This window comes from Acinetobacter proteolyticus, from assembly GCF_000367945.1.
Lineage (GTDB): Bacteria > Pseudomonadota > Gammaproteobacteria > Pseudomonadales > Moraxellaceae > Acinetobacter > Acinetobacter proteolyticus.
In genome coordinates this window covers 837,460-895,130 of sequence record NZ_KB849179.1, presented here as the reverse complement: position 1 = coordinate 895,130, position 57,671 = coordinate 837,460, and the positions used below count along the sequence as shown (strand labels likewise).

Here is a 57,671-nt window from a genome sequence, read left to right as displayed (position 1 = left end):
TGAAGCACCTGCAATGCAAGGTCAGTCACGTGATGGCCGTACCTTGGCACGTGAAGCTTATTTTCTGGAATTTGCTCAAGAGATCCGCAAAGTAGCCAAGATGGCTGTAATGGTGACAGGTGGAATTCGACGTAAACAAGTCGCTGAACAGGTGATTGATAGTGGTGTCGATATGGTGGGGATTGCCACAGCTTTGGCTATTGATCCAAATCTCCCAAATGAGTGGAAACAAGGACAAAATACGGCACCAGAGTTGAAAGCAATTACTTGGGAAAATAAAACCTTAGCTTCATTGGCCAATATGGCGACCGTGAAATTCCAGTTGCGTAAACTCAGTCTTGGTAAATCGACTAATCCAAAAGTCTCTCCGCTTTGGGCGTTGATTTTGCAACAATCAGCAATGACATGTCGTACGCGTCAATATAAAAATAGGATGCGCAGCTATTCATTTGCATCTTAAATGGACCAAGAAGTCGCCAATACTCAGGCAATAGATTGAACAACAGCCAATTGCAGAACAATCTGTAATTGGTTTTTTTATTGGTAGGCGCTTAAAAATATTTGAAAGGAAAAAGTGATTTCTGTCTATAAAAAAATCCGCTTTACTCAGAAAGCGGATTTTTTATGTTCTGATATTTATTTTTTATTGTCTTTAGCTTGATCTAACGCAGGAAAAGGAACGGGCATATTCAGAGCCAATTGAGCATCTTTTACTACATCTAAGCGTAAGATTTTGTTTGCACCTAAGTCATCAAGCAATTTGCTCAACGGACCACCACTGCGGACAAGTTGTACATTTTTAGGAAATAGCTTCTGTCCAAATGCAAGCGTATTCGATTCCACAGAAGTACTGTGCCATTTGCCATCAACTAACTGATACATGGTCTTGGTTTCAATCCGAGATTGTGGTTTGACCGTTTTAATTTTAGGTAAAGGCGCAGTTAGAGTTAAATCAGGCTTGCCATCGGTATTAAAAATATGAGCCTGTAGGTTTTGAGTATCAATTTTCATATCAATTGGGGTTAACCACTTAGGTAGTTGATAACCATAAACGCCACGAACACGGGCAATTTCCGTATCAACAGGCAAGGCCAGTACATGTCCATAATAGGTATGATTTCGCATAGAGCTGAGCAATTCAGTGCTATTAAAGTGATGTGCACCAGGCTGACGAACCACAATGGCAACAGAAACCTCATCGTAGGGATCGACATCACCCACGGCATAAGAGAAGAAAGTCAATGAAACCAAGCCATACCCTGGGAGTGGCTGTAAAGGTTCAAGTGGAGCGGGGAGTTTAGCTTTTAATTTTGCAATAGGCGCTAACATCAATACTTGAACATTACTGGTTCGATAATAGAAATTCGGTGACCAGACTTGACCGACTCGTGTATCAACCAGCTTTTTAGGAATACTACGAAAGTAGTCAATATTTCCTGCCGCAGGGTCTTTGGCCACTTCATCTAAGTTTGGATTCATACGGAAACGATCATAATAGCCGCCTTTCGGCACATTGACTTTATAGGGACCAAACTCAACGACAGTCGTTTGCTTGGTATTTGGAGCAGTAAGATCGCTTGTGGTGGTATTGATTGGGGCTTCAGCTGCATAGCTTGCTGTGCTGAGTAATAAGCCGATGGATATCGTAACGATGTTACGAGTTAAAGCAAAATTGTTGAACATGTTGATGTTCCTCCTATTAACCTAAATGAAATGCTAAGATTAAAGCTCACTTTAAGGTCAAGCGTTTTCAGAGGAAGCTGAATGGATCAGATATTCAATTGAGGGCAAAAGAGGGTTTTGGGTCAATTTAATTTGATAAAAAGGCCAGCTCTTTTAAACTGGCTTTTTATTAACGATTTTAATTCAAAGTTTTTAACCGTTTGACAACGGCTTCAGCAATTTCTTTACTGGATTGCGGATTCTGCCCAGTGATTATTCGATCGTCAGTAATCACATAAGATGTAAAGGGTAAAAAGCCACGCTTATACTTTGCGCCGCGTGTGACCAATCCATCTTGTAAGGAGAAAGGAACTTGAGATTTTATCCCAGACAAGCTTTCTTCAATATTGGCAAAACCAGTAACAGTTCGACCTGCAATGAGCGCTTTACCAGTCGTATCTTGTAGTGGCAATAATCCTCCAACACCATGACAAACTGCAGATACGATGCCACCTTGTTGGTAAATTTTTTCACTAATATTCTTTAGCGCTTGGTTGTTGGGAAAATCCCACATGGTGCCATGACCACCTGTGTAATAAACTGCTTTGTAATGAGAAGGATCAATAGCGTTAGGCGTAAGGGTATTATTTAAGCGCTGCATAAATTGAGAATCAGCCAGATGTTTTTTAGCTGATTGATCCACATAAATTGGCTTTAGGCTACGCTCATCTAGAGGTACAGCACCACCTTGTGGACTGACAAAATCCATGTCATAGCCAGCCGCAAGCGCAACATCATAAAAATGCGTGAGTTCAGTCAGCCATAATCCTGTCGTATCTGAGCGAGTTGGATAAGCTGAGTGGTTGGTCATCACCACCAAAATTTTGCCTTTTGGCGTAGCTTGTATATGCTGTTGAGTAGTTTCGGTTGCATAAGCCATATTACTGATGAATATAAGCATAAAAAAGCCAATCAACCATTTTGGGAATTTCCAAACTTTAAACATGACAGGTTCCTCATTCATTACCTGAGATTGATGCTATGTTTAAAGTTAGGTTTAAGGTCAAGTGCTTTTGTGCATTTGTTTATGAATAGGAGCCGTGGTTGCAGCCTAAAAACTTATAAACAAAGTATTAGGCTTTGTCGTTGGTATAGTAAAGATTAAGCAAACGTTGCGCATTTTCTTCACAGGTAATTTCATCTGGTTTGCTATTGATCGCTATAATCATCATTTGCAGGTTTTGTTTACTGATTGCAAGTTTTTGTTCAAGCTCTTCAATATCCTTGATTTTGCTCTCAAGTAAGCCGATCAGGATATCATGATCCCATGAAGAGACGTTTGAAGGTAAGAACGCTTTAATTTCTGTCAGAGAAAAGCCAACTTGCTGAGCCTGTTGAATCAGGAATAATTGCTTGAGATCATTCTCACTATAATGTCGGTAACCATTGGATTTACGTTTTGCCTTGGGCAGCAGTTTGATTTGTTCATAATAGCGAATCGTTGGAGTGCTTAGACCACTTTGTTTTGATAATTCACTAATATTCATCTTACTGATCTCCTCTTGACATTCAAGCAAACTTTAAGCTTATAGTTAGACAAAAGCAAGACTAAAATAAATTTATAAAGCCGAGGTAAAAGATGTCGAAACGTATCCTGCATGTTGTAACCAATATCTCGAAATATGAAGGGATCGACCGGCCAACAGGGCTATGGTTAGGCGAGTTAACGCATGCCTATGATGAGTTTGATAAGCAAAATTATCTTCAAGATATTGTGAGCCCTAATGGTGGTTTATCTCCGATAGAACCTAAGTCATTAGAGAGTTTTGTTGCCGATGCTTCTGTGCTTAAGCGTAAAAATGATCCTACATTTATGCAATTACTTGAAACAACAAAAAAACCTTCTGAGATTAACTGGCAAGATTATGATGCCATCTATTACACCGGTGGGCATGGGGTGATGTGGGACTTTCTAGACAATGCTGAATTGCAGGACATCACTAAAAATATCTATGAACAAGGCGGCGTTGTTGCCAGTGTCTGTCATGGCTATTGTGGGTTGCTTAATGTTCGACTTTCTACAGGAGAATATTTAATTGCCGGAAAGAAACTTACAGGATTTGCATGGTGCGAAGAAGTATTGGCAGGAGTCGCTAAGAAAGTTCCTTATAACGCCGAAGAGCTAGCCAAAGAACGTGGAGCACATTATCAAAGGAAGTTTATTCCTTTTTTTCCGAATGTCGTACGAGATGCGAATTTAATTACAGGTCAGAACCCATTTTCTGCACGAGTGACTGCATTTGCAATGATTGATGCTTTAGAAGCAAAGTAATTTTTTCTGAATAATGGCCAAATAGAGCGGAATAAAGTGATCAGATCATCACTTTATTCACGCGCTTTCAATCTTGATCAGACTTTATGTCTAGAGCTTGATCTTATTTATATTCGAGCTGTGTTACAGGACTTTTTTGATCCACAAATATTAACTTTTCAGCAAGGGATTCCGCTTGATGTAATGCATGTGCTAGTGAGTTCTGATGGCGAATATCTGCAAATTCTTGATATTCAGATGCAATTTCATAAATCTGCTCAACCCCTAAATATTTACTTAAGGTTCGCAGATGCGGGACGAGATGACCTTGATTCGCGCGAATCCCATCGGTGTCAAAACCAAATTCACCACTTGAGCTAATGATGACCAGACGTTTACCTGATAGTAAGGGTTGGAGTGGAAAGTCACCACGCGCAAGGTCAAAGTCAAACGTTTTATTGATCCGGATGATTTGATCAAACCATGCTTTTAACTGCGCAGGCATACCATAGTTATACATTGGTGAGGAAATCACGATCAGATGAGCTGCTGAGACTTCGGCAATCAATTGGTCTGATAGAGCCAAAAGATCTTTTTGGCTCCGTGTTCTTTTTTCTTCAGGAGTAAACACAGCACCGATCCAATCTTGATTAATAAAAGCTGGTGGATTCACACCAACATCACGATAAATATATTCATCTATCGCGTGTTGCTTTTGTAATGCACTGATAAAGCGCTTCGCAATATTCTTTGAAATGGAGTTATGATTTGGATTCGGATTGAAAGCTGCTCGAACACTGGCATCAATATGTAATAAGGTCGTCATGATCGGTCACTTGAGGAATTAAACGATAAACTCATCTTAAGTGCTCATTACAGACTGGACAAACGAGTAAATCACAGCTATGAATGAGTTAAATTCATCTATAAAACTTGTTTATGGAGTGTTGAAAATGCAGGTTTCATTACAAGCACTAAAGGCATTTGAATCTGCTGCTCGATTAGGCAGTTTTAAATTGGCCGCTGAAGAGCTATCGCTAACCCCTACGGCGATTTCACATCACGTTGGTAATCTGGAAAACCGTTTAAATGTGGATTTGTTTTATCGACAGGTTCGAAAAATCAGCTTAACCGAGACCGGCGAGAGATTAGCGAGTGCAATATCAAATGGATTCCGCACCATTGAAGATGCTTTGGAAGAGGTGAGTGCTGCCAGTCGTGTGATTAAGATCACCACCACTTCCTCACTTGCTGCAATGGTTTTGATTCCATCTATGCAGGCATTTGCTGAAAAGCATCCAGAGATCTCTATTGAAATCTCTACTGGAGAAAGTCTGGAAAATCATCTATATGCGTTACCAATTCGCTATGGTACTGTTTCATCCGTTGTTGCATCAGATATTATTAGATATGAGTCTTTTAATGTGTATGCGGCAGCCCGACTAGATATGAGCGCGTGGACCGAACAAGCAATTACACTATTAAGTACAGAATGGAAAAATAAGAATTTACCGAAACCGCCATTACAAACATGGCTTGAAGAGAATGGTTTAGCGCGTTTAAACATTCAGCTCAGAAACTTTGATCAAGAAATTTTTGGTATTCAAGAAGCACTTGCCAGTGATGGATTGGTATTTTGTTCCAGCACCTTAGTTCGACGTTTAATCGATGCGAAATTACTGCAAACATTGCCAACACAGTCTGTGCAATCTGACTTGTGTTATTACATTCCAAATAAAGAGCAATTAAAATGCCGAAATAGACACATGAGTGAGTTAATTAATTGGGTTGAAGGTCAATTAAATCAATAAGCTATAATTTATAGTTGTGTTGCTCACTCATTCGATTTGAACTGGATGTCTATAAAAATAACAGTCAATACAAGTTTGTCAGATTCTTGCTTGATTTTTTAAATGATAATTATTATCATTTAAGTATACTTTGTTTTGAGTCAGATGATCGTGAACAAAACCCCTATGCTTGTAGATGAGTTATACAGAAACCATAGAGGCTGGCTTCATCAATGGTTGAGACAAAAAATAGGCAATACTGATCAAGCTGCTGACTTAGTACAAGATACCTTTATTAAATTACTGCAAACGCGTGACGAACTTTTCGGGATTAAAGAACCACGCGCCTATCTCACCTCAATTGCGAAAAATTTACTTATTGATCAAGTGCGCCGTAAACGCATTGAGCAAGCCTATTTAGATGGCTTGAGCCAAATGGAATATATGCTGGATGGTGTAACTTCACCTGAAGAGCAAATGCAGATTGTTCAAGCACTCGATCAAATGTGTAAAGCCTTGGAAGATGTCTCTGCCAAAGCACAGCAAGCATTTATTCTGCATTATTTGGAAGGCTATACGCATAAAGAGGTTGCCGAACAGTTGGGTGTTTCAACCAAAATGATCCAAAAATATTTAGCAAATTGTTTGATTCGTTGCTATCAGGCTCGTTTAGAAATGGATTTCAGCACTTAAATGGCAATCGATAAGCAAGATCATCATCGACTGGTTGAGGAAGCTGCATTATGGATTGTGCAATTAAGCTCAGACGATGAACCAACCCGAAAAAATGCGCAATTAAAGTTTAATCAATGGAAACAGAACAGCCAACAACATCATAAAATTGCAGCTGATATTGAGCAGTGTCTTTGTTCGATTCAAAACGTATCTCAAAGTACGCAGCATAAAAAAGTAGTCAAGTCCGCGCTCAAAGCAGGTTTAGGTTCAGCGAAAGTTTATAAAAAACTGAGAGTAGGCAGTGCTTTTGCGATTGCTTTGATTGCAGTCAGTGGCAGCATTTTTTATGTATCAGATTACTCTATTGCTTATGTAACAGCGGACATTCAGGGCGATTCAGCACAATGGACCACCCAAACCTTGCAAGATGGTTCGCGTTTAATTCTAAGAGGCAAGAGTGCAGTCAATATCGATTTTCAAGCCAATCAACGTATTGTTGAATTGGTACAGGGGCAAATTTATGTGGATGTTGCTAAAGATCCACAGCGTCCATTTTTAGTCAAAACCAAGCATGGTCAGATTCAAGCATTAGGGACAGTGTTTAGTGTGAATTATGCGCCTACTGTAACCGAGTTAAAAATGTTGCATTCTCGGGTACGGTTGCAAGCAGCAAATGTGTATTCCAAACAACAAGTGATTGTGAGTGCAGGACAGGCTGTGAGTATGAATCAGGATGGAGTGCAGCCTATTTCAGCACTCAATATTTATAATGAACAACAAAAGTGGAATAAACACCAATTGATGGTAGAGGATTTACCACTGGATCAAGTACTCAAAGAATTAGATCAAAACTACAACGGTAAAATTCTTTTTAATGCGGAGGCATTAAGCAAGATTCAAGTGAATGCCGTGTTGCCATTAGACCAAACTCAAGATGCACTTAAATTATTATCAACAGTATTTCCCAACTTAACAGTTTATCAAATAACACCTTATCTCATTGTTATTTCATCAAAAAAATAATCAATAAATAATAGGTGTGGGTGTCTTGAATATCTACATTCAAAAAAATTAAATTTTTTTTAGCATTTAGGTTCCACTTTTTTTAAAGCTGTTCGTCATAGTAAGTAGAAGCAATAAATTTGGGATCATTTTATTTCAATAGGTTTAATGATTCTTATTTACATTTACTGGGGCGGGAAAAATGAAGAAAGTCGGAGAGGGTCAAATGCGAAGTCGGAACTTATTTCGGTTCTCAACACTCACATTTGCTGTACATACAGCCTGTATTGCAAGCTTAGCTTTACCTATGCAACATGCTTATGCAGAAACCGTTGCGGCAAAATCTTATAATATTCCCGCAGGAACTTTGGCCAATGTATTGAATCAGTTTGCTGAACAATCGGGGACATCAATTGCCATTGATGCGCAGCAATTAAAAGGGCAATACAGTTCAGGATTAAAAGGCAACTATGCATTAGAGCAAGGTTTTCAGCATATTTTAGCATCTTCGGCATTCTATGCAGTCAAAGTCGGGCAGGGTTATACACTGGCAAAAAAGACAGCTAAAAATAGTAATACACCTTCAAGTGCACCAGTAACTGCGATGAAACATACATCTTCGACACTAGCTCAAGATGACGAAATCTCTGTTCGTTTGACGCCAATGGTGGTCTATGGTCAAGAAGATCGTGATACTCAGGGTAGCAATCGAGTTTATGATGCCAATCGATCTTCTGTTTATGCAGGCAAAGACTATATTGAGCGTTTTAAAGGCACCAATCCAGCCGATGTTTTACAAGGCATGGTTGGGGTTTATAGTGGTGATGCCCGTAATAGTGGTGCTTTAGATCCGAGTGTACGTGGTGTGCAAGGGGTAGGTCGAGTGCCATTAACTATTGACGGTACTGAGCAGTCGATTGCGGTGTGGCGTGGCTACAATGGGGTGAATAATCGAAATTATATCGACCCTAATCTGATTGCGGGTATTGAAGTGATTAAAGGTCCATCACTTGAACGGAATACCACAACTTCAGTCGGTGGTGGTGTTGTGGTCAAGACCTTAGAAGCGGATGATATTGTTCGTCTGGGTAAAACCTTTGGCGCAGAACTAAAAGTAGAAGGTTCTACCAACGCCATTGATCCTTCATTGCCAGACATGAGTAAAATCGGCAAAAACTATAATGATACGACGCCGTGGGAGGATATTAATGGTCAAAAATACGATCCAGATATTTATAAAAAGAACCGAACCCGCAATGATAATTCTAACTTCTCGGGAGATGATTTAGCGGGCCGACTTGCATTGGCAATGAAACAGGACAAATTTGATTTATTGGCGGTTTATGCTGTTCGTGAACGTGGTAACTATTTTTCAGGTACCCACGGTGCTGGGTATTACAAGCGGGCCGAGCCAAGTAATAGTCTTGATTTTATTCCTTATTTTGCGCATTCCTATAAGCCTGGTAATGAAGTTCCGAATACATCTAGCCAGATGGAGTCTTGGTTATTCAAGGCAGGTTATCGACCAACTGATGATCAAGCACTGAAATTCACTTATCGAGATACCAAAAATAGATTTGGTGAGATCATGCCTTCACGAATTGAATGGGGGTTAACCCCTGAAATCGGTGTACCGCAATGGCCACTCAGTCATATTCGTTCTAAGGCCTATAGCTTAGAATACAAATATAAACCTGAGAATAATCAGTGGATTGATTTTTATACCAATATTTGGCAAACCGACACTGAAAGCGAAACTTACACACGAGGCGGATGGCCAACGATTATTGATTTTAGAGATAATCGTCTGATCAATACGGCAATCAGTCATTCAGACAATAGACGCCAAGGCATTAGTATCAGTAATAAAGCACAATTATCTGATCAGCTTGATTTAACTTTGGGGGGAAGCTTCTTAAAAGAAAAGCTTACTTCTGACGATGTTTATGGTGAATATGGTCCAAGTTATTCCTTATATCAAGCTTTACCTCGTGCCGGACGTCGTGAAGAAAAGACCTTTGATTTTAATTTTAACTATCGTCCAACCTCTTGGTTAAGTTTCGATGCTGGCATGCGTTATCGCTCTTATTGGGCTTTTGATGACTTCTTAAATAAATCGATCAGAGATGGTATTGATCCCTCTTTAAATCCGTTATTTACCAAGAAAAGTAAAGTCAAAGAATACAACTTTGAATATCGAACCATGCCTGAGAGTTATGATGCTCAGCAACAACGTATGCTAAACCTTTTAACGCAACGTTATGCAGCCAACAATCCTGATTGGGATGGCCGCTTAGAAACGGTGCCTGCATCAGAAACGACGTTGTATAGCCGAATTTGGTCACAGAAAAATACTCTCACTTGGAAAGCTGATGACAATGGTCATTTGGCCTTAGCCGATAATATATTAAACCAACTGAATGCCTCAGGGCAGAAGTATGTGGTTATCGGGAATGGTTTTCAGCCTGTTGTGATTGAGCAGGTCCCGATTGAATCAGCCCAGAAAGTAAAAGACAGTGGCTGGGCACCTCAACTTGGTGCATCTATTCATTTGACTGAAAATAATCGGCTTTATGTACGTTATGCAGAGGAATATCGCTTACCGAGCTTATTTGAGAGTACCGTTGGTTTCTCAGCAATGATGCCATATCAGGCGATTAAGCCCGAACATGCGTTTAATTATGAAGTGGGTTATGTCTATGACATGCGTAACTGGTTAAGCTCAGCACGTAATGCCGATATTAAGCTGGCCTATTACTACAACAAAACCAAAAATGTGATTGAGCGTAATCAAAATCTGATTTTTACCAATATGGATGAGCAAAAGCTTTCTGGCCTTGAGTTGCAAAGCCGTTTTGATAATGGTGCTTTCTTTACTGATTTAAGTATGGCTTATAACCTTAAAAATGAGGTTTGTGACAGCAATAGCGCCATTAATAAAATGATCAACAGCGGTATCGTACAAACAGATCAAGGCGTTCAATTCCGCGATGCTTATCAACGTTGCGTCGATGATGGTTTTCCGAACGGCTATCTGGTAACGATGTCAACACCCGAACTCAGCGCACATGCTTTATTCGGCGCGCGTTTTCTAGATGAAAGGCTTGAGCTTGGTGCGCGAGCAACTTTCTACAAAGGCTATGAAAGCCCATTACGTAAAAATAACGATGCAGGTATCAATAAAGGCTATTACCTCAATGTACCTCTCGCTTGGGACGATACATGGATTTTTGATGCCTATGCACGCTATCAAGTTGATACCTATAACACAGTTGAATTTGTAGGTAATAACCTTTCAAACCAATTTTATATCGATCCACTCACTCGCAGTGCAATGGCTGCACCAGGTCGTACTTTGAAAGTCAGCTGGACCACCAAGTTTTAACACAAAATTTAATTCCAACCTTAACATCAGTCGGAATTAGATAAACGTAAATAATAATATTGAATGATTATTATTTGCAAAACCGAGGGGCAGTTATAGATCTTACTGTTCCTATAACTAAATAGATAACGATAGCGTTATCTTTATTGAAACAATAACTTAGCTTTAGAAAAATGGAGTAACAATAAATGAAAATCTCTCAACTGTTTATCGGTCTTGTTGCATGTTCTGCTGTGTTTGCACATGCAGGTATTGATGGTGCTTCAAGTAATGAAAACAATATCATTATTGGCGCTGCTGCAAATGCTAGCCACCCAGGTGGTGCAGCAGCCGTTTCTGTACAAGCGGCTGGTGCACCCTACAATGCATTTACAGGTTTTAGCTCGTTAAAAGGTTTGGCACAAGCGTTCACTGCACGTGGTGCAAGCAATACTGATGTTACTGTCGGTAGCAAAACTTTTAATATCTCCCATATTCCTGTTTCGGCAATGCCACCTTCACATAGTGCCTTAGGTAATTTCAATTTTGGTCAGGTGGGCACACAGGAAGTCTATTTTGGTGAATGGTGGAAAGCGGGCGATACAGCAGCAAGTGCAAGTCATACTGTTTATTACGCAGGTGACAATACCAATACCACAGTACCGACTGCTGGTACGGCTACCTATACCGTTGCAGGGATTAATGGTTCAGCAACCAATCTGTTAAGTGGTAATTTAACTGCTAACTTTGGTGCAGGCACTTTAGAAGGGTCATTAACTGGAACAGGGACTGCTGTTTCAAGCTTAAGCTTGAACGGTGTGACATTTAATCCAGGTACTGCGGCATTCAGTGGCGGTGCAAGTGCAAATGGTACGGCTGGGCTAAATAATTCAGGTATTGTTCAAGGACATTTCTTTGGTGCAAATGCTGCAGCTTTAGCGGGTATTGCCGAGTTTAATAATGCTGCTTATAACACTGCCTTTGGTGGTGCGAAAAACTAATCACGGTGAAAGGAATCTACAGCAGTAGATTCCTTTTTCTTGTTTATGGCTTGATGACTTTTATTTGTGTTTTACGGTTTTTATGAAAAGAACATTGCTGTGCTGTTTGATTTTATTGGCGAGTTCATCACTTTATGCAGATGATGAGACACAACTTCGCCTGAATCAAAACTTGGATCAGAATTTATTACAACAACAGCATCAATTACAACAACAAGGGGCAATTCGGAGCACAGACGAATTACCCAATATTGTAATTAATGGGCAAGTATTTGAAGTTGAAAAGAACCAAGATGATCTGGCAAAAGCTTTATATTTGGCAGTCATGCAAAAGCAATGGGGCAATGCGGCAGTCTATCTAAAGCATTATCAACAATATGATGGCTATGACAAAGCTTTAACAGACTTTGCCGAGGGTGCATTGGCTCGTGCTCAAGGCCAGCTCAAGATAGCAGAGCATAAATTCCAAAGTAGTTTAAATAAACAACCCAATAATCTGATTTGTGAACTCGAGTTAGCGCGCGTGCTGTTTGAACAGCAGAAGAACAAACAAGCAGCACGCCTTTTTACATCCATTCAGAGCAAATTGGGGCAAAGTGATCGTGGGGTAATTCCGCCTGAGGTCGAACAAACGGTTAAGCTGTTCGTTAAGGCACTGGAGCAGCGGGATTCATGGCAAGGCAGTGTTGCGATTGGACCAACCTATGCCACGAATCTAAATAGTTCTTCTGAACAAAGTAAAACTTGGATGTTGTATGGCCTTGACCAAAAAGGCAATGTGATCCCCATTCAGGAGATTACCCGTGGAAGTCCTAAAGCTGAGTCGGCAACGGGTATGGACTATGAAGCCAGTTTAATGAAACGCTTTTCGCTCTATGGCAATCATGGGGTTTCCTTACGTGGTTTAGCGTATGGACAATCTTATGATGATCATGCTGACTTTAATGAATCCACACTGAATATCAATGCAGGTTATAGTTTTTTTGATTTAAAAAATCAAATCACAATTGCACCGCTATTTGAGCATAAACGTTATGCCAATGATGGTTTGTACAATGCCTGGGGGGCACGTGCGGAATGGATGCGATTTATCTCCGCCGATAAAGCACTCAAGCTTGAAGCTGAAATCAAAGATTTAAATTATCAAACATATAAAACTTTAGATGGCAAAGAAAGTTCAGCCATGCTGACCTTTTGGAAAATCTTACCTGAACAATGGACCTTGTTTGGTGGTGCGGATGTCTTAGATCATGATACCCAAGAAAAATACATGGCAGCCTATCAGCAGCAAGGTGTTCGTTTGGGTCTGAGTAAACCGTGGAGTGCTGGCTTTAATACCACTTTATTCAGTTTGTATCGCTGGCGCCAGTTTGATCGTTACGTGGCGGCATTTCAAACACGTCGTCAAGATTTTGAGCAAAACTACACCTTTGTGTTGCAAATGCCTCGTTTCAAATTCTATGGAATGACGCCGAATTTGACCTATCGCTATAACCGTAATAATAGCAATGTGGATTGGTTATATTCCTATGACAAACACAATGTCAGCCTAAAACTTGAGCACCGTTTTTAGGGGGAATGGCGATGAAATCAAAATTCCTATATCCGCGCTATGACTTTAGTGCAAAAGGATCACCTATTCGGATTTGGGCACTTTCGCAGCGTAAGTTAATCATTGTGACAGTGGTCATTGTTTTACATTTACTTGGAATGTGGTCATTGAGCCATTTTATTGAGCCTTATACTTTGGCTACTTCACCCAAAGTAGATGCGTTGAAAGTTCATTTCGTGTCTTTATCAGCTTCAGAACATGCATCTCCTCAAGCAACTGCAAAAGTTGAAGTTGCCCAAACATCAACAATACCCGTATTAGAAAAACAAACAAGCACTCGCGCTGCTCCGACCAATACTGAAAACACAGAACAAAAAGTGATAAGCAGTCAGAGTGCTGTGCATGAAGTGGCTAAGCAACAAAGTAGCCACAAAGTTGCGAGTTTAGCTGCGACATCCACAGCAGCAATAGCGGCTCAAGTTTCTGAAACTAAAGTGAAGCAAGATACCCAAGCGGATCAATCTCCGCAGATGTTGACAGAAAATCCGCTCAGTTCGAAACAACAAATAGGGCAGGCTCAATCCCAGTCGGGTGGTGTAAATACAGCAGCAACACAACAGGAATTGGCTCGTGCGCCGGAAAGCCAAGTTGATCGTGATGAACCTGTTCAAGTCAGCAGTGTTGATGTATTGAGCTTTGGCAAACTTGCTTACGATGATCGGGAACTTAAACAACAAAACCGTGTGGTCGAATTACGGCTACGTATCAATGAAAACGGTCAGCCTATCGAGATTCAATTAAAACAAAGTTCAGGAATTGGCAGTTTAGATCAGCGTGTTTTACAGGCTGCTCGTCAGTCCAAATTCAAACCTTACAAAGTTAATGGTCGAGCAGTGACCGTTATTGTTGATTTTCCCGTGCAACTCAAACTCAGTCGGAGTCGTTAACCGATGAGTCCTATCCTTTCCTAGGAGAATAATGATGAACGCAGCAACAGAGCAAATGATTGCCAATCGCCTTTCTCAGCGTCTAAAGCAAGAAACAGCGGCAGAGCATGAACGTATGCATAACTTAATGGCGCAAGCAAACGTCTTTTCGAGCAAGGAGAAATACGCCCAGTTTACCTTGTCGCAATATTATTTCCAGCAGGAAATTGAGCATCTTTTTGAACAAGAAGGAGTGGCTGGACTGATTCCAGATTTGGGCATCCGTGGCCGTTCTCAACAAGCCTTTGATGACTTGCAGGATTTGGGTATTCAGCCCGCAGGTCAGACATTACAAAGTGCTGAAGTCAAATTGCCTGAAGCACTGGGTTGGATCTATGTGTCAGAAGGCTCAACTTTAGGTGCCGCATTTCTATTTAAACAAGCGCAGAAGCAGTTAGGTTTCTCCGAAACATTTGCAGCGCGGAATCTGGCGGCTTATCCAGAAGGTCGAGCAAAGGTGTGGAAACGTTTTGTTGAGGCACTTGATGAGGCTGATTTTGACCAAGTGTTACAAGATCGTGTGGTACAAGGCGCTTTAGATGCATTTGGCTATTTCGGAAAGGCATTAATCCAGCTCGATGAGTTGAAATAAGTGATCAGGTAGTAACAGCTTATTTGGTATGGGGAACATTAATCGCATGGATAATCAAATGAAAACAGAGACCTTATCGCCAACACCACAGCCAGCAAGCAAGTTAGCGCGTTCAGTGTGGTGGCGATTATTGTTTATCTGTCTGGCTTGGCTATGCATCGGTTTAGGGATTCTTGGCATTTTTATTCCAGGGCTACCAACGGTTGACTTTATTTTATTGGCTGTTTTCTTTGCGGCAAGAGGATCAGAGAAGCTGCATCAATGGTTTCTGAATCATCGTTTTATTGGCCCAATTATCAAAGAATGGCAAGAAAATAGACGTATTCCCAAAAAAGCAAAATACATGTCGACGCTCAGTATGAGTGTCGCTGCGGGGATTATGATCTGGACCATTCCACATCCTTGGGTCGTTTATCCTCTTGTGGCGTGTATGGCAGCCGTATTGATCTGGATGTGGATGAGAGATAAAGACTGAAAATGATTTAACACCAAGATATCGATTATTGAGCAGGTCGCAACGGCTTGCTCTTTTATCTATCGGTATAATAAAATTATTTCACTATTTGTTTCGGTTGTAAGATTGCTCAGATGTATAAGGCTATATTCTTTGATATTGACGATACTTTGCTTGATTTCAGCGTAGCCAATCGCTCTGCATTTGTTAAATCGTTTGGGCAGTTTAACTTACAGCATGATGATTTGACTTATTCTACCTATAAAAATATTAATCATCAGCTATGGGAAAAACAGAAGTTAGGTCAAATTACAGTACAGAATGTGATTGATTATCGATTTAAAGAATTATTTTTGGCTTTGAATATCGAATTAGATCATGATCATTTTCGAGATACCTTCCAAGGCAATTTAGCCAAAGAGCATACCCTTGAAGATGGGGCAACTGAAGCAATTCAATACCTGAGCCAAAAATATAAGCTGTTTGCAGCATCCAATAGTTTTCTGAATCAACAAAAATCACGTTTGGACTTGGCTGGTTTGTTATCACATTTTTCTGATTTATATATTTCAGATGACATCGGCTATGAGAAGCCTGATCAACGTTTTTTCGAAACCTGTCTGCGTAGAAGTAACATTGCGAAAGAAGAAGTCTTATTCATTGGCGATAGCTTAGAGGCTGATATGAAAGGAGCTGCTTCTTGTGAAATTTCGACCTGTTGGTACAACCCTAAAAATTTACCCAATCAATTGCAATTAAATATCACACATACCATTCAGCATTTATCTGATTTAGTAAAGATTTTATAAATCGATGCTATCTGGCTGATGGGATTTTAGATGAATCAAAATCAGCCAGTAACATACCGCAGGGATGAGAGCAATAAACAAGGAAAAAATATCCGCATAAACCAGCCACCATTGCTTTGGGAGTTGGCCTGTATGAGCCCAAGCTAAAAGAGTAAAAAAAGGTGCCGCAACGACGAATGAGCTTAAGCAGATTGTCAGAAAATTCAGATACTGATAGCGGTTTAAGACAAGCGAGAACATGAATGAAAATGGAACAGTTAAAAGGCAATAAGCCAAATAAACCAGAAGATACCCGACAATAACTGCAAATATTGAACCGAGTTTAAACTCATTGTTCATGACAATAAACAGTACAGCCATAAAACAGAGTAAGGGAATTGGAGCCAATAGCAGCGATTTTAAAATGATCTTTTTCTGATATTTCAAATCAAATCCCTCAAACTACGAAATTATGAATTGCATAATTTCAATACATATTGCGTAACTATATTCGCTCTGCTAGTCTTTTTAACGACTTTAATGGATATTTAAATCTATATTTAGAATTTTAGATCGATAAACTGGAAGAATCAAAAAAGGGAAGATAACAATGTTAAAAGAGACCAATATAGAGGCAGGCACTTCAAAACAAGCAATCGTGATTACACTCATCCTATGTTTCATTTTTGCCATTATTGAAGGATTTGATCTGCAATCTATGGGTGTTGCTGCACCACGGATGAAAGCAGAAATGCTGTTAAACAGTACCGAGATGGGTTGGGTGTTCAGTGCTGCGGTTCTAGGCACATTGCCGGGTGCGTTGATCGCTGGACGAATTGCTGATTCGATTGGTCGCAAAAAAGTATTTATCACTTCGATTGCAATTTTTGGGCTGATGTCCTTACTGACGCCATTTACCAAAGATCTGAACTCCTTACTTTTAGTTCGCTTTCTGACTGGACTCGGCATGGGTGGAGCTTTACCCATCGTGATTACCATGGTTTCTGAAGCGGTACCTGAAAAGTATAAAGCGACGGCTGTCAGTGCGATGTATTGCGGTATGCCGATAGGCGGTGTTTTGACTTCCTTGGTTGCCTTGTCTTTAACAGCAGATCATGAATGGCGACATATCTTTTATATAGGCGGAATTGCGCCTTTAATTTTAGTTCCTATTCTTATTTTATTTTTACCTGAATCAAAAGCTTATTTAAATAAAATTCCTCAGGCCACTACACAAAAACCAAGTGTGTTAAACGTCCTTTTTGCCAAACCACGTGTCGTGGTGACATCTAGTCTATGGCTCAGCTTTTTTGGTACCTTACTGGTTTTAGCATTGTTTCAGAACTGGTTACCGACTTTAATTTCGGGACTAGGGTTAAATAAGCAACAAGCCAGCTATATTCAGATCGGTTTTAATTTAGGTGGTTCGATTGGGGTATTGATCTTAGGTTTGATGTTGGATCGACTGAATAAATTCTTTATTGTTGCCAGTGTTTATGCCGGTATTCTCATTTCATTGATTGGTTTGGCCTATTCCAATAGCGCGTCGAGTTTTATTTTGTTTGCTACAAGCTGCGGAATGTTTGTGATCGGCTGTCAATCAATTTTATACACCTTGGCAGCAAAATATTATCCCACTGAAATGCGCGGAACCGGTGTAGGAGCTGCTGTTGCTGTAGGGCGCTTAGGTGCTTTTGCAGGACCTTTAGTTGCAGGCTATCTACTCGGAACAGGTCAAAGTGAAATTGTGGTGATTGCATCAAGCATTCCAATGATTTTATTGGCTGCAATCTCTGCATTAATTTTGCTGCGTAAGCCAGATCATTCAATCACTCGGAAAGAACCGCTAGGCACAGTAACATCTCCACTTTAAACATAGTGTCAACCTTGACGGAATGAAGTAAACCGTCAAGGAGAAAGTGCTTGAACAGTATTAAAATTTCAGTTTTTTAAGACCACGAGTGATCCCATTTTGTAGCGCTGCTTTAATAATTGGGCCAATCAAAGGAACACGTCCTTTAAAGGTAATGGTGTAATCCAATCGAGTACGGTCACCACCTAAATCACTAAACTTCATGATGCCACGATGTGCTTTAATTGGACTAATACCACTGGTAATCGCATATTCAATCAATTCATTTTCTTGGTAAACCAAGTTGGTTTCAACAAATGAAGGGGCTAAAGGAATCGAAAGTTTACGTGCAGAACCCACGCCATTTCGAGCATCTTTGCCATTATTAATACGAGTAATTTTTGCGGGTGCAAAAATCTTGTTGAGGTTTTCATGTTCACTGAGAACGGCAAAGACCTTGTCTATTGGCGCATTGAATTCTTGTATTATCTTGACCTGTTGTGTTTTTAGCATATTGGAACCCTTCCAAATAATTTGACATAGTGTATTGTCAGTATTTAGATGTTAGCATGCTTTATGTGCATTCTGAATTTTCCTTTGTCGGAAATTCGCATGCCTTTCTATACGGTTCAGTCATATCTATTTTGCAAATTGAGAATCTAAAAGATAGTTTAGATGCTTAAAAATAAATATTTTTTATTGTTGTTATTCATGATAAAAAGACTATACCGAGGTATAGTCTTTTTAATTGAAAGAAAAAGTTCAGCTTAATAAGCGAGTTTTAACAATACTCTAAAGAACATGGCAATCACCAACAACCCTAAAAATCCAGCGAGCCAAAGTACAATAAACCATTGTGTTTTAGATAGTTTCATTACATTGCTTCCTAGTGATAACCTGTATCTCCGACCCGTACTTTATCTCTGAATACCCAATACGACAGAATGGTATAGGCAATAATGATCGGGATCAGAATTACAGCGCCAACCAATGCAAATTTCTGACTAGAATGCGGTGCTGCTGCTTCCCAAATCGTGACGGATGGCGGAATGATATTCGGCCAGAGACTAATCACAAAGCCAGTGAAGGCCAAGAACACGAGCGCCAAGGTATAGATAAAAGGTTTAAAGTCCTGACGTTGTTTACATGCCTTTAAAATCAGGAATGTAAAGAGTAAGACCAAGATCGGTACTGGGCTAAAGTACAGTAGATTCGGTAAGGCAAACCAGCGTGCTGCAATTTCAGGATGGGTCAGTGGGGTATAGAGGCTGACTCCTGCAAAGACCACAAACAAAACCATGATCAATTTAGGCATCAGCCCATACATTTGATCTCGAAGTTCATGGTCGGTTTTCATAATCAGCCAGCCACAACCTAATGCCGCATACATGGCAACCACACCCAATCCTGTAAATAAGGCAAAAGGAGTGAACCAATCCAAACCTGAACCTGAGAAAATCCCATTGGTGGTTTGGATGCCTTGAATATAAGCCCCTAAAATCACGCCTTGCATGAAGCTAGACAGAATTGAACCCCAGATAAAAGCTTGATCCCATAAATATTTGGTACGATTGGCTTTAAAGCGGAATTCAAAAGCAACCCCACGGAAGATCAGGGCAATTACCATCAGGGTAATCGGCATATACAAAGCAGACAGCACAGTTGAATAGACCAATGGAAAGGCTGCGAATAAGCCTGCACCACCGAGCACCATCCACGTTTCATTACCATCCCAGACAGGCGCGACGGTATTCATCATCACATCACGTTCTTCACGGCTTTTGATGAACGGAAATAAGATTCCGATTCCCAGATCAAAACCATCCAAAATGACATAGATCAAGACACCAAGCCCGATAATCCCAACCCAAATCAGAGATAAATCAATCATGGTGTTTCTCCTTGTTTGGGTCTTGTGCATCGATGTTTTCATCAACTGCACTTAAAGGACGCATTGGCGTTTTGAAATGCCCATGACCTGCAGGCTCAAGATCAACAGCTTCTACGAATTGAGGACCTTTATGCATCAGTTTCAGCATGTAATAGATCCCGATACCAAACACAACACAGTACACCACCACAAAGATAATCAAGGTCAGACCAACTTGTTCGGCTGAAACAGGAGAAAGCGCGTCTTTAGTGCGCATCACGCCATAAACCACCCAAGGCTGACGACCAACTTCGGTAGTAAACCAACCTGCCAGTACTGCAATAAATCCTGATGGACCCATCACTAATGCAAAGCGATGAAACCATTTACTTTCAAACAGCTTTCCAGTTTTTCTGAGCCAGACACCAGTGAAGGCGAGCAGAAGCATGAGCATCCCTAAGCCCACCATGACACGGAAACTCCAGAATACAATGGTTGAGTTTGGTCGATCTTCTGGGGAGAAGTCTTTTAAGCCTTTGACCGTGCCATCCATAGAGTGGGTTAAGATCAGGCTGCCTAGATTTGGAATGGCAATTGCGTATTTGGTGCGTTCTTCTTGCATATCTGGTACACCAAATAGATATAGTGGCATCCCTTCATCATAATTAGTTTCCCAATGGCCCTCCATCGCTGCAAGTTTGGCAGGTTGATGTTCTAAAGTATTCAAGCCATGCGCATCACCAACAAATACCTGTAAAGGTGCTAAGACCAGAATGAGCCACATTGCCATCGAAAACGAGGTTTTGACCAAGGCATCACGACGACCTTTGAGTAAATGCCAAGCTGCTGTTGCAGCAACGAGTAGCGCTGCAACCATAAAGGCTGCAATTGCCATATGCACAAGTCGGTAAGGGAAGGATGGATTAAATACGATTGCCCACCAATCGGTTGGCACAATAATGCCATTCTCGATCGTAAAACCTTGAGGCGTTTGCATCCAACTGTTGGATGACAAAATCCAGAACATGGAGATACAGGTACCAATGGCGACCATTAAGGTGGCAAAAAAATGGGCTTTGGGGCTAACTCGTCCCCAACCGAACAGCATGATGCCGAGGAAGCCTGCCTCTAAGAAAAAAGCGCTGAGCACTTCATACGTTAATAAGGGACCAGTCACACTTCCTGCAATACGGGAAAACTCACTCCAGTTGGTTCCAAACTGGTAGCTCATGACGACACCCGAAACAACGCCCATACCAAAGGCAACCGCAAAAATTTTGACCCAATATTTGAAGAGATCTTTATAAATCGGATCTTTGGTTCGTAGCCAGCGCCATTCTAAAACCGCTAAGAAGCTGGCCAATCCGATGGAGATGGCAGGAAAAATAATATGGAAAGAAACAGTAAAGGCAAATTGTATTCTTGCCAATTCGAGTGCGGTAAAACCTAAAGTCATGGCAGCACCTCATCTTGCAATTGATGAGCTAAACTTACAGCTGCAAATATTCCTACCAATTTACAGGTATGATTAAAAAAACAGAACATTACTCTAATCTCTTGAAAATATAAGTTTTTCAAAACCGAAAGGTTTTGAGCTTCAAGTCAGAATGAGAGTAAGAGAGGAGGTGCTCGACCTTGAGGAGTGAGAAAGAGTTGCTGAAGCTGAAAGAAAACATGGAAATAGTTTTCAATAAAGGCAAGAAACCGTACCTGAATCCTGATAAGGATGTGTTTCAGATCAATATCAGGTAACGGTAGTACATGGCTATATACCACACAATATTGGCATTGATGGTTAGCATCATGGTGATGATGGTGACTAGACGGTGTTTTAGCTTCAGCTGAAAAAGTGTGATGTTCATGTCCGATGTGATGCTGAGCCGAAACATGATGATCTTGTGAAGCGGAATGATGGTCTAACAACAAAATTTGGGTAATAGTCTCACATACTGGAGAAACTTGATATTTCTCTGGCAGCAATGGCTGTAAGAATACAGCGATTTGTAAAAAGATCGCATAGAACCCAAGCAATCTTCCAAGCATCAACACCCGATTGATCTCTTTCTGGAAATCATTGGTAAAATACTATAACAAAGAAATCTTTTTTTTAAAGGGTATACTTAATTATTTTTAATGAATAATGATAAGTTTTCTTCTGTAATAATTATTATATTTCATTACTGTATGCCACTTTTTGTTCAAACTATCGTTAAATTTGACTTAATAATTGTGAATATATTCTTACTTTCGGCCTAAAGTGTTTGGCTGCAGCCTGTTATTTATTCATAAATTAAAAATAGCTAACATGTTAGAAATTTAAAAATATAGATGATGAGAATGAAAAAAGGGTTAAAGCTAGATCATGATGCACTTTTTATGCGGTTATTTTTCAAGTCTTCGCCTGAAGTTACGGATGAAGAAGTGCAGTATTATCGTGAATATCCAGACCAGATCGATGAAATAACTGCCCCAATCAATATCCATAAATTTTTTCTCTGGGCAGGGGCATGTTTAGGTGTGGTTATCGTCGCACTTGCAAAATTCCTTAAATATTCAGGCACACTAAGCTTTTTATCAGAAGGTATCTTTGAATTTATAATTGATATCATCTATGAAAGTGGGATTGCACTCATTGGTGCTGCGGTCACTGCTTATATGCTTGGTGTCGTACTGAATAAACAACAGGATAATGCGGCGAAATGGCGGGAAGAAATCCGTCGCAGAATAAAAGAAAGTGCAGAATAAAAATTACAGTGTAATAGCTGGATGACTAAGTAGAGTTATAGTAAATAGAAATCAATTTTTGCTTAACCTGTTTCCAGCTTTCTAGGCTTTGGTTAAATAATTATAGATCGACTGAATAATGGCATTTCTCACTGTCTGTGGCGCGATATTGACGGGGGGGTCAAGCACAGCAGCATGAATTAATGATTCTAATAATTGAAGAATCATCCAGACCATGAGTGCTGTATTTTTTTCTACGATCTCATTTTGATGTAATTCAACCAAGCGATAAATTTCCTGTCGAATCCCTGTTTCATCTTCAACACGATTGATATCAAAAAATGGGAGCTTTTTTTCAAGCAGTTGATGTAATTCTGGCTCAAATGAATGCGCGGCGATGACAGCATCAACGAGAGATTCGATTCTTTGTTTTAAGGTTTGTGCATTTTGACTATCAATTACAGTTCGAATTAAATTATGAATGTGTTGGGTATGTTTTTTATGTAGTGCGACAATTAATGCATCTTTATTGGGAAAGTATTGATAGAGAGAACCAATACTAATGCCTGCGCGTTCTGCGACTAAATTGGTATTAAATTTTGCATAATCCATTTCTTTCAGAATTTCAGCTGCACTTTGTAATATCGCATCCACAGTCACTTTTGAACGACCTTGGCGGGGCATTTTTCTTGGTTTAAAGGCTGTTTGCATTTGAATAAATCAGACAGAACAAATGTGAGCATTAACTCACTTTTCGTAAATACTTGCAATCCTATCGGTCTGAAAAAATACGAGTAATGACTGAGTTATTCTCAAAAAAACAAGAGGATTCATTCATAACCTATTCATTTAAATAAATTAAAATACAGTACTGCGAATGCGAGTATCTAATATGAGCTTTTGCTCATATTATGGATCTATCGTATCACTTCTTCAAATTATTGAGGAAACTAAAGCAATGAAGATCAAACTCTCCCTCGCATTTTCACTCATGATATTGAGTAGCTTTCATGTCTATGCAAATAGCAATGTTGCAGAAAGTAGTATTCAGTATCAACTGACTGCAGCGCCTATTGTTCAGGTCGAAAAGAAGCAAATTATTGCACCTGGCGTCTGGTTGATTCCTGATCCATATATTAACTATGTACCTAATATTGGAATCATTGAAGGCAAAGATGCAATCTTAGTGATTGATACGGGTATGGGCATGCAAAATGGCCAACATGTTTATCAAGCCGCAAAAGATATTGCTAAAAATAGAAAAATTTATCTCACAACCACACATTTTCATCCAGAACATCAATTTGGTGCTGCTGAATTTAAAGATACGACCTATATCATCAATCAAAAACAAGAGTATGAGCTAAAAGATAAAGGCGCAAATTATCTTCAGATGTTTCGAGCATTTGGTCAGATTGAAAAAAAAGCACTTGAAAAGGTGGTGATTCGTAATGCAGATAAAACCTATAGCAAGCGAACAATACTTGATTTAGGTGGTCGATTGGTCACTTTGCAGGAAATGCCGGCACATACACGAGGAGATCAAATTATTTATGATCAAACTTCAGGTACGGTTTTTATGGGTGATTTGTATGAAAAAAACTTTTATCCGATTATGCCTGATGCTGATGCGAAAGGGAGTGAATGGATCAAGGTGATCCAACAGATAATTGAAATGAAACCGAAAATTGTAGTACCTGGACATGGCAAGCTTTCTAAAATTCAAGATCTACAAGCATTTAAGCAGCATATGCTTCGCGTGAAATTTTTAGTCAAACAGCACATTGCATTAGGACTTAATCAGGATCAAATTATTCAGACCATATCGCCTACGATCTATCGTGAATATCCAGATTGGAATAACCGAGTTTTTCTACCCTTCCAAATTGCAAATTTTTATGCGGAATTAACGCAGCAAGCAATTGTACTGCCAAGCTTAGTCAAAGAATTACAGTCTGGTCCAACTCAATAATTTTCTTTAGGAGCATGACATGGAATTAAATTTAGAAAATTTTCCTACGGTGGAAATAACACATCAGCATCAGGGAAGTTTGATTGACTTTATTGAGCAGTTAGATCAGCTATTACAAAAGCAGAAAGCTTTTGTGTTAGTTCGACATTTACAATCCAAATTTAACGAACCATCGCCAGCACAAGAGCAATGGAAGCAGGCGATTCAGTGGATTAAGGCTCATACGCAAGCATTATCGATTGTAAAAGGATGGATTGAAATTACAGAAATGGAGATTGAAGAAAGCGATCTGCTCCGTGATCAGAAAGTTTGGAAAATTCCTTTTTATAAAACAGACAGCTTCGATGAAGCCTTACATATGAGTAAAAGCTTATTGTCGGTCAGTGTTGGTTGCAGGGCAACTATCTAATAAAAATAATCCAATGCCATGTTGCATTGGATTTATTGGGATGCATTTTAATATTATGTATCTGTAGTTTCTAGAGAGTCAGCGAATTAAACCAACATATCTAAATCATCAAAGCTCTCTAGAGTTTTTCCTGCATCTAAATGTTTTTGATAATACTCAAGACGGACTTGATCTAAAATCGTACTCGAAAGTCCTAGATTCCAGTAGCCAGTGACCATTACATCCTTTTTATCCATTAATTTTTCATCTAAAAAGAATTTACGAATTGCCCGAGCCTCATTACGTTCACACGCTGCCCAAACTGTAATGTGATCTGTATGGTGAAATTGATAAGCAGCTTTAAGTAAAAGTCCCATTTTTCCAGCCTGGTTTTGATGAGCTCTTTGCAGTAAATGTATTTGGACATTTTCTTGATTTGGAAGGTATTCGCAAATATTGGTGTCATGACTTTCAACAAAAATATCTGCAGCTATATTGTTTTGCCAATGTTGCAAGATTGAATAAAGGGCAGGAAGGGCGGTTTCATCGGCAAACATGAGCACATGTTTTTTCTCCTCAAAATCTGGGACAAAATGAGGTCTTGGACCAATAATTTGAATGGTCGAACCAATTTCAGCTGAATGTACCCATTTCATAGCAGGGCTTTCATCCTCATGTTCAATCAGATCAATTTCAACTTCATGTGTATCACAGTTAAAAGAACGGATCGTATAGACCCGGGAGATGCGGGCAGAATGTGTTGCATGAGAGAGTTCAAGACGAACTGCGAGATTGGGTTTTTCCCATAAATCAGGCTGATTCGTATTAATTTTTCCGCGTACACGCAAAATGCTTGGAAAAGGTCTTGAAATTGAGTGAATGGTCAATTCAAGATTTTCCAAATTTCTCATGTGATCATTTTGCTGAAGGATATTACTATTTTTTGAGATCTGTTCTTGCTTTTTCATGATCATTTACGCAGCATTATTAAGTGAAATTTCACCAATTATGCATGATAATGATAATTATTTGCAACAAAGTTTAAGTAAGCCATAATAGAACAAAAATTATTTTTGTTCTATTACTCTAATTTTAAGCTATGGACTTATTAGAATTTCTCTCTGATCCAGCCATACGCAGCAGCGAAGGGCAAGGCCGTTCTAGCCAAGTAAGGAACATGCCATAAACCACCATGGTTGGCATTTTCCATAATCAGTTCCAAAGGATGCGCTAATGGCTTCTCTGGGTTGGTAGCGCTGTCAGGATTATTTAAATCATGTACCCAAAGTGCCGCCATAATTGCATTGGTTGTTTCAGGGCTAAAAGTTTCGACCTTGAACAAGTCAGCACCTGCAAAGGCTGCTTTCAGGATTGGATTTTTAACTACTGAGTGTGTGGTGGTAGAAGGAGCAATATTGATTACCGTCTTTTGCCCACGTGCACGAGTGTGAATTGCAAACCATTGCTGGAGACGTTTGGCCAGTGCATAGTTAGGACCTTGTTCAATCACCATACAATCGGAGATGCCATATTGTTGACCGTTATCTGATTCAATTAATTGTTCAGCATTGGGTTTAAAGAAGTTGCTCAACGAAATATTGTGAATGGATTTTGTCAGTAGTTTTTCTAGAGCTGGACGTTGCTGAATCTTGTTTTGGATCGAATGAACGACGGATTTTGGAATTGCATAAATGTCAGTTGGAGTCAGCATAAACATAATGCTGCTATCGGGTTTCAGTTGGCTCACTTGTTCCATAATGCTAATCATGGCAATGGAAACACGCACATGTTTCTCACCATCTAAATAAGCAATACCCGCTAGGTCTAAAGGCTCTTTAAAGGTATTGAGCCAATTCGCAATTTCTGGTGTTTGAGTTAATAGATTCGCACCAAGCTGTTTCTCTTGATTAGATAAGGTTAATTCTGGAGCGATTAAGGTGGCATTGCCTTGCTGAACGGTTTGGGTGATCTTTTCCCAGATTTTAGGATTTGGTAAATCAATAGCGACAATATTGGCACGCCATTTTGCCAGCCAACTTAAAGGACCTGCCTCTGATGCAGCGCCAAACAGCACCATCGTTCGGGTAGACAAATCAAACCATTCTGGGTGTGCTTGCAATAAACGTAATGCTTTTGCATGACTCGGTTCTATGATCTGCTGTTTTTCCCAGCGATCAATTTGATCTAATAGTGCTTGGCCCTGTAAATTTTTGCCTTCAAACGGAATAGACCAAGGTTCAATGCTTGAACTGCCAGAACCTTTGAGTACATAAGTATCAAATGGCTGATCCTGAATACTCGACATCGCTTGTTCTAAAGTCGTTTGTTGTTCAGCTCGGTTATATGTAAATAAGGCTTTTGCTGCATCTAAGCCATGTTGTGCAATCAATAGTGGGTTTTGGGTAGAGCGAATACCAGCTTGAACAAGCTCTTGAAAGTAGGTAGGGTATTTTTTTCGCCAATTTTTTTCAGAGTTCAGTTGAGTGGCATACGGTGAATCAACACTTTTGAGTGCAGCATGCAAAATTTTCTTTGCCGTATCTGTGGTGCTAGGAGTCTTTTTACCTGACTGAATGGGAAATTGTATTCCAGCAATTTTAGACTGTAATTTATTACTCAACTCACTACTCCCATCTATTGAATCCAGAAATCCTAGGTTAGGATGTCTCTATGCTTTTTCCATTGTATCTTTCAGAATAAAGCCAAATCATGAAATACAAAATAGCGAAAATAGCGCAATTGATTGACTTTTTTGAATAGAGAAAATGTTGCAATAAATTTGTTGATTGGTGGAAAAATCTTTTTTATACAAATTGTTATGATGAAATAAGTGCTTTTATATTGATTACATTGATAGGTAAAATATTACTTTATACATACTTAAGTTGCTTTAATGAATAAGCTATTACAGTCAGATGAGTATTTTAAATCAACGACTAATAGTCACAATATGCTGAATTATCGGCGCTCATTTCAAAGAGGATGAGGCTGATACAGCAATTGTGTTGGCACAAGTATTTTTTGCGGACTCAACAAATTCCTCTAATCCCATTGTCTCAGCTTTCACTTTACAGCGATATATTACCCCATACATTGGATGTTTTTGCTCATTGGTCATATAGTAATTTTTAACATGAACAAAAGAATAATAATGGAACAGGGTAGAGTTTTCATCGCCGTCATAGACATATTGCGTACCTGTAAAATGGATATGCAAGGATTTGGTTTGGTTCATTAATTCATCTAAACTATCCATAACTTCATGAGTACAGATGTCGAATGCTTTTGTTTCTTTTTTATCAAGATTTTTTAAGTAATCACTAGCGCATTGTCTGATATACGCTTCATAAATCATTCCGTTTTCTTTCTTAACCGAAAAATATTGATAGCTTTTATTAGCAAGTGTCTTTATTTGGTTCTTTTCAATAAATTCTTTTCCATTGATTGTAATTAATGATTCTTGCACATCTTTATCAAGCAAAAGCGATAAGTTTTTTGCTAAACAAATTGACGAACTGAGGCTCAAACACATAAATAAGGCGAGAATTCGATAGGATAATAATTGATATAGTGTCATGTGTGCACCATAGAAGATATTGCTTGTTTTTTAGTAAGCTATTTCTTTCATTGAATTGCATCTAAAATTTTTATGCTAGCGAACTAGCATAAAAATTTGATCTAAATCTTTTTTATTGAAGTTTATCCTGCGTTTTGGTTTCAAAATCACTTGCATCATGTCGTTCATGTAGTTGGGTTTCCAAGTCTCCGAAAGTACGATTGACCATTCGTCCTCGTTGCACAGCAGGACGTGCCAGAATCGCATCTGCCCAGCGTTGTACATGTTTATATTGATCTACAGCTAGAAATTCATCTGCATTATAGACCCAACCTTTGACCAGACTGCCGTACCAAGGAAAAGCCGCAATATCGGCAATGGTGTATTCTTTACCAGCCAAATATTCATTTTTCGCTAAATGCTGATCTAAAACATCCAATAAGCGCTTGGTTTCCATAGCAAAGCGATTAATGGCATATTCAATTTTCACAGGTGCATAAGCATAAAAATGCCCTAAGCCACCACCAAGGTAGGGTGCGCTTCCCATTTGCCAAAACAGCCAGTTCAGACATTCGGTGCGTGCAGCGATATCTGTTGGGATAAAGGCTTTAAATTTTTCAGCCAAATAGAGCAAGATCGAACCTGATTCAAAAACACGGATTGGTTGATTTTGACTATGATCCACTAGAGCTGGAATTTTAGAATTCGGGTTAATTTCGACAAAGCCACTACTGAATTGCTGGCCTTCTCCAATTTTAATCAACCACGCATCATATTCGGCATCTTGATGTCCTAATGCCAACAGTTCTTCTAGTAAAATCGTGACCTTTTGTCCATTGGGTGTTGCCAATGAATACAACTGCAATGGATGTTTCCCGATAGGTAAGCGATGTTCATAACGGCTGCCTGACGTCGGCTGATTTAAATCGGTTTTTTCTCCAGTCCATTGCCAGATTTGTGGGGGAATATAGTTTGAATCGCTCATTGTTATTTGCCATATGATCAACAGATCATTCTAGTCTAGGCGAGCTGGGTCAAGATTGGGTAGCTTTTTTGTGGCAAAGCTTTATCCATTTTTCTGCAAACGTTATTTCAATCTTTTATTGCTCTAACGTAGACTTAATCTTTTGAAAATGTTGATGAATCACATCGAGCCATGCCCGTACTGCGGGAGAGACAGGAAGGTTCTTTTTCCATGCCATGGCCAAATGCCATTGAATGTTGGGCTTTTCCATCGGGATTGCTGCGAATAACGTAGGATCAAGCATATCGGTATAATATTTTGGTAGTAGGGCAATGCCCATACGTTGTAGCACCATATCTGCCAATAAATTCCATTGACTGGTACGGCAAGCAATACTTGGATAAAAACCATGCTGTTGGCAGGAGTCAAGAATAATACTGTTGAGCGAAAAATTTTCAGGAAACATCAAAAAAGATTGGTGTTGCAGTTCTTCCAGATTTATTTTCTTGCGGGTTGCCCAAGTTGCATCTCTTCTCAATACCACCATCAGTGGGTAATCACACAGCTCGATACTGTTGAAAATTTGATGATCAAACGGCTGTAATAACACACCGACATCCAGTTCATTACTTAACAGGGCTTGCTCGATTCCTCGAGAACCGACTTCGAGAAAGGCAAGTTCGATATCTGGCCATTGTCGATGATAATCAAACAGGGCGGTGGTGAGCAGTTGTGAACCGAGTGGAGGGACACCGAGTTTTAAGGTACCTGTTTTTAATTGTTGATAATTTTCAATTTCCAGAAAGATATTTTGTTCTGCTTGCAATAATCCTAGCGCATGCTGATAAACACGTTGTCCGATTTCAGTCAGTTCAACATGTCTTTTTCGACCATGTTCAGGTTTTACAAACAATGCGACCTGAAGCTGTTCTTCAAGCTGTTGCAGCATTTTACTGATGGTCGGCTGAGTCAAGGAGAGTTCTTCAGCGGTACGGGTAAAGCTTTTGCTGTTTACCAAACTGACAAAGCATTGTAATGATTTTAGTGAAAGCATAACAAACTTAAAATTATTCCATTTAGGCATAATTTTAGCATGAATAATTCATATTAAAGCGATACACACTGGATAAGATAATCATGTTGTTCACCATTTGATGTTGTTAAATGAGTACCGAAGCTGTTTCTAGATCCATCCCGCAAAATTCACTATTGCAGTTGGTTAAACAAATTTTGATTCTTGCTGCATTTTGGTTGGCTGGTTATGTCTTAAACCAGAAACTGGGCATCCCGATTTCAGCAGGCATATTGGGAATGTTTCTATTGCTTTTCAGCCTGTTTTTTAAAGTCATTAAGATGGATCAAGTGGCAATGGGCGCCACCTTTGTCTTAGGGGAATTATTGCTATTTTTTGTGCCTGTAGTGGTGGCTGTCGTGCAATACAAAAGTCTATTTATGGCTGAAGGCTGGCAAATTGTATTGAGTATTGCCGTCGGTACTATTTTGGTTATGTTGAGCACCTGTTTAACCATCCATTATTACAACCGCTTAAAAAGCTATCTAAATGAACGTAAACGCTTTCAGCATAAGCACATCTAAGGCCGTCAATATGAATATTTGGTCGATTCTTTGCTTGATCTGGACGCTGCTTGCTTACATTGTGGCAAAGCGTGTCTATCAAAAACATCCTCAACTATGGCTATCACCTGCGATTAGTGTGCCCGTACTCACAATTCTGTTGATGGCAATCTTTGGAATTTCATATCAGACCTATGCGCAAGATACGCAGTGGATTGTGAATTTACTCGGGCCAGCAACCGTTGCATTCGCTGTGCCAATTTACCGTTATAGAGAAACGATTCGTAAAAACTTGGGTGTGCTTTCGATTGCGATTGTCGTCGGGATGAGTGTTGGTGTGATGTCTGCCTATGAGATGGCAAAGTTATTTCATTTTAGTCCTGAAGTCACCAATAGCTTGATGGCACGCTCTATTTCAACACCTTTTGCCATGATTTTGGCCGAAGATATTCACGGTTCGGCGGCTTTGGTTTCTTTGTTTACAGTGATTACAGGCTTGGTCGGGATGATTTGCGGTGATGCCATTTTAGCGATTACCAAAATCCGTTCTAATGTGGCAAACGGCGCAGCATTTGGTAACGCAGCGCATGGCTTCGGTACGGTGAGAGCGCAACAGCGTAATAGTGAAGAAGGGGTAATCGCAAGTTTAACCATGGTGATTGCGGGTATTTTGATGGTATTGGTTGGACCATTTGCGATTCATTTATGGATGCTAATCTGAAGCATTAGAATGGCTCTATAAATATGAAATTTAATCAATTATAACGGATTTTCAAAGCAGTGGATTGAACGGCATTGGATGTTAAAACCAGTAACATTCAATGCCTGTGAACAGAACAATAAAATTAAAAAAATACCTTGAGAAAGAAAAAGAGTCGTTTTTATTCACTTATTTTTTGTTAAGATATTGCTAATAATTCTCATTCTCCTTTAAAAATGTCTGATCCCATCAATACACTCTATCGTCATCATCACTCTTGGCTATATCAATGGTTAAAGCGACGTCTTAATCACAGTGAGGATGCTGCAGATTTAGCCCACGATACCTTTATTCGTATTCTGAAACGTAAAGACCAGTTATATTTTGATCAGCCACGGGCACTATTGACGACAGTTGCGAAAGGATTGTTAATCAACTGGTACCAACGTAAATCTATAGAAAAAACTTATTTGGAGGCGCTTGCAAGTCGAGCTGGATATGATGAAATTACGCCTGAACAAAAACTCTCAGCAATCGAATCTTTATGCTTAATTAATCAATTACTCAATCAGCTACCTGAACGCCAACAGCAGGTCTTTATCTGGTCGCAACTCGAAGGGCTGACACAACAGGAAATCGCAACTCGCTTGAATATTTCGACACGGACTGTTATGCGAGACTTGGTGGCTGTATTGACTCAATGTCTAGCTGTCATGGATTAATATTTAAATGACCCAAGCGCAAATTTTTACTGAAGCTGCTGAATGGATTCTAAAAATTCAGGCCGCTAAATTGACCGAAGCTGAGCAATTCGAGTTAGAACAATGGAAAGCTCAAAGTTCTGCCCACCAAATAGCATGGTCTAAAGCAGAACGCTTATTGATGAGCCTTGATTATTTTCCTGAGAATGGGCAAGAACTTATCAAAACAGGTAATCGTGCGGCTCAGTTTAAATGGACCAAACAACTTGTGGTGGCTTGTTTTGCCTGTTTAGGAGGGCTGGTTGCTTGGCACTCTGATTATAAATATTGGTGGTTAGCCGACTACAGCACGGCAAAAGGTGAACAAAAATTGGTGAGGCTTGAGGATGGAACCCAACTTCAGCTTAATACTGATACTGCCTTAGATATCCGTTATACATCCCAGCAACGAACGCTCCAGTTACATTATGGCGAAATACAGATTCATACCGCACATGAAAATCAGGGCTATCGTCCATTTTTTGTCGAGACTCAATCTGCTCATTTACAAGCACTAGGAACCGTTTTCAATGTGCAATATCTGCAAAACCAGCAACAGCAAACATGCTTGGGGGTCATTGAAAGTGCAGTTAAAGTTACCTTGAATCAATCTCAAAAAATGACAGTTGTGCATGCAGGAGAACAATTATGTTTTGATGACACAGACTTTAAAGCTTTGAGTATTTTAGATTCAAATGTATTTGCTTGGAAAAACCAGATGATTATGGCATTTGACATGCCTTTGGCGCAGTTATTCCAAGAGATCGGACGTTATCAACATCAGTATATCGAAATTGATCCGCAATTGAGTGGATTAAAACTCTCAGGTTCCTATCCCGTAAATAATTTATCGGATTTACAGGCAGCGCTGGAGTTGAGTTATCCCGTCAAAATGGATCGATATTTAAATGATCATTTGATTAAAATTCAGGCGAATAATAAAGGAGTGAAAAAATAATAAAATTAATTGTCAGCTTTTGCGTGTTGAACGGGTAATACAGTTATAGCAAACACACTGGAAAAACTGATGTCAACTTTACTTGCGACCAATCAACTTGCCTTACGTTTAAAAAACGAAACTGCGAGTCAACATGAATATATGCATCAATTAATGCACCAAGCGCAAGTCTTTTCAGATTTGCAGCATTATGCTCAATTTACTTTAGGGCAATATTATTTTCAGCAAAATGTTGAACATTTGTTCCGCCATACTGAAGTCTCTGTGCTGATTACCGACTTGGATATTCGTGGACGTTCACAAGCTGCATTATTAGATTTAAATGACCTTGGGATCAGACCTGCTGTACAAGAACTCGTTACTGAAAAGGTTGGTTTTGCTGAAGCCTTAGGTTGGATCTATGTCTCTGAAGGTTCAACTTTAGGAGCCGCTTTTTTATTTAAACAGGCACAACAACAGTTAGGGTTGTCTGCAGATTTTGGGGCACGCAATTTGGCGGCCTATCCAGAAGGACGAGCAAAAGTCTGGAAGCATTTTATCAATGAACTGGATACGGCGGAGTTGAACCAGAATGAACAGGAGCAGGTGATTCAGGGCGCCAAGCAAGCCTTTGATTATTTTGGTAGCTTGTTAAAAAATATGCTCTAAGCACAAAATCTATGCAAAAAGATGCGTCCTTAGCTCAACAGACCAAAAGTGAAGATTCAGTTCATACTGAATCTTCTCCATACATACACAAAGTGAAACTTCATGCATCATCACTGGTGCGTGGTGTTTATATTGTTTTGGCCATGCTCTGTTTAATTTTAGCCGTGCTGGGCATAGTTTTACCGGGCGTACCTAGCTTTGACTTTCTATTTTTAGCCACTTTTTTCGCAGCTAGAAGTTCTTCAAGATTACATCGATGGTTGCTTCAAAATCGCTATGTCAATCTGCTACTGGTGCAATATCAGGGTGGGTTTAAAAAGATTTCCCGCTTACGTAAGTTCATGCTGACCTTTAGCTGTGTATTGATTTCAATCAGTTTATTTTTTTCTTCCATACATATGCATTTAAAGTTAAGCATCCTATTGATATTGCTTATTTGTTTAGTCTGGGTATGGAGCAGATCAGAATAAATTGAAAGTTAAATGTCACATTCTTCGAAATCACTGGGTAATAGTTAGTGAAAATGAAAATCATTACCTAATGTGGATCTCCTTATGAAATTCAAACAGCAAACTTTGGCAATTCTCATACATTGTGTCTGTATGCACGGGGCTTATGCCGAAATCACCTCGTTGGTTACAGCTATTGAGAAACCGGCTTCGGAAAAATATTATCAAATTCCTGCAAACCAATTGGGTTATGTGCTATCCAGCTTTGCTGCACAGTCTGGCATTGTCTTAAGTTATGATTCCAAACTGCTAAAAGGCCTGAAAAGTAAGGGCATTACCGGTCAATATTCTGTGCAAAAAGGCTTTGATTATCTTTTGGCAGGTCAACCTTTTCGAATACTTCAGCAAGGCTCTACTTTTGTATTGGTTGCTAAAGCTCAAGCTGTGCCCGAATATTCCAATAAAATCAGTGTCGAAGGTCAGCGCATTGCGCCCTTTAACCAGATGATGACAGATGTTGTTGTTCTTCCTGAGATTAAAGTGAAAGCGGAACAACAAAAAGCAAAGGTGAACACCAGCCATCTTGATCGAGAACAGATTAATCGCTTTAGAGGGACGGGTAATGGTGATGTTTTTTCTGATATTGCCGGGGTACAGGTCAACAGTTTAAGGAATGAGGCAGGTGCAATTGACATTGGAATTCGCGGGATGCAGGGAGAAGGGCGTGTTCCAGTGGTGATTGATGGTAGTCTACAATCCAGTCATACCTTTCGAGGCTATCAAGGAGAAAGTGACCGTACCTACATCGATATGGATTTGATTAGCCAGATTGAGGTCGAAAAAGGCGCTTCACGCGCAAAATTCAGTGTAGGCGGGATTGGTGGCATTGTAAAAATGCGAACCTTAAGCGCAAATGACATTCTGCTTCCTAACCAAAATGCGGGTGTTATGCTTAAAGGTAATTTTTATAACAATAATAAAACGCCGCATACTTCCGATAATGAAAAAGAGCAAATGTCTTACCTGCTCCATAATAAAATTTCTTCAAACAACTTTCAAAATGGTGCTGGAACACTTGCTCTGGCTTATCGCAATGAGATGTTTGACTTGGTGGCTGCCTACAGCAAGCGTGAGGTGGGCAATTACTATGCTGGAAAACATGGTATTGATTATTACGAGAAACGAGATATTGTCGACGTTGGTCCAGGTCAGGAAGTCGTGAATACCAGTTTTCAAAGTGATTCAGGCATTATTAAAGCAGGTGTCAATATTACCGATGAACACCGTGTCGAAGTGAATATGCGACGCCATGTGCAAAAAGCGGGTGAAGTGATGGCGTTTTATTGGAATCGATCGAAAGTCATCGATCCGAATTCACCACCACATGGCTATATTGATGGCGAGTATGTTGAGCCACAATATATTGAAAATGCGTATAGCATGCCACAATGGTCTCTCGGTTCGGCCGCCATTAATGCCTTGAGCGGCAGTTATACCTACAAGCCTAAACAGAATAATTGGGTCGATCTGGAACTGGGTATCTGGCATACCAACGCGAAATATCGTCAACATAATGGTTTTGGTGGTATCAGTGGTTCTCATTATGGTGATCAATATTGGGATAGTTTCCAAGATTATCGCAGTGGTTTAAACCTAGAAAACACCAGTAAATTTGAGACTTTAACCTTAAATTATGGTTTAACCTATGATGAACAACGGATGAAGCCGCGTAATCTTATTGATCATGAAATTGGACGTAATGGATTACGTAAAGAATCCTCAGTCTTTCTTAACGGCGACTATATTTTTAACGATTTCACCCTCAGTCTAGGCAGTAAATGGCATAAGGCAAAAGTAAAAGATTATGGTGATCAATATCGGCCAATGACACCAGTCGCTCATTCAGACGTAAATGCAAAAGGTTATGCATCACGTCAATATGAGGGGAAAATAGACTGGATGTCTCAGTTGAACTATCAAATTGTGAATGGGATTGATGTCTATGGAAAACTCTCAAATAGTTACCGTAGTCCAAGTCTGTTTGAATCGACAGTGTCGGGCCAAACCTTTAGTTATGATCCGGACTTGCCGATCAAAGCAGAAAATTCTCGTCTGATAGAATTGGGCTTTATTGGAGAGCGTGACAATCTATTCTCGCCAGCCGATCATTTAAAATTCAATATTAATTATTTCCGTAACCAAACCAAAGATTTTCTAACTCAAGGCGTGCAGAAAAAAGAGATTGAAAATCAGATTACACCAGATTTTATTCTTCCTTACACAACCACCTATACTTTCGTAAATTACAATCAAGTTGTACTCAAAGGTTTAGAGTTCGATCTTGCCTATCATCACCCAAGTTTCTTTACCAGTTTGAATGGAACCTTGTATCAAGCACCTAAGGTTTGTCCTGCAAGTAAAGAAGATTGTAATGAAGTCGGTGATTCTTGGAGCTTGATTTCAACTCGTCTGCCTCCTCGCAAGATTTTCAATCTGACCATAGGTAAAAACCTGTTGCAAAATAAACTCGTTCTGGGTGCGCGTGCTAAATATCATTCCGAAAAGAAAAACCCGAAAGGTTGGTTAGCGGGTACAGGCGTAAGTGGACGGGCAGTAACTGAGATTTCCTCTGAAACCTTAATTGATTTGTTTGCGAACTATCAGTGGAATCCTAATCTGGCACTTTCCTTTAATATCGATAATTTAACCAACCGTTATAACTTTGATCCTGGTACTGTGATAGGAATGCCTATTCCTGGGCGTACGATCAAAGCTGGTATAGAAATTAAATTCTAAACAGCAAGCTATTCAAGCCCTAAAGTTTAAGTAGGGCTTGAATAGCGACTTTTTCAATTGATGCCTAACCGAGTTTAGCGATCTATGTCCAAGGCCTGACCTTGGCAATTTAAAAATAACTGCTGCTGATGCCAAGCCAGTTGGCCTGAAACAATGGTGGTATCGACCTGATAACGGAAAGTCCTATCCTGAAATGGGCTCCAATTACAGTGCATATAGTTTTTTTGATCTTTCACTGCGATTGCTTGATGATTCTTACGCAATAACACTAGGTCAGCCCAATAGCCCTCTCGAATATAGCCCCGATCTTTGATCTTAAACAGATCAGCAACTTGATGAGAAGTTTTACGCACCAACGTTTCGATACTCAATTTTCGATCTGCTACCAGCTCCATTAGTGCAGGCATTGCATGCTGAACCAGTGGCAGGCCAGCTGGAGCATTTAAATATGATTGCTGCTTTTCATCCCATGTGTGTGGTGCATGATCAGTTCCAATAATATCTAAACGATTACTCTGGGCAACGGCTGCGATGAGCGCCTGTTTATCCTGTAGGGTTTTAATTGCTGGGTTACATTTAATTAAATGCCCAAGTGTTTCGTAATCTGAATCATCAAAACTGAGATGATGAATACAGACTTCTGCAGAGATATGCTTTCTGTTTAAAGGCAAATTTTTAAATAAGCAGAGTTCTTTGGCCGTTGAGATATGCAAGACATGAAGTTGAGTCGCATATTTTTCGGCCAATGAAACTGCTAGGCGCGAACTTTCAAAACAGGCATGTTTATCACGAATTTTAGGGTGCATTCGCGCGGGAATATCTGCACCGTATTGTTGTAAATGCAGCGCTTGTTGCTTTTTGATCTGAGGTGTCGATTCGCAATGGGTCAGCAAGATCGTCGGGACATTGGCAAATAAACGTTCTAGCGTTTTGGGATCATCCACCAGCATATTGCCTGTAGATGCCCCCATAAAAACTTTGACACCGCTGACGAGTTTTGGATCAAGTTGTTCAATGAGGTCTAAGTTATTTGCACTCACTCCAAAATGAAAAGCATAATTTGCTCGACTCTGCCGTGCTGCAATCTGCTTCTTTTGCAGCAAACTTTCAAGATCTAATGTCGGGGGATTGGTATTGGGCATATCCATATAGCTGGTAATACCACCAATTGTGGCTGCCATGGATTCTGAGGCAATATTTCCTTTATGCGGTGCACCTGGTTCTCTGAAATGAACCTGATCATCAATCATGCCTGGGATAAGCCAAGCCCCTTGAGCATCAATGGTTTTTGCATTAAATATTCCTGTTATTGTTGTCGCTATTTTTTCAATTCGACCATTTTGAATAAGCACATCTGCGATCTGCTGCCTTCCTTCATTGACCAGATTAGCATTGCGAATAATGATGTTTGGATACTGTTTAAAATTCATTGTGTAATGCCTTGTAGCCTTTGACCAACTCAATATTGGTGGTGACGACACTTTCTGAAAACTCACTGATCGAGATATCAATAGGAGGATATTGGCTTAAATCAGTTTTTGGATTGATATAGCTCATAGCCGGTACATAAAAATATGCAGGTAAATCTCGTCCATCGACAACGGCATTGTGTCGGATTGCACTGTGAGCGCCAATCTTGCAGTTAAACAGCACGCTGTTAAATCCCACAAAAACATGATGGCCAATTTCACAAGGCCCATGAATAATGGAACGATGCGCAATAGATGAGTTCTCGCCAATGATCACAGCGGCACCTGCTTTGGAATGAATCACCACACCATCTTGAATATTAGAGTTAGCGCCAATGCTGATGGGTTCCATTTCTCCATTTTCATTGGTTTCATCGGCGCGAATGACAGCATAAGGACCAATAAACACATTGGCGTGTACTATCACTTTGCCACAGATAATGGCGGTTTGGTCCACATAGGCGGACTGATCAATGACAGGCAAATGCCCAGACGGGTTTTTACGTAACATAGGATGACCGTTCGAATAAGTTAAAGCATGGGTTCAGTTAAAATTGTGACTTGATCAGTTGCTAGCCCCAGATAAAAGCAGTTGGGACGCCGTGTATGGCAGGCAGGACCAATTTGATTGACCACCAATAACAGGCTGTCGCCATCACAATCGAGTCGAGCCTCAGTCAAATATTGGCGATGACCTGAACTTTCACCTTTGCGCCATAAACATTGACGAGATCTGGACCAATAACAAACTTGTCTGGTGATTAAGGTTTCAAGTAGAGCCTCTCGATTCATCCAAGCCATCATCAAAACAGCTTTGCTTTGCTGCGCTTGGGTTATGACCGGAATCAGTCCATCCTGATTCCATTTGATCTGTTCAAATACCCTGTCAAAATCGAATTGCTGTCCCAGAACTGCGTGCTCCATTTGCTCAAAGATCGTTTGTTCTACCATTGCCATGAACCCTGAGCGACTGCATCGTGTGCATGTAGGCTTTCTGCATGAATGACTTTGAAATTGAAAGCTTTAATACTGTTGTGATGGATAAATGTGCCATAGAGCCGTCTCAACGCATCTTCACAAAACATCAGGTTTTGACCATTGGCAATTGCAAAGGCCTGCTCATCAATGCGTTTGACTGCGGTTTGTACCGGCGTCATTAAAGCTTGTTCAGCTTGATTGATAAATAAGATCAATGGGATGTGCTTTATATTTTGATCTAATTTGAAATGAAGAATGGCAAAGCTTCTTTGGCTATGTGGTGTTGCCGCAATGGCATCAGTTCCACTCAGCCAATTCATAATATCGTGTTGATCAAGACGGATTTCCTGTTTTTGCAGTGCCGATTCAAACCGTTGCTGAATAATGTTTCTAGAAAGGGCGGCAGAACACGGGCAGGTCGAAGAATAGGGGATTTCGACTTTAAGTTCAGCATCAAATTGATCATTTAACAGTTGGCAGGACAATACAAAGGGATAGCTTTTCCAGCCTGATAATTTACTAATGAGGGCAGGTCTTTCAATATAGAGTTCGCTATGAATTTCAATTCTGGCATGTTTGGATAAATCGTGATGGCTTGTCAGAAAATCCATTAGCGTCAATTTAAGATCAGCTAAGTTAATATTTTTAATCGTGGTTAATTTTAAAAGGCGTGTATATAAGCGTGACATATGAATCCCCTTGGCTAAAGGGTCATCCAGACTGACATAGGCATTGACTTGGCTTTGACAGCGGGTATTTTCAATTGTTACAGGTAATGCAATTTTCTCCATGCCAACCCAATCAAGGGAATGGCCAAATGCCTTTGCGAGTTTAGATTCAGCAGAGATATCAGGAAGGGCAGAATTCATTTGTCGATTTGCTTCAGTTGTAATGCATATTGTTATGTTATAACATAACAATATGCATCGACAAGTTCGCTGCGTAGTTAATTTGAGTTGAGAGAGTCTGGCGAATCAAACAATGAAAAAAATTTATCTATTTGGCTGCATTTGTGCGCTTTCTGCCTGTCATTCCCCACATCAAACGATTCAGCCACAACACACGGCTCTACCTCAGGCCAATCTCACACGACCTGAATTGATTGTGCAGGAGAAGCAAGTACCAAGCTCATATCAATCGTGGATGAGCCAACCGAAATATCAACAGCAAATACAAGCCTACAAAAAATTTCTAAAGCGTCAGGGGCTTAATTCTTATATTCCAGATTTCGAGTTTTTTCAGACCGCGAGAGATTGGCAAAAATGTAACTATGTTGAATATGAAATTCCCCCCAGAGAGCTATGGGGCAATATTGTTCCGACATTAAATATTTTAAATCAATGGATTGAACAAAAGCTGATTGATCAGTTTACCGTGACTTCGGTTTATCGAAACTATGAGTTAAATCGGTGTGCAGGTGGCGCAAATGCCTCACGGCATGTTTTTAATGCTGCATTGGATTTTCGTATCGGAAGTGAAAACCCCGATCTAATCGAACAGACACATATTGAAGAGACCAAAGCCAAACTTTGCCAATTTTGGCAAGACCACGGAGATGCACTCAATTTGGGCTTAGGTGTTTATGCATCTGGACAAATCCATATTGATACGGCGGGATATCGCACATGGGGAGTAGACCATCGTTATAGCTCATCACCGTGCATAAATAATTTATCCAAAAATAATAAGGTGTAAAAAGATGAAACTCGCATTCGCCCAGCAAAAAATTTTAGACATCTTAAGCGCAGAAAATAAAGCCATGAGTGCTTATGAACTGTTAGAAAAGGCCAAACCTTATGGTTTTCATGCACCAATGCAAATTTACAGAATTTTGAAAAAGCTCACAGATCAATGCCTCATCCTAAAACTGAATACATTGAATATGTACGCCAGTAAACAAGCTGAAATGAGTTCCAACTATCAACTTATCACAATTTGTACAGAGTGTCAGAGCGTACAAAGTATCACTATTCCACAGCTACACAGCTGTGTTGAAACCACAACCAAAGCGAAAAATTTCAAGCCTCAATACCCATATTTAGAAATATTGGGGCAATGTTTTTCATGTGCTGCAAAACACCAAAGCTAACATATTTAACCAGTGAGAAAGCCAATGAATTCTTCTTTAGCCACTCCATCCAAACTCCCTGTAACTGTCTTGTCAGGATTTTTAGGTGCAGGGAAAACCACATTACTCAATCATATTTTAAACAATCGCGAAGGACGCAAAATTGCAGTCATTGTCAATGATATGTCGGAGGTCAATATTGATGCAGCATTGGTCCGTGAGGGCGGTGCCGAGCTGTCAAGGACTGATGAAAAGCTGGTAGAAATGAGCAATGGCTGTATTTGTTGTACGCTGCGAGAGGATTTACTGATCGAGGTTCGTCGTTTAGCAGAAGATAAACGTTTTGATCAATTGGTGATTGAATCTACAGGAATTTCGGAACCATTACCCGTTGCAGAAACCTTTACCTTTGAAGATGAAAATGGCATTTCTCTGTCTGAGTTTGCTCGCCTGGATACCATGGTTACTGTGGTTGATGCTTATAATTTCCTTCAAGATTATCGTTCTGTTGATAGTTTAACTTCACGAGGGGAATCACTAGGTGAGCAGGATGAACGGAATGTGGTTGATCTTTTAATTGATCAGATTGAATTCTGCGATGTGATAATACTGAACAAAATAGATCTGATTGATGAAGAAGAAAAAGAAAAACTGTTGGCTATTTTACATTCACTCAATCCCAGAGCAAAAATTGAAATTTCTGAATTTGGGCAAGTTAATCTGGATAAAATTTTAGATACCAAGCTATTTGATTTTAATGAAGCCGCACAAGCTCCTGGTTGGCTCAAAGAATTAAGAGGAGAACATACGCCTGAAACTGAAGAATATGGGATTGGTAGTTTTGTCTATCGGGCTAGACGACCTTTTCATCCACAACGTTTTTTTGATTTTATTCATTCTGAATGGCCGGGTGTTATTCGCTCAAAAGGCTTTTTCTGGTTGGCATCTCATCCTGAATTTGCTGGTTCTTGGTCTCAAGCTGGTGCAATGGCCAGACATGGTGTAGCAGGGTATTGGTGGGCAGCTGTACCAGATGAACACTGGCCTGAAGATCAACCAAGCCGCGATGTCATCGCAAAGAATTGGGATGACGCAACTGGTGATGCACGACAAGAACTGGTGCTGATTGGGATGGAAATGGATCAGGCGGGACTGACTGAACAGTTTGATGCCTGCTTATTAAATGATGAGGAAATGGCCTTAGGTGCAGCGCAATGGCAGAAATTTGAAAATCCTTTTGAAGAATGGCATCAGGTCGTAGCCAGCTAAAGCGCAATAAGCTGAAAAAATATTAGTTCTGGTGCTTAACATGCTTGTTCTATCTGAGAAAATTGTGAATACTCATGCCCGCAAAGTGTAAGCTTTATTATTATCTTTTGGGGTTAGGCAACGATTGTGAAAACGTATCCATTTTCTCGTTTACAAAAAGCATTATTGGCGGTTGGTTCATTTTCATGTATCGGATTAAACACCGTATCAGTCCATGCTGACACGGAAACACCGCGATTAGCCCCAATTATGGTAAAAGCTGAAATTTCTGAGCCTGTTTACGCTCAGCCTAACGTAAATTTATCGGGTTTTACCCAGAAAAATCTTGCTGAAATTCCTGCTTCTATTCATACGGTGACAGCCGCGCAGATTGCGGATCAACATGCCAAGACCCTAACCGACGTGGTGAAAAATGATGCCGCTGTCGGTGAGGGTTATGCACCAATTGGTTATTATCCAAACTTTATGATGCGTGGTTTTGCCTTGAATTTAGGATCAAGTTACTTACTGAATGGTCACTTGGTCAGAGGTGAGCAGAATATTGCACTTGAAAATAAAGCGCAGGTTGAAATTTTAAAAGGCATTAGCGCGCTACAAAGTGGCATGTCAACGCCGGGCGGTGTAGTGAATTATGTGACCAAACGCCCTAAAGATATTCGTTCTATTACACTGGAAACAGATAGTCATGGGGGCAATCGTGTAGCAGCGGATGTTGGTGGTTTATTAGGTGAAGATCAGCAATTTGGCTATCGAGTCAATCTCGCCAAAGAAGAAATCCATCCGTATGTCGAACATGCCAATGGACAGCGTTGGTTTGGTTCAGTCGCTTTGGACTGGAAAATCTCAGATCGTTCAAAACTCGAATTTGATCTTGAATCACAACGTCAACGCCAACGTTCCGTACCCGGTTACCAATTACTTGATGGTAAAAAAGTACCTACAGATGTGGATTGGGATCGCTTATTGGGTTATCAGAGCTGGGGCAAACCCGTCACGAATCAAAGTTTAAATACTGGCTTAAAATATACGTACCAAATCAATAATAACTGGGCTACGAATCTAAGTGCTTCACAAAGTCGAGTGGTGGTCGATGATTACTCTGCTTTTGCATGGGGTTGTTATAGCGAAATATGTCAAACGACAGGCTTAGGTAATACTTTTGACCAAAATGGAAATTACGATATTTATGATTTCCGTAGCCCAGATGACAGTTATCTCACCAATCAATTTAAAACAGGTTTAAGTGGAAAATTTAACACTGGCACTTGGCAACATACACTAAATTTAGAATTATCTAATAGTTATAAACGCCATACGCAGCATGATCCAATCAATGAATTAGTCGGTACTGGAAATATCTATACAGATAACATAACTTATCAACCTTCAAATGCAACCTTGGGTAAGCATTACAAGTCATTTAGCAGTCAACAAACGGCACTTAATCTGCTTGATCAGATTGATTTTAATCAGCAATGGTCGATTCTGGCGGGTGGAAAGCTGCTGCATCTAAATGAAGATGCTTATGATGCAGAAAACAAGAAAATCAGAGATACCAACTTTAATCGCTTTTTACCTCAATTTGCGTTGATGTATCAGCCTTGGCAAGGCACCAATGTCTATGCTTCCTATGCAAAAGGTCTGAGTGATGGTGGACAAGCACCGTGGTATGCCGAAAATAAATTTGAAACATTAGCACCAAAACATTCAACTCAGTATGAAATCGGTATTAAGCAGCAGTGGCAAGATTTATTGCTAACAGCCGCATTGTTTAATTTAAAACAAGACAACCAATATACAGATACAGCCAGTAATTTTGTTGCTGATGGCGAACAACACAATCTTGGCTTAGAACTCGGTGCGCAAGGTCGTGTAGCTAAAAACCTAGATATCACCTCGACTTTAGCATTGACACGTTCACGCTTGAAGGATACTCAGTCAGCCGAATATCAAGGCCATCAAACTCAAAACATTCCTGCTGTCCGTTTTGCGAGTTATCTGTCTTATCAACTCCCACAAGTGGAAGGACTGCGTTTACTGGCGGGTATGCAGTACAGCAGCAGTAAATATGCAGAGAAAACTGGTACGGTAAAAGTGTCGGGCTATACGGTATTTAACGTAGGTACAGTTTATAATTTCCGTGCTTATGGTTATGACAATACCGTGAGATTAAATGTAGATAACCTATTTAATAAAAAATATTGGCGAGATGTAGGCAGTTTCTTCGGGGATGATTACTTATTCCTTGGTGCGCCGCGTACAGCACAGTTGTCATGGACTGTAAGTTTCTAACTCACTTGAAAATATAAGCATTCTCTTTATCTATAAAAGATAAATCGAATATTTTGAAAAGACCAGTTAAGCTATGAGCTGGTCTTGTTCTTTAATGTCATACAGAAATAATCTTTATCAGTATTTTAATAAGTATGAAATATCACGTAAATTCAATATATTTGTTTTATAAATAGAACAATTCGTCTTAATAATGCTGCTGTGTTCTTTTTCTATATTTGCAATATTAATCCTGTGTTCAGAAAATATCGATAAACAAGGAAATTCAATATGAGCAATTCAAACTTAGAATTATTAACTGCGCAAAATAGCCAAATTATTTTTATCGACCATCAGCCGCAAATGGCATTCGGCGTACAGTCGATTGATCGTCAAGTACTTAAAAACAATACAGTAGGTTTAGCAAAAGCTGCCAAAGTTTTCAATATTCCAAGCATCATTACAACCGTTGAAACAGAAAGCTTTTCAGGTCATACCTATCCAGAACTATTAGATGTATTTCCTCAAGCACCATTATTAGAACGTACTTCAATGAACTCTTGGGATGATCAGAAAGTACGTGATGCCTTAGCAAATAATAAACGAAAAAAAGTAATTGTTTCAGGCTTATGGACAGAGGTATGTAATAACTCATTTGCTTTAAGTGCGATGCTAGAAGGCGGTTATGAAATTTACATGGTTGCAGATGCTTCGGGAGGTACCAGCAAAGAAGCACATGACTATGCAATGCAACGAATGATCCAAGCGGGTGTCATTCCAGTGACATGGCAACAGGTTTTACTTGAATGGCAACGTGATTGGGCAAAACGTGATACTTATAATGCAGTGATGAATATTGTTCGGGAACATTCAGGTGCCTATGGGATGGGTGTCGACTATGCATATACCATGGTACATAAGACAGCAGAACGTAGCACTTCAGCACACGAAGTATTGGTGCCGATTGCAGCGAAATAACTAAAAATGGTGGAGTCATGATATGCCTCCACTAGCTAAAACTGAAAATAATAAGGCTAGACTCGGAGGGAATGACTGATGTCAGACGTTCAATTGATTTTAAGAAATGCCAAAATAACCACCCTTGATGAACAGAGTTCAGAGGCGCAAGCGATTGCAATTGCTGATGGAAAAGTTGTAAAAACGGGCAGTGATGATGACATCATGCGCTTATCAAGCAGTACCACCAAAGTGATTGATTTAAATGGCCGTCGAGTCATTCCAGGTTTAAATGATAGCCACTTACATATTATTAGAGGTGGTTTGAACTATAATATGGAGTTACGTTGGGAAGGTGTTCCTTCGCTCTCAGATGCATTGAGGTTGTTAAAAGAGCAGGCAGAGAATACGCCAGCACCACAATGGGTTAGAGTCGTGGGCGGTTGGACTGAATTTCAGTTTGTGGAAAAAAGAATGCCAACGCTGGATGAGCTGAATCGAGCCGCTCCAGATACCCCCGTATTTGTCTTACATCTTTATGCCAGCGCCATGCTGAATCGTGCTGCACTTGAGGTACTGGGTTTTAATAAAGATACGCCAGACCCACCAGGTGGAAAGATTCAGAGAAATGAGAGAGCTGAGCCGACTGGACTGCTTCTCGCGACACCATCCGCAATGATTCTCTATTCTACTTTAGGAAAGGCACCAAAACTGCCGCTTGAAGATCAGGTCAATTCTACACGTCATTTTATGCGTGAACTAAATCGTTTAGGTATTACCTCCGCAATTGATGCGGGAGGTGGTGGTCAAAATTATCCTGATGATTATGAGGTGATTCAGTCTCTGCATAATAATGATCAAATGACAGTTCGGATTGCTTATAACCTATTTGCGCAAAAAGCAGGAGAAGAACTTGATGATTATAAAAAATGGACGGAGATGACATTCCCTGGTGATGGCGATGAATTACTGAAGGTAAACGGCGCAGGGGAAAACCTGACATGGTCAGCAGGAGACTTTGAAAATTTCTATGAACCACGACCAGATTTACCAGAAAAGATGGAAGCTGAACTAGAAAGCATTGTTGAGTTGTTGGCTGAAAAGAAATGGCCATTCCGCATTCACGCCACCTATGATGAAAGTATTAATCGTTTATTGAATGTCTTCGAACGCGTCAACGGTAGACAGCCTTTTGCGACGCGTTTCATTATCGACCATGCTGAAACTGTTTCAGATCGAAATATTGAGCGGATTGGTGCTTTGGGTGGGGGTATTGCGATTCAACATCGTATGGCTTATCAAGGTGAGATTTTTGTTCAGCGTTATGGTTTGGACGCTGTAAAATCGACTCCGCCTGTGAAAAGAATGCTGGAGTTAGGCGTACCCGTTGGGGCGGGTACGGATGCGACACGTGTTGCTTCATATAACCCATGGGTATGCTTAAGTTGGTTAAGTACAGGCAAAACAGTGGGTGGTTTACCACTTTATGATGAACAAAATCTATTAGACAGAAAAACAGCGTTAAAGCTTTGGACCAAAGGCTCTGCATGGTTCTCTGGAGAACATCAGCATAAAGGTGCATTAAGTTCAGGTGAGCTTGCCGACCTGATAGTGCTTTCAGATGACTACTTTAATGTAGAAGATGATGAAATTCAGTGGATTGAGTCTGTTCTGACGGTGATGAATGGAAAAATTGTCTATGCAGGTGCAGAGTTTAAGGATCAAGATCCATCGATTCCACTAGCATCACCAGATTGGTCACCAGTCAAACGTTTTGGTGGGCAATGGCGACGGTCAGAAAATCGCAATGCATCTTCGTTATCACCGTTACAAAGTAGCTCGGCAGCGTGTGCGTGTTCTAGTAGCTGTGGTATGCATGGGCATAGCCATGCATGGATGCTGGATGTGCCCATTAATGACAAAGACAAAAAGTCTTTTTGGGGTGCATTGGGCTGCTCTTGTTTTGCTTTTTAACTTGGATCCGCAGATAGATTTCACTTTATTTTAAGTGAAATCTAGGGAAAAGCACGATGAAAATGTATTTGATCTCTTTAGCTGCTGGGCTTTTGGTCGGTGTCATATATTACTTGTTGAATGTTAAATCACCAGCACCACCGTTAGTGGCATTGTGTGGCCTGTTAGGAATGGTGATCGGTGAACAATTACTTCCTGCGCTAAGAAATTTGATCAGTTGAAATCTAGCCGAATATAGGCTTGTTTTTTAGGAATTAGAAGATGGATGAGAATATAAAAAAACAGCCCTTGAGCTTATGGGACAGTTGTCGAGATCCAGTATTACTCACTGTCGTTGGCGGTGCAATTGATACCATAGGTTTTATTGCACTGTTCGGTTTTTTCACTGCCCATGTGACTGGAAACTTGGTACTGGCTGGGGCTGCATGGGTAAGTGGTGGATCTGGTATCTGGATTAAACTGGCTGCAATACCATTGTTCATTGTGACGGTTGCAGTCACCAAGTTCTGTATTGATCATAGTCGTCAAAAGAGTAAGACGCTCAGTTATTTATTTCTGGGCGAAGCCATTTTTTTAACGGGTTTTATGCTGTCAGGTCTTTATTTTGAACCTTTTCAGAATGCAAATTGTCTCACTGTTGCTGTTACGGGTGGTTTGGGCTTAATTGCCTTGGCAATTCGAAACACATCAAGTAAAACCCTGATTAAACATATCAGTCCGAGTACCATGATGACTGGAAATACGACTCAGTTAGGGATTGATATTTCTAATTATATTCATCAGCCTAATTCTGAGAATAAACAAAAGTTACTACAAAGTTTCAGCATTGTGATGGGTTTTATTGTGGGTGCGTTTTTGGGGGCGATTCTTTATGTTTACCTCGATTTTTGGAGTGTTGCTTTCTTTATCATTCCTGTGCTTTATTTGGCTTATCTTGCAGCTCATCATCGTTTTGTTCAACCTGAAACATAAACGGACAGAGTTAGTGCTTTGTTGTTGAATCGTGATGAATGAGGTTGTATCGCATGATAATCAATAGAAGAACGCTAATAAAGGGCATTGTTTTACTTTGTCTCTTTTACAGCTTATCTGCCTGTCAGCTCGTCAAACTTCAACAACGAAGTTTGAGTGCATCCTTGACCGATAAAACTCAAAGTATTTTAACGAGACCTCAATTAAGCGATGCTACACAGAATACCTTATTACTGTCTGGTCTTAAAATTGATCAATGTATAAGTCAGCCGGATCAATGTGTACAAACACTACAACAGAAATTAACCGATAATAGTGAGCAAAGTTATGCTGCAGCCAGTGAGATTTATCTAACACGTGCATTGCAACTCAGTCATGAAAAACATTGTGATATTCCCCTGTCACAAATACAGCATTCAACAAAACAAAATCAGTGTTTAGATCAAGTACTGACTTTACTTGATCAGAGTATTCGTTTTAGCTATGCCTATTTATTTGAAACGCAATATACACCTCAACAACGTATTTTTGATCAGAGGCAAACGCAGGTTCGACTTTTTTATAACGTAGCACTTTCACGATTGATCACGACTGCTTATTTACGCTATCAATTTACTCATTTTCCAAAACAATTACTCATTAATCAGCATCGTTATTCTTTCAATTTCGATGATTATCCTGAATTGGCAACAACAGATATTCAATTACTGCAATCAAGCTACAATATGCGTTTTTCTGGATTTTATAGTGTTAACCGTCGAGATGGTTTTGGCTCAGAATTTGTGTTGGTTGCAAAGAATAAGCAGCCATTGAATCCTAATTATATTTATGATCCAGAAAGTTATTATGCAGGTAAAGAAAATCCCTATATTCATACCGCAAGATATTTATCTGTTACTGCTGTGGCACAACCGAACGGAAAAACTTCAGTTCAGCAGCTACTTAAAGATGCACCGTTAGAAATTCAGCTGATTGATCCTTTTCGCTATGACGAAGTTAAAGTTGCTGGGCAGAATTATCTATTAACCGCAAATTATTCTGCTCCATATGGTCTTTGGCTAGCTGAGAACAACTTGGGGGGAACAGGATATAAAACCTTGATTGATCGTAAAGAACAACTCAGCATGCCACATTTGTTTATGTTGGAACCCTATAATCCGAATAAGAAAATCATTATCTTTATTCATGGCTTAGCCAGTAGCCCAGAGGCATGGATTGCACTGACGAATGATATTTTAGGGGATGAGAACCTGCGTAAGCATTATCAGGTTTGGCAGGTTTTCTACTCCACCAACATGCCGATTTTAGAAAGTCGTGCCCAGATTTATGCCTTGTTAAAACAGGCATTTGCAATGCATGATCCTAAAGATGCTGCAATGTCTGACGCTGTTCTGATTGGGCATAGTATGGGCGGGATTATTAGTCGCTTGATCATGGGGCAAGGTGATATCCGTCAGCAGGCAGTAGAAGCCATCAATAATGATAAAGCACATGATTTTATTTTTTCACCCGCCGTCAGTAAGCGCTTTGTCTTCCGTCCAATTGATCAAATTAACCGCATTATTTTTATTGCAACGCCACACAAAGGTACTGCCTATGCAGATCGTTGGTTTACGCTTGCATTACGTAAAGTTATTCATTTACCCAGTAAGTTTTTAAATGCAGCTGAGGTTGCGGTCACAGAAAAGAAGATTGACCTACAGCAAATGAAAAATAGTCTTGAATCAGGCATTATTGAAAATGGACCAAGTGATTTAAGTTATCAATCTAAATTTATGAAAATGAGTCAGGATATTCAACCAATAAAGGGTTTAGCGTACCATTCAATCATGGGGAATATCACGCAAAACCAAGACCCCAATAAAATGACAGATGGTATCGTTCCATATACCAGCTCGCATTTAGAGGGGGCATTATCCGAAAAAATCGTTCAAGGTGGGCATTCGATTCAGGAAAAACCTGAAGCAATTCTAGAGTTAAGACGAATTTTAAAATTACATGTGAAACAGCATCCCTTGCCATAATGATGATTTAGAGTCCAACAATTTGATGATGGGAACAGTAGTCTCTAAATTTTAGTCATCTCTTAAGATTGTTTGGCCTGTGCGTGGATTGGTGAGGGTTACGTTTTCTACGGCACGAATCAACCAAAATCCGTTCTGTTTGCATAGGACCGCTAGAATCAATGTATCCACTTGATGTGGACCCGCTGGATGGGCAGTGCCAGCGGTTAATCTGCTCCAAAAATGAATAATCACCACATCCTCTGTGATTGAACTCAGCTCAATGATTTCATTCTGAAGCGTCGAATCGCGATAGATGGTTTCATGAATAGGAACATGTAAGGCAACAATTTCTTTTATACCTTTTACATAGTGCCCAAAACGATTTACAAAGCTTGCATCCTCACAAAATAACGATGCGAAGGCCACCATATCATGCTCATTCCACGCAGTTTGGAATAAATATGGGATTTGTTCTGGGGTAGTTGCTTTAGCCATGATCTTTTCCTTAATTTGGCCCATAAAAATCTAGATCAATATTTGGCAAAACCATAAAATAAATTAATAAGCAGATGAAATTTAAAATCAAATAAATATTCAACAAATCAAGAGCAGTCTATATTCACCCTCATTTTCAACAGGCGCTCGATGAACACAAGGGAAGGCCTGTTGTGTGGGATGATCTACCGCTAAACGCCAAAGATGACCTGTGCCTAAATTCACTGGTTTGGCATTTGGTTTAGGTTGGTAGTGTAAATCAAAAAAATACTCTTCTAAGAATGTTTCAAATTCAGCTTCTGGGCCATTATGTAATTCTTTGAGCTTTACTCTGATTTCTGGAATTTGAATCTTTTGCTCGACTTGTTCATGAGGCAGGATATCACTTGCTGGACCGTGATAAGTACATAGAAAAGTATCTGTTTCGATGGGGGAACGATCCACATGATATGAATATACATCGGTAGAAATGAAATCGAGCTCTTCATCGCGTTCGTAGCATTTCAGTAGATTAAGTGAAGGGGAAGCACCGAAATCAATTAAGCGCTGTATATCACTTAAGATGGTCTCTCTTGCCTGACTGCCTTGTTCTGAAAGTTGTAACGCCAAAAGATCTTCAACAGAGATTTCTGTAATGTTTTCTTTTAACTCAAGTTTAGCCACAATCTCTTGAAAATCACCTAACAAATCACGATGCCAGCAAATGGCATTCATCACACCTTGAAAATTGGAATTCACAAGTTCAGAAAAGGTCGAAACCATGCTAATTTGAGTGTTATCAGACGGTATATTCTTCATATTAGAACTAAATCATAAACTATCGAGAATTATACACTTATGGCTACAGAAAATATTGTATTTCAATCTATTCTGTCAATTTGACCTTTGCCAGCACATCTCCACAGCAAGCACTGACTTCAACGACTCAAGTGAAAAGGTGGTAATAGAATATACGACCATGCCATGAGTTATCATGATTCAAAATGAAACCCCAAAAGTCACTTTCGACTTCTGAGGTTTTCAAACAGAACTATGGTTAATAAAAACAGCTTATGTTAAGGAACAATAACAAAATCAGGGTTTGCTACGGCAAAAATGGCTTCGCGATCTGCGGTGGGTGGATATATCCATACCGTATTAATTTCTTGCTTAATTTTTTTCGCTTCTTCACGTACAAATTTAACTTGTCGATCCCAGCCTTCCGTATAAAGTGCACCCCATGGACCTAAATCAACACAAGTCACATACTTTGGCTGGCTATACGGGTGTAATGGTAAATTGACTAACTCTGCGGCTGCATTATAACCTGCAACACGGCCTAGACTCATGGCATGTTGGCAAGACATGACGTTGAAATTTCCTAAATCATCGGTTGCAACTTTTACCGTATCACCCGTCACAAAAATATGTTTTGCATCAGGCGCATGCAAATAAGCATCAGCTAGAATACGCCCTAAATTATCTTTTTCACCTGCAATTTGAGCAGTAAGCGAATTGGCACGCATGCCTGCTGTCCAAATGACGGTTTCTGTTTCGATTCTTTCACCATTAGAAAGGGTGACACCAGCGGCATCAAGTGCGGTAACGCGTAAACCCGCTATAGCTTCAACACCCAGTTCAGTGAGTGCTTCACGAATCACAGCTGCTGCTTCGTCACCAATTGCTGCACCGATTTCTGCTGATGAATCAACCAAAACCACACGAATATCAGTTTCAGCTAAAATGCTACGCAGGCGTTCAGGCATTTCCGTCACTGTTTCAAGCCCTGTAAGTCCACCACCAGCAACAACTACGGTATTACGTGCCGCACTGGCAGGCTTATTGGCTAGGCTTCTAAGATGCTGATCTAGCTTTTCAGCATCTTCCAATGTGCTGACACTAAATCCATATTCTTTAAGACCAGGGATAGGCGGCATATAGCCAGTACTTCCTGTTGCCAAAATAAAACGGTCATAACTTAAGCTTTGTTGATCGCCGTCGATTGTTGTCATCACAAGATTTTGGGCCGCAGCATTCACTTCATTTACCCAGCCGGCTACATATTTAACGTCAACAACATTCAATATCTCTAAAATGTCAGGGTACATATTTTCAAGTACAGCTTCATAAAGACGAGGACGAATATCAACATTCGGACTCGGGGAAACCATCAGCACTTCAATATTTTGTTGTTGCGCAGCCAAATGAATGGCTCGTTGTGCGGCAAGTGCAGCCCATAGACCTGCAAAGCCAGAACCGGCAATAATAATACGCTTACTCATTTAATGATCCTTTTGGTCGATTCATTCGAACATACAAATTCCAACTCATCATAAAATTCAGGATGAGCGAATCCTTTCTCTGACTGTTCGAAAAATCTGAGAAGGGGGGGTAAAAAGGTTAGGAGTGTGATTACTTTAGGATACTAAGTCCTATCACGCTTTAGTCGGGAATATCGCGTGCTATTTTACTTTTCCGCATTTTTGCTGTTCTTCCTTCGATGCGTTCATTGATCCAGCCATTCACATCACTAAAAAATACATCAGGTGCATAACGGCTAAAACGGTCGGCAATATCACCCAGTGTATGCGCGCCTAATGCATCTTGCATCGCTTTCTCGGCCTGTAACATAACAGCATGTACGGCACAGACCCCATTTGTTGCCCAATTGGGTGGAGCATTATTAAAGACCGCACATTTTCCACGAACTTCTTGGCATTCAAAAAGCGGTTTTTCACCTTCAATTGCATTCACAATATCGAGAAAACTGATTTCGTGAGCAGATCGGGCCAGTAAATACCCGCCACGAACGCCTTCTTGCGCCAAAACAAGTTTTGCCTTTTCAAGTTTAGGAAAGATCTTGGCCATAAAGCTAGGAGAGACGCCTTGCAATTCAGCCAAATCCTTACTACTCAATGGTTTATCTTCATTATTTACCAGAAAAAGAAGACAGTGAATCGCATACTCGACGCTACTAGTGATATAAGCCATTTCATTTCATAATTGATCAATTACAAACACAGACTAATGTAGTCTGTGTTTTAAGTCAACAATAAAACTAAGACAAAGTTAGTCCTAGTTTTAACAAGAGATAATAAAATAAAAAGAATAGGGTTATATCACTGAATTTAAATAGCTTTAACCTAAGGTTGTGTGAGATAAATAATTTAAAAAGGATCGAAAAAAATCACGAACGCCACCAATAATTTTCGACATTTGGCTGATTTAAGTCCAATATTTCACCCATTTGAGGAGTACTGATTGCTAAGTTATTTTGCTGAGCCAAAGCCACAATCCGTTCGAATGGGTCATCCCAAGCATGCAGGGCCAAGTCAAAAGTTCCATTATGGACAGGCAACAAATGACGTCCTTTTAAATCCAGATGAGCTTGTAAAGTTTGCTCAGGTTGCATGTGAACATCTGGCCATTCTGGATCATAGGCACCAGTTTCTAACATGGTAAGATCGAAGGGGCCATAACGGTGTCCAATCTCTTTAAATCCATCGAAATAACCCGTATCACCACTAAAAAACACCCGTAAATCATTATCAATAATCATCACCCACGATGCCCATAGTGTTGCATTGCTATCACCCATACCACGACCTGAAAAATGATGAGCAGGGGTGGCAATCAGCTCAAGACCATCTACATGAGTCGTGTCCCACCAATCAAGTTGCTGCACCTTTTCTGCTGGCACGCCCCATTTAATCAGTGCGTCACCAACACCAAGCGGTGTTAAGAAGTGTTCAACTTTATCTTTGAGTTGGAGTACTGCATGGTAGTCGAGGTGGTCGTAGTGGTTATGTGACAAGATCACGCCTTTAATCGGCGGTAAGTCAGCAATGCTAATTGGTGGTTGATGAAAACGCTTTGGGCCAATCCACTGAAAAGGCGAGGCGCGTTCAGAAAAAACAGGATCGGTTAACCAAAATTCATTACGCAATTTTAATAAAATGGTTGAATGCCCAAGACGAAATAGCGAACGATCAGGGGCACTCATGAGTTGTTGTTTTGATAAACTTAACACAGGAATTTCTCGGTTTGGCACCGTATTTTTGGGTTTGTTAAATAAAAATTTCCACATTAAGCCGAGCGTTTTTCCGAAAGAATGTGTGTGCAGATTCGGCCGTGTATTGCTAAATTTCCCATTGTGCTGCTGTGATGACATCAAGGGAGAAGGCAAGTCTGTTGTGTTTGAAATCGTCATTTTGTTTTCCTTGAGTGGAACAACCTATATGTGTAAATAAGAACTGGGGATAAGTGCTTATTTTGACTTTTTAAATGAGTATTTAATCACTCATTAATTTGTTTAAAAAAATAAGAATGCCGGACATCCTTATTTTAGTCTTTGTCTACATTGAAACTGCATGCCAAAATGCTTCAAAACCTGACTTACGATAAAGATCAGCTTGAGATGCATCTTGGGCAATAAAATTGAGTGTGACTTCAGCAAGTGCACCTAAAATTGAACCGATAAACAGGGGTGGGTAATCTCTTAATTTACCATCATCAATATGCGCTTGAATGGTCTTGGTAAAATCACAAAAAGTTTGCATACCAATTTGTTTACTCTGTTCTGTAATTTGTTCTGAAGTCGACAGCTGTGCCATCACTTTACGTTTCAGTGGTGCCTCTAAACTCCAGTCCAAATAGCTTTGCCAGATATAAAACATTTGGGTTTGCAGGTCTGAGTGGGTCGGGTAATTGAGCATGATGACCTGACGCAGTTCAGCCTTTAGCGAAAGGTATAACTGGTTGAGTAGTTCCTCTTTATTACTGAAATAAGTAAATAAAGTACCTTCTGCTACACCAGCGACTTTGGCAATTTTTGAGGTAGACGCACGCTCTCCAAGTTCTGCTAATGTTTCAATAGCAGCATTTAAAATTGCATTACGTTTATCTTCACTACGAGGGCGGGCCATATACAAATATATTAGTTGAGTGATTACTCAATCATACATAGAAATAGATAAAGCGCAAGATCTATTTTTTGAAAGAGAAGGGCTTCCCAAGATCATAAGCGATAACATCGCTTAAATAGGCCTACATAGCAAATTTGGCCCCTTAAATGGCTTGTATACAATTCACAAAAAAATTAGAGTGTAGAAAAACTACTTGCTTATGTGTTTATGGTATCTCGTCGAAAACTTCCATCTTTAAATGCTTTACGTGCATTTGAAACAGCGGGCCGAAAGTTAAGTTTTCGCGCTGCTGCTGATGAGTTGGGAGTAACTCAGGGCGCGATTGCGCAGCAGGTTCGAGCATTAGAAGATCATCTAAAGGTTACGCTATTTCAACGGCTTCCTCGGGGACTACGTTTAACACCTGAAGGAGCAAAGTATCTGGTCGATATAACTCGTGCTTTTGATATTCTTGCTGAATCAACAGAATCACTATTAGACCAGCCAGATCGCGTAACGATAAGTGTCACACCAACGATTGCGACCAAAATATTGATTCCTCGATTAGGTGATTTACATGCAGTACTACCTGATATAGATCTATGTACACTTGCGACTGAATCGGTTTCAGACTTTGACCGTGATCAAGTTGATATCGCAATTAGGCTCACCCAAAAATCATTTCCAGAAAATCTAGAAGCCCAATTATTGTTTCGTCAGGAACTTATCGCGGTAGCAAGTCCAGATTTTATTAAGGATTTAACACTTCCTCTAGAACTTGAACAGTTGATCAGTATGCCACTGCTACATGATGCCCATGATCATTGGCCAAAGTTTCTGAATACTAACGCCACATTAGCTGGAGCCGTATTTAATCAAACCGCGTTGGCAATAGATGCTGCCTTGTCTGGGCAAGGCGTTGCTTTAGCATGCCGAGCCTTTGTAGATACTGATATTCAA

58 protein-coding genes (2 of these 58 only partly in view) are annotated in these 57,671 nt (G+C 40.0%); 33 read left to right on the top strand and 25 right to left on the bottom strand.

Annotated features, from left to right (window positions below):
* On the top strand, nt 1–460 hold the 3' portion of the coding sequence (locus F993_RS12650; RefSeq protein ID WP_004653529.1) for an NADH:flavin oxidoreductase/NADH oxidase family protein. 779 nt of this gene lie to the left of the window's left edge; only the last 460 of its 1,239 coding nucleotides appear in the window; its start codon lies off the left edge, out of view; it ends in the stop codon at nt 458–460.
* 176 nt (nt 461–636) lie between these two features.
* On the opposite strand, the gene F993_RS12655 is transcribed toward F993_RS12650, so the two are convergent.
* From F993_RS12655 to F993_RS12665, 3 genes are all read right to left on the bottom strand, one after another.
* Nucleotides 637–1,683: a hypothetical protein gene (locus F993_RS12655; protein ID WP_004653528.1), complete on the bottom strand. Its 1,047-nt coding sequence runs from the start codon at nt 1,681–1,683 to the stop codon at nt 637–639.
* Nucleotides 1,684–1,861: 178 nt separating this feature from the next.
* The gene (locus tag F993_RS12660) at nt 1,862–2,668 is read right to left on the bottom strand and encodes a type 1 glutamine amidotransferase domain-containing protein (RefSeq protein WP_004653527.1); all 807 of its coding nucleotides are present in this window, start codon (nt 2,666–2,668) and stop codon (nt 1,862–1,864) included.
* Between the two features lie 127 nt (nt 2,669–2,795).
* Nucleotides 2,796–3,209 carry a MerR family transcriptional regulator gene (locus tag F993_RS12665; protein WP_004653526.1) on the bottom strand — a complete coding sequence of 138 codons (414 nt, stop codon included), beginning with the start codon at nt 3,207–3,209 and terminating at the stop codon, nt 2,796–2,798.
* A 92-nt stretch (nt 3,210–3,301) separates the two neighbouring features.
* On the opposite strand from F993_RS12665, the gene F993_RS12670 reads away from it, so the two are divergent.
* A complete protein-coding gene (locus F993_RS12670; protein ID WP_004653525.1) occupies nt 3,302–3,994 on the top strand; it encodes a type 1 glutamine amidotransferase domain-containing protein in 693 nt (230 codons plus the stop codon).
* Between the two features lie 103 nt (nt 3,995–4,097).
* Here F993_RS12670 and F993_RS12675 read toward each other — a convergent pair whose 3' ends face one another.
* Nucleotides 4,098–4,799 carry an FMN-dependent NADH-azoreductase gene (locus F993_RS12675; protein ID WP_004653524.1) on the bottom strand — a complete coding sequence of 234 codons (702 nt, stop codon included), beginning with the start codon at nt 4,797–4,799 and terminating at the stop codon, nt 4,098–4,100.
* 127 nt (nt 4,800–4,926) lie between these two features.
* Here F993_RS12675 and F993_RS12680 point away from each other — a divergent pair, with 127 nt between their 5' ends.
* The 10 genes from F993_RS12680 to F993_RS12725 all read left to right on the top strand — a co-directional run bounded on the left by F993_RS12680 (nt 4,927) and on the right by F993_RS12725 (nt 16,198).
* Complete coding sequence (locus F993_RS12680) at nt 4,927–5,784, top strand: LysR family transcriptional regulator (protein ID WP_004653523.1); 858 nt, start codon at nt 4,927–4,929, stop codon at nt 5,782–5,784.
* A 150-nt stretch (nt 5,785–5,934) separates the two neighbouring features.
* Nucleotides 5,935–6,456 (top strand): sigma-70 family RNA polymerase sigma factor, encoded by a 522-nt coding sequence (locus F993_RS12685; protein WP_171066002.1) that lies wholly within the window; start codon nt 5,935–5,937, stop codon nt 6,454–6,456.
* Nucleotides 6,457–7,461: a FecR family protein gene (locus F993_RS12690; protein WP_004653521.1), complete on the top strand. Its 1,005-nt coding sequence runs from the start codon at nt 6,457–6,459 to the stop codon at nt 7,459–7,461.
* A 205-nt stretch (nt 7,462–7,666) separates the two neighbouring features.
* Nucleotides 7,667–10,825, top strand: coding sequence for a hemophilin receptor HphR (locus tag F993_RS12695; protein ID WP_004653520.1), 3,159 nt, complete (start codon nt 7,667–7,669; stop codon nt 10,823–10,825).
* 188 nt (nt 10,826–11,013) lie between these two features.
* Nucleotides 11,014–11,805, top strand: a complete 792-nt coding sequence (locus tag F993_RS12700; RefSeq protein ID WP_004653519.1) for a Slam-dependent surface lipoprotein — start codon at nt 11,014–11,016, stop codon at nt 11,803–11,805.
* Between the two features lie 82 nt (nt 11,806–11,887).
* Nucleotides 11,888–13,378 (top strand): hemophilin secretion modulator, encoded by a 1,491-nt coding sequence (locus F993_RS12705; protein ID WP_004653518.1) that lies wholly within the window; start codon nt 11,888–11,890, stop codon nt 13,376–13,378.
* A gap of 11 nt (nt 13,379–13,389) precedes the next feature.
* Nucleotides 13,390–14,304 (top strand): energy transducer TonB, encoded by a 915-nt coding sequence (locus F993_RS12710; RefSeq protein WP_004653517.1) that lies wholly within the window; start codon nt 13,390–13,392, stop codon nt 14,302–14,304.
* A 31-nt stretch (nt 14,305–14,335) separates the two neighbouring features.
* Nucleotides 14,336–14,935 (top strand): biliverdin-producing heme oxygenase, encoded by a 600-nt coding sequence (locus F993_RS12715; RefSeq protein WP_085942724.1) that lies wholly within the window; start codon nt 14,336–14,338, stop codon nt 14,933–14,935.
* A 28-nt stretch (nt 14,936–14,963) separates the two neighbouring features.
* Nucleotides 14,964–15,410 (top strand): YbaN family protein, encoded by a 447-nt coding sequence (locus F993_RS12720; protein ID WP_032812453.1) that lies wholly within the window; start codon nt 14,964–14,966, stop codon nt 15,408–15,410.
* 113 nt (nt 15,411–15,523) lie between these two features.
* Entirely contained in the window at nt 15,524–16,198 is a 675-nt protein-coding gene (locus F993_RS12725; protein WP_004653513.1) for a YjjG family noncanonical pyrimidine nucleotidase, read from the top strand.
* Here F993_RS12725 and F993_RS12730 read toward each other — a convergent pair.
* Entirely contained in the window at nt 16,193–16,624 is a 432-nt protein-coding gene (locus F993_RS12730) for a hypothetical protein (protein ID WP_004653512.1), read from the bottom strand. The two genes, F993_RS12725 and F993_RS12730, sit on opposite strands and share 6 nt — an antisense overlap.
* A gap of 163 nt (nt 16,625–16,787) precedes the next feature.
* Between F993_RS12730 and mhpT the strand changes: the two genes are divergently transcribed.
* The gene (mhpT, locus tag F993_RS12735) at nt 16,788–18,050 is read left to right on the top strand and encodes a 3-(3-hydroxy-phenyl)propionate transporter MhpT (RefSeq protein WP_004653511.1); all 1,263 of its coding nucleotides are present in this window, start codon (nt 16,788–16,790) and stop codon (nt 18,048–18,050) included.
* A 60-nt stretch (nt 18,051–18,110) separates the two neighbouring features.
* On the opposite strand, the gene F993_RS12740 is transcribed toward mhpT, so the two are convergent.
* The 4 genes from F993_RS12740 to F993_RS12755 form a co-directional block, all read right to left on the bottom strand.
* Nucleotides 18,111–18,542, bottom strand: coding sequence for an SRPBCC family protein (locus F993_RS12740; RefSeq protein ID WP_004653510.1), 432 nt, complete (start codon nt 18,540–18,542; stop codon nt 18,111–18,113).
* Between the two features lie 373 nt (nt 18,543–18,915).
* On the bottom strand, nt 18,916–19,920 hold the full coding sequence (gene cydB, locus F993_RS12745) for a cytochrome d ubiquinol oxidase subunit II (RefSeq protein WP_004653508.1): 1,005 nt from the start codon (nt 19,918–19,920) through the stop codon (nt 18,916–18,918).
* A complete protein-coding gene (locus F993_RS12750; RefSeq protein ID WP_004653507.1) occupies nt 19,913–21,355 on the bottom strand; it encodes a cytochrome ubiquinol oxidase subunit I in 1,443 nt (480 codons plus the stop codon). Before F993_RS12750 ends, cydB begins: the two co-directional genes overlap by 8 nt.
* Before the next feature lie 146 nt (nt 21,356–21,501).
* On the bottom strand, nt 21,502–21,942 hold the full coding sequence (locus F993_RS12755) for a DUF2946 family protein (RefSeq protein WP_004653506.1): 441 nt from the start codon (nt 21,940–21,942) through the stop codon (nt 21,502–21,504).
* A gap of 294 nt (nt 21,943–22,236) precedes the next feature.
* Between F993_RS12755 and F993_RS12760 the strand changes: the two genes are divergently transcribed.
* Nucleotides 22,237–22,644 carry a hypothetical protein gene (locus F993_RS12760; RefSeq protein ID WP_004653504.1) on the top strand — a complete coding sequence of 136 codons (408 nt, stop codon included), beginning with the start codon at nt 22,237–22,239 and terminating at the stop codon, nt 22,642–22,644.
* An 81-nt stretch (nt 22,645–22,725) separates the two neighbouring features.
* Here the strand turns inward: F993_RS12760 and F993_RS12765 are convergent, their stop codons facing one another.
* Nucleotides 22,726–23,334 (bottom strand): TetR/AcrR family transcriptional regulator, encoded by a 609-nt coding sequence (locus F993_RS12765; RefSeq protein ID WP_004653503.1) that lies wholly within the window; start codon nt 23,332–23,334, stop codon nt 22,726–22,728.
* A 247-nt stretch (nt 23,335–23,581) separates the two neighbouring features.
* Here F993_RS12765 and F993_RS12770 point away from each other — a divergent pair, with 247 nt between their 5' ends.
* Nucleotides 23,582–24,595 (top strand): MBL fold metallo-hydrolase, encoded by a 1,014-nt coding sequence (locus tag F993_RS12770; RefSeq protein WP_004653502.1) that lies wholly within the window; start codon nt 23,582–23,584, stop codon nt 24,593–24,595.
* Between the two features lie 19 nt (nt 24,596–24,614).
* A complete protein-coding gene (locus F993_RS12775) occupies nt 24,615–25,004 on the top strand; it encodes a hypothetical protein (protein ID WP_004653501.1) in 390 nt (129 codons plus the stop codon).
* Nucleotides 25,005–25,090: 86 nt separating this feature from the next.
* On the opposite strand, the gene F993_RS12780 is transcribed toward F993_RS12775, so the two are convergent.
* From F993_RS12780 to F993_RS12800, 5 genes are all read right to left on the bottom strand, one after another.
* The gene (locus tag F993_RS12780; protein WP_004653500.1) at nt 25,091–25,951 is read right to left on the bottom strand and encodes a siderophore-interacting protein; all 861 of its coding nucleotides are present in this window, start codon (nt 25,949–25,951) and stop codon (nt 25,091–25,093) included.
* Nucleotides 25,952–26,091: 140 nt separating this feature from the next.
* Nucleotides 26,092–27,603, bottom strand: coding sequence for a hypothetical protein (locus F993_RS12785; protein WP_004653499.1), 1,512 nt, complete (start codon nt 27,601–27,603; stop codon nt 26,092–26,094).
* 348 nt (nt 27,604–27,951) lie between these two features.
* Nucleotides 27,952–28,560: a hypothetical protein gene (locus F993_RS12790; RefSeq protein ID WP_004653498.1), complete on the bottom strand. Its 609-nt coding sequence runs from the start codon at nt 28,558–28,560 to the stop codon at nt 27,952–27,954.
* Nucleotides 28,561–28,672: 112 nt separating this feature from the next.
* Nucleotides 28,673–29,524 carry a glutathione-dependent disulfide-bond oxidoreductase gene (yghU, locus tag F993_RS12795; protein WP_004653497.1) on the bottom strand — a complete coding sequence of 284 codons (852 nt, stop codon included), beginning with the start codon at nt 29,522–29,524 and terminating at the stop codon, nt 28,673–28,675.
* 115 nt (nt 29,525–29,639) lie between these two features.
* Complete coding sequence (locus tag F993_RS12800) at nt 29,640–30,557, bottom strand: LysR family transcriptional regulator (protein WP_032812451.1); 918 nt, start codon at nt 30,555–30,557, stop codon at nt 29,640–29,642.
* Nucleotides 30,558–30,667: 110 nt separating this feature from the next.
* Between F993_RS12800 and F993_RS12805 the strand changes: the two genes are divergently transcribed.
* The 7 genes from F993_RS12805 (at nt 30,668) to F993_RS12835 (ending at nt 37,369) form a co-directional block, all read left to right on the top strand.
* Entirely contained in the window at nt 30,668–31,099 is a 432-nt protein-coding gene (locus F993_RS12805; RefSeq protein WP_004653494.1) for a CidA/LrgA family protein, read from the top strand.
* A 10-nt stretch (nt 31,100–31,109) separates the two neighbouring features.
* Entirely contained in the window at nt 31,110–31,799 is a 690-nt protein-coding gene (locus tag F993_RS12810; RefSeq protein WP_004653493.1) for an LrgB family protein, read from the top strand.
* A gap of 215 nt (nt 31,800–32,014) precedes the next feature.
* Nucleotides 32,015–32,500: a sigma-70 family RNA polymerase sigma factor gene (locus tag F993_RS12815; RefSeq protein ID WP_004653492.1), complete on the top strand. Its 486-nt coding sequence runs from the start codon at nt 32,015–32,017 to the stop codon at nt 32,498–32,500.
* A gap of 7 nt (nt 32,501–32,507) precedes the next feature.
* Nucleotides 32,508–33,476 (top strand): FecR domain-containing protein, encoded by a 969-nt coding sequence (locus F993_RS12820; protein ID WP_004653491.1) that lies wholly within the window; start codon nt 32,508–32,510, stop codon nt 33,474–33,476.
* Between the two features lie 69 nt (nt 33,477–33,545).
* Nucleotides 33,546–34,124, top strand: a complete 579-nt coding sequence (locus tag F993_RS12825; RefSeq protein WP_004653490.1) for a biliverdin-producing heme oxygenase — start codon at nt 33,546–33,548, stop codon at nt 34,122–34,124.
* Nucleotides 34,125–34,135: 11 nt separating this feature from the next.
* Nucleotides 34,136–34,594, top strand: coding sequence for a YbaN family protein (locus tag F993_RS12830; protein WP_004653489.1), 459 nt, complete (start codon nt 34,136–34,138; stop codon nt 34,592–34,594).
* Nucleotides 34,595–34,678: 84 nt separating this feature from the next.
* Nucleotides 34,679–37,369, top strand: coding sequence for a TonB-dependent receptor (locus F993_RS12835; RefSeq protein ID WP_004653488.1), 2,691 nt, complete (start codon nt 34,679–34,681; stop codon nt 37,367–37,369).
* A 74-nt stretch (nt 37,370–37,443) separates the two neighbouring features.
* Here F993_RS12835 and F993_RS12840 read toward each other — a convergent pair whose 3' ends face one another.
* Genes F993_RS12840 through folE2 form a run of 4 tightly spaced genes read right to left on the bottom strand, consistent with a single transcriptional unit; the run spans nt 37,444 to nt 40,685 of the window.
* Entirely contained in the window at nt 37,444–38,799 is a 1,356-nt protein-coding gene (locus F993_RS12840; RefSeq protein WP_004653487.1) for a dihydroorotase, read from the bottom strand.
* Entirely contained in the window at nt 38,789–39,349 is a 561-nt protein-coding gene (locus F993_RS12845) for a gamma carbonic anhydrase family protein (protein WP_004653486.1), read from the bottom strand. The genes F993_RS12840 and F993_RS12845 overlap by 11 nt, the downstream gene beginning before the upstream one ends.
* A gap of 20 nt (nt 39,350–39,369) precedes the next feature.
* The gene (gene hisI / locus F993_RS12850) at nt 39,370–39,789 is read right to left on the bottom strand and encodes a phosphoribosyl-AMP cyclohydrolase (RefSeq protein ID WP_004653485.1); all 420 of its coding nucleotides are present in this window, start codon (nt 39,787–39,789) and stop codon (nt 39,370–39,372) included.
* Nucleotides 39,783–40,685: a GTP cyclohydrolase FolE2 gene (gene folE2 / locus F993_RS12855; RefSeq protein ID WP_004653483.1), complete on the bottom strand. Its 903-nt coding sequence runs from the start codon at nt 40,683–40,685 to the stop codon at nt 39,783–39,785. Before folE2 ends, hisI begins: the two co-directional genes overlap by 7 nt.
* A gap of 112 nt (nt 40,686–40,797) precedes the next feature.
* Here folE2 and F993_RS12860 point away from each other — a divergent pair, with 112 nt between their 5' ends.
* The 9 genes from F993_RS12860 to F993_RS12895 all read left to right on the top strand — a co-directional run bounded on the left by F993_RS12860 (nt 40,798) and on the right by F993_RS12895 (nt 51,351).
* Nucleotides 40,798–41,511: a D-Ala-D-Ala carboxypeptidase family metallohydrolase gene (locus F993_RS12860; protein WP_004653482.1), complete on the top strand. Its 714-nt coding sequence runs from the start codon at nt 40,798–40,800 to the stop codon at nt 41,509–41,511.
* Between the two features lie 4 nt (nt 41,512–41,515).
* On the top strand, nt 41,516–41,905 hold the full coding sequence (locus F993_RS12865; protein WP_004653481.1) for a Fur family transcriptional regulator: 390 nt from the start codon (nt 41,516–41,518) through the stop codon (nt 41,903–41,905).
* Nucleotides 41,906–41,929: 24 nt separating this feature from the next.
* A complete protein-coding gene (gene zigA, locus F993_RS12870) occupies nt 41,930–43,153 on the top strand; it encodes a zinc metallochaperone GTPase ZigA (RefSeq protein WP_004653480.1) in 1,224 nt (407 codons plus the stop codon).
* 126 nt (nt 43,154–43,279) lie between these two features.
* Nucleotides 43,280–45,445, top strand: a complete 2,166-nt coding sequence (locus F993_RS12875; protein ID WP_004653479.1) for a TonB-dependent siderophore receptor — start codon at nt 43,280–43,282, stop codon at nt 45,443–45,445.
* Nucleotides 45,446–45,715: 270 nt separating this feature from the next.
* Nucleotides 45,716–46,402, top strand: a complete 687-nt coding sequence (locus tag F993_RS12880) for a hydrolase (RefSeq protein ID WP_004653478.1) — start codon at nt 45,716–45,718, stop codon at nt 46,400–46,402.
* A gap of 78 nt (nt 46,403–46,480) precedes the next feature.
* The gene (locus tag F993_RS12885; protein WP_004653476.1) at nt 46,481–48,355 is read left to right on the top strand and encodes an amidohydrolase; all 1,875 of its coding nucleotides are present in this window, start codon (nt 46,481–46,483) and stop codon (nt 48,353–48,355) included.
* Between the two features lie 56 nt (nt 48,356–48,411).
* Nucleotides 48,412–48,576: a DUF1427 family protein gene (locus tag F993_RS20030; protein WP_004653475.1), complete on the top strand. Its 165-nt coding sequence runs from the start codon at nt 48,412–48,414 to the stop codon at nt 48,574–48,576.
* A gap of 40 nt (nt 48,577–48,616) precedes the next feature.
* The gene (locus F993_RS12890; protein ID WP_004653474.1) at nt 48,617–49,327 is read left to right on the top strand and encodes a YoaK family protein; all 711 of its coding nucleotides are present in this window, start codon (nt 48,617–48,619) and stop codon (nt 49,325–49,327) included.
* Between the two features lie 53 nt (nt 49,328–49,380).
* Nucleotides 49,381–51,351 carry an esterase/lipase family protein gene (locus tag F993_RS12895; protein ID WP_004653473.1) on the top strand — a complete coding sequence of 657 codons (1,971 nt, stop codon included), beginning with the start codon at nt 49,381–49,383 and terminating at the stop codon, nt 51,349–51,351.
* A 51-nt stretch (nt 51,352–51,402) separates the two neighbouring features.
* On the opposite strand, the gene F993_RS12900 is transcribed toward F993_RS12895, so the two are convergent.
* From F993_RS12900 to F993_RS12925, 6 genes are all read right to left on the bottom strand, one after another.
* Nucleotides 51,403–51,828: an SgcJ/EcaC family oxidoreductase gene (locus F993_RS12900; RefSeq protein WP_004653471.1), complete on the bottom strand. Its 426-nt coding sequence runs from the start codon at nt 51,826–51,828 to the stop codon at nt 51,403–51,405.
* Between the two features lie 99 nt (nt 51,829–51,927).
* Nucleotides 51,928–52,626, bottom strand: a complete 699-nt coding sequence (locus F993_RS12905; RefSeq protein ID WP_004653470.1) for a DUF1826 domain-containing protein — start codon at nt 52,624–52,626, stop codon at nt 51,928–51,930.
* Between the two features lie 257 nt (nt 52,627–52,883).
* Nucleotides 52,884–54,089 (bottom strand): NAD(P)/FAD-dependent oxidoreductase, encoded by a 1,206-nt coding sequence (locus F993_RS12910; protein ID WP_004653469.1) that lies wholly within the window; start codon nt 54,087–54,089, stop codon nt 52,884–52,886.
* A 160-nt stretch (nt 54,090–54,249) separates the two neighbouring features.
* Nucleotides 54,250–54,798 carry an RrF2 family transcriptional regulator gene (locus F993_RS12915; RefSeq protein WP_004653468.1) on the bottom strand — a complete coding sequence of 183 codons (549 nt, stop codon included), beginning with the start codon at nt 54,796–54,798 and terminating at the stop codon, nt 54,250–54,252.
* 196 nt (nt 54,799–54,994) lie between these two features.
* Nucleotides 54,995–56,017, bottom strand: a complete 1,023-nt coding sequence (locus tag F993_RS12920) for an MBL fold metallo-hydrolase (RefSeq protein ID WP_004653467.1) — start codon at nt 56,015–56,017, stop codon at nt 54,995–54,997.
* Between the two features lie 145 nt (nt 56,018–56,162).
* The gene (locus F993_RS12925) at nt 56,163–56,732 is read right to left on the bottom strand and encodes a TetR/AcrR family transcriptional regulator (RefSeq protein WP_004653466.1); all 570 of its coding nucleotides are present in this window, start codon (nt 56,730–56,732) and stop codon (nt 56,163–56,165) included.
* A 207-nt stretch (nt 56,733–56,939) separates the two neighbouring features.
* Between F993_RS12925 and F993_RS12930 the strand changes: the two genes are divergently transcribed.
* Nucleotides 56,940–57,671 carry the 5' portion of a LysR substrate-binding domain-containing protein gene (locus tag F993_RS12930; protein WP_004653465.1) on the top strand. Its footprint extends 147 nt past the window's final position, so only the first 732 of its 879 coding nucleotides appear in the window; the start codon lies at nt 56,940–56,942; its stop codon lies beyond the right edge, outside the window.

Excerpts from the sequence above, each read along its gene's own strand:
- F993_RS12905 (WP_004653470.1), bottom strand. The coding sequence starts at position 52,626 with ATGAAGAATATACCGTCTGATAACACTCAAATTAGCATGGTTTCGACC.
- F993_RS12825 (WP_004653490.1), top strand. The coding sequence starts at position 33,546 with ATGTCAACTTTACTTGCGACCAATCAACTTGCCTTACGTTTAAAAAAC.
- F993_RS12740 (WP_004653510.1), bottom strand. The coding sequence starts at position 18,542 with ATGCTAAAAACACAACAGGTCAAGATAATACAAGAATTCAATGCGCCA.
- mhpT (WP_004653511.1), top strand. The coding sequence starts at position 16,788 with ATGTTAAAAGAGACCAATATAGAGGCAGGCACTTCAAAACAAGCAATC.
- F993_RS12815 (WP_004653492.1), top strand. The coding sequence starts at position 32,015 with ATGTCTGATCCCATCAATACACTCTATCGTCATCATCACTCTTGGCTA.
- F993_RS12895 (WP_004653473.1), top strand. The coding sequence starts at position 49,381 with ATGATAATCAATAGAAGAACGCTAATAAAGGGCATTGTTTTACTTTGT.
- F993_RS12820 (WP_004653491.1), top strand. The coding sequence starts at position 32,508 with ATGACCCAAGCGCAAATTTTTACTGAAGCTGCTGAATGGATTCTAAAA.
- cydB (WP_004653508.1), bottom strand. The coding sequence starts at position 19,920 with ATGATTGATTTATCTCTGATTTGGGTTGGGATTATCGGGCTTGGTGTC.
- F993_RS12665 (WP_004653526.1), bottom strand. The coding sequence starts at position 3,209 with ATGAATATTAGTGAATTATCAAAACAAAGTGGTCTAAGCACTCCAACG.
- F993_RS12675 (WP_004653524.1), bottom strand. The coding sequence starts at position 4,799 with ATGACGACCTTATTACATATTGATGCCAGTGTTCGAGCAGCTTTCAAT.
- F993_RS12690 (WP_004653521.1), top strand. The coding sequence starts at position 6,457 with ATGGCAATCGATAAGCAAGATCATCATCGACTGGTTGAGGAAGCTGCA.
- F993_RS12775 (WP_004653501.1), top strand. The coding sequence starts at position 24,615 with ATGGAATTAAATTTAGAAAATTTTCCTACGGTGGAAATAACACATCAG.
- F993_RS12865 (WP_004653481.1), top strand. The coding sequence starts at position 41,516 with ATGAAACTCGCATTCGCCCAGCAAAAAATTTTAGACATCTTAAGCGCA.
- F993_RS12810 (WP_004653493.1), top strand. The coding sequence starts at position 31,110 with ATGAATATTTGGTCGATTCTTTGCTTGATCTGGACGCTGCTTGCTTAC.
- F993_RS12790 (WP_004653498.1), bottom strand. The coding sequence starts at position 28,560 with ATGACACTATATCAATTATTATCCTATCGAATTCTCGCCTTATTTATG.
- F993_RS12710 (WP_004653517.1), top strand. The coding sequence starts at position 13,390 with ATGAAATCAAAATTCCTATATCCGCGCTATGACTTTAGTGCAAAAGGA.
- F993_RS12830 (WP_004653489.1), top strand. The coding sequence starts at position 34,136 with ATGCAAAAAGATGCGTCCTTAGCTCAACAGACCAAAAGTGAAGATTCA.
- F993_RS12900 (WP_004653471.1), bottom strand. The coding sequence starts at position 51,828 with ATGGCTAAAGCAACTACCCCAGAACAAATCCCATATTTATTCCAAACT.
- F993_RS12755 (WP_004653506.1), bottom strand. The coding sequence starts at position 21,942 with ATGCTTGGAAGATTGCTTGGGTTCTATGCGATCTTTTTACAAATCGCT.
- F993_RS12915 (WP_004653468.1), bottom strand. The coding sequence starts at position 54,798 with ATGGCTTATATCACTAGTAGCGTCGAGTATGCGATTCACTGTCTTCTT.
- F993_RS12925 (WP_004653466.1), bottom strand. The coding sequence starts at position 56,732 with ATGGCCCGCCCTCGTAGTGAAGATAAACGTAATGCAATTTTAAATGCT.
- F993_RS12670 (WP_004653525.1), top strand. The coding sequence starts at position 3,302 with ATGTCGAAACGTATCCTGCATGTTGTAACCAATATCTCGAAATATGAA.
- F993_RS12680 (WP_004653523.1), top strand. The coding sequence starts at position 4,927 with ATGCAGGTTTCATTACAAGCACTAAAGGCATTTGAATCTGCTGCTCGA.
- F993_RS12715 (WP_085942724.1), top strand. The coding sequence starts at position 14,336 with ATGATGAACGCAGCAACAGAGCAAATGATTGCCAATCGCCTTTCTCAG.
- F993_RS12725 (WP_004653513.1), top strand. The coding sequence starts at position 15,524 with ATGTATAAGGCTATATTCTTTGATATTGACGATACTTTGCTTGATTTC.
- yghU (WP_004653497.1), bottom strand. The coding sequence starts at position 29,524 with ATGAGCGATTCAAACTATATTCCCCCACAAATCTGGCAATGGACTGGA.
- F993_RS12655 (WP_004653528.1), bottom strand. The coding sequence starts at position 1,683 with ATGTTCAACAATTTTGCTTTAACTCGTAACATCGTTACGATATCCATC.
- hisI (WP_004653485.1), bottom strand. The coding sequence starts at position 39,789 with ATGGTAGAACAAACGATCTTTGAGCAAATGGAGCACGCAGTTCTGGGA.
- F993_RS12890 (WP_004653474.1), top strand. The coding sequence starts at position 48,617 with ATGGATGAGAATATAAAAAAACAGCCCTTGAGCTTATGGGACAGTTGT.
- F993_RS12700 (WP_004653519.1), top strand. The coding sequence starts at position 11,014 with ATGAAAATCTCTCAACTGTTTATCGGTCTTGTTGCATGTTCTGCTGTG.
- F993_RS12860 (WP_004653482.1), top strand. The coding sequence starts at position 40,798 with ATGAAAAAAATTTATCTATTTGGCTGCATTTGTGCGCTTTCTGCCTGT.
- F993_RS12835 (WP_004653488.1), top strand. The coding sequence starts at position 34,679 with ATGAAATTCAAACAGCAAACTTTGGCAATTCTCATACATTGTGTCTGT.
- zigA (WP_004653480.1), top strand. The coding sequence starts at position 41,930 with ATGAATTCTTCTTTAGCCACTCCATCCAAACTCCCTGTAACTGTCTTG.
- F993_RS12920 (WP_004653467.1), bottom strand. The coding sequence starts at position 56,017 with ATGACGATTTCAAACACAACAGACTTGCCTTCTCCCTTGATGTCATCA.
- F993_RS12880 (WP_004653478.1), top strand. The coding sequence starts at position 45,716 with ATGAGCAATTCAAACTTAGAATTATTAACTGCGCAAAATAGCCAAATT.
- F993_RS12805 (WP_004653494.1), top strand. The coding sequence starts at position 30,668 with ATGAGTACCGAAGCTGTTTCTAGATCCATCCCGCAAAATTCACTATTG.
- F993_RS12780 (WP_004653500.1), bottom strand. The coding sequence starts at position 25,951 with ATGAAAAAGCAAGAACAGATCTCAAAAAATAGTAATATCCTTCAGCAA.
- F993_RS12750 (WP_004653507.1), bottom strand. The coding sequence starts at position 21,355 with ATGACTTTAGGTTTTACCGCACTCGAATTGGCAAGAATACAATTTGCC.
- folE2 (WP_004653483.1), bottom strand. The coding sequence starts at position 40,685 with ATGAATTCTGCCCTTCCTGATATCTCTGCTGAATCTAAACTCGCAAAG.
- F993_RS12765 (WP_004653503.1), bottom strand. The coding sequence starts at position 23,334 with ATGCAAACAGCCTTTAAACCAAGAAAAATGCCCCGCCAAGGTCGTTCA.
- F993_RS20030 (WP_004653475.1), top strand. The coding sequence starts at position 48,412 with ATGAAAATGTATTTGATCTCTTTAGCTGCTGGGCTTTTGGTCGGTGTC.
- F993_RS12760 (WP_004653504.1), top strand. The coding sequence starts at position 22,237 with ATGAAAAAAGGGTTAAAGCTAGATCATGATGCACTTTTTATGCGGTTA.
- F993_RS12660 (WP_004653527.1), bottom strand. The coding sequence starts at position 2,668 with ATGTTTAAAGTTTGGAAATTCCCAAAATGGTTGATTGGCTTTTTTATG.
- F993_RS12800 (WP_032812451.1), bottom strand. The coding sequence starts at position 30,557 with ATGCTTTCACTAAAATCATTACAATGCTTTGTCAGTTTGGTAAACAGC.
- F993_RS12845 (WP_004653486.1), bottom strand. The coding sequence starts at position 39,349 with ATGTTACGTAAAAACCCGTCTGGGCATTTGCCTGTCATTGATCAGTCC.
- F993_RS12770 (WP_004653502.1), top strand. The coding sequence starts at position 23,582 with ATGAAGATCAAACTCTCCCTCGCATTTTCACTCATGATATTGAGTAGC.
- F993_RS12885 (WP_004653476.1), top strand. The coding sequence starts at position 46,481 with ATGTCAGACGTTCAATTGATTTTAAGAAATGCCAAAATAACCACCCTT.
- F993_RS12840 (WP_004653487.1), bottom strand. The coding sequence starts at position 38,799 with ATGAATTTTAAACAGTATCCAAACATCATTATTCGCAATGCTAATCTG.
- F993_RS12910 (WP_004653469.1), bottom strand. The coding sequence starts at position 54,089 with ATGAGTAAGCGTATTATTATTGCCGGTTCTGGCTTTGCAGGTCTATGG.
- F993_RS12705 (WP_004653518.1), top strand. The coding sequence starts at position 11,888 with ATGAAAAGAACATTGCTGTGCTGTTTGATTTTATTGGCGAGTTCATCA.
- F993_RS12695 (WP_004653520.1), top strand. The coding sequence starts at position 7,667 with ATGCGAAGTCGGAACTTATTTCGGTTCTCAACACTCACATTTGCTGTA.
- F993_RS12720 (WP_032812453.1), top strand. The coding sequence starts at position 14,964 with ATGGGGAACATTAATCGCATGGATAATCAAATGAAAACAGAGACCTTA.